Annotated in this window: 49 protein-coding genes (1 of these 49 running past the window's edge); 30 read left to right on the top strand and 19 right to left on the bottom strand. The window is 75.6% G+C overall.

The genetic code is table 11. From position 1 onward, the window contains the following. Positions 1-431 carry the 3' portion of a RidA family protein gene (locus tag ACTJIY_RS18280; protein ID WP_253053895.1) on the top strand. 58 nt of this gene lie to the left of the window's left edge, so 431 of the gene's 489 nt are visible here — the last part of the coding sequence; its start codon lies beyond the left edge, outside the window; its stop codon occupies positions 429-431. 83 nt (positions 432-514) lie between these two features. On the opposite strand, the gene ACTJIY_RS18275 is transcribed toward ACTJIY_RS18280, so the two are convergent. Continuing rightward, entirely contained in the window at positions 515-1,192 is a 678-nt protein-coding gene (locus ACTJIY_RS18275) for a Crp/Fnr family transcriptional regulator (RefSeq protein WP_021481784.1), read from the bottom strand. A 97-nt stretch (positions 1,193-1,289) separates the two neighbouring features. Here ACTJIY_RS18275 and nth point away from each other — a divergent pair, with 97 nt between their 5' ends. Further along, positions 1,290-2,015, top strand: a complete 726-nt coding sequence (nth, locus tag ACTJIY_RS18270; protein WP_439157716.1) for an endonuclease III — start codon at positions 1,290-1,292, stop codon at positions 2,013-2,015. A gap of 8 nt (positions 2,016-2,023) precedes the next feature. Here the strand turns inward: nth and ACTJIY_RS18265 are convergent, their stop codons facing one another. After that, entirely contained in the window at positions 2,024-2,956 is a 933-nt protein-coding gene (locus tag ACTJIY_RS18265; RefSeq protein WP_440675140.1) for an alpha/beta fold hydrolase, read from the bottom strand. Next, positions 2,953-3,723: a winged helix-turn-helix transcriptional regulator gene (locus tag ACTJIY_RS18260; protein ID WP_253053888.1), complete on the bottom strand. Its 771-nt coding sequence runs from the start codon at positions 3,721-3,723 to the stop codon at positions 2,953-2,955. Before ACTJIY_RS18260 ends, ACTJIY_RS18265 begins: the two co-directional genes overlap by 4 nt. Positions 3,724-4,004: 281 nt before the next feature. Here ACTJIY_RS18260 and ACTJIY_RS18255 point away from each other — a divergent pair, with 281 nt between their 5' ends. From ACTJIY_RS18255 to ACTJIY_RS18245, 3 genes are read left to right on the top strand one after another with little or no spacing between them, the layout of a single operon-like run. Continuing rightward, a complete protein-coding gene (locus ACTJIY_RS18255; protein WP_353708385.1) occupies positions 4,005-4,739 on the top strand; it encodes a hypothetical protein in 735 nt (244 codons plus the stop codon). After that, on the top strand, positions 4,736-5,218 hold the full coding sequence (locus tag ACTJIY_RS18250) for a thioredoxin family protein (RefSeq protein WP_440675139.1): 483 nt from the start codon (positions 4,736-4,738) through the stop codon (positions 5,216-5,218). Before ACTJIY_RS18255 ends, ACTJIY_RS18250 begins: the two co-directional genes overlap by 4 nt. A gap of 38 nt (positions 5,219-5,256) precedes the next feature. Then, on the top strand, positions 5,257-5,736 hold the full coding sequence (locus ACTJIY_RS18245) for a DUF4395 domain-containing protein (RefSeq protein WP_253053882.1): 480 nt from the start codon (positions 5,257-5,259) through the stop codon (positions 5,734-5,736). Between the two features lie 62 nt (positions 5,737-5,798). On the opposite strand, the gene ACTJIY_RS18240 is transcribed toward ACTJIY_RS18245, so the two are convergent. After that, positions 5,799-6,194 carry a DsrE family protein gene (locus ACTJIY_RS18240; protein WP_253053880.1) on the bottom strand — a complete coding sequence of 132 codons (396 nt, stop codon included), beginning with the start codon at positions 6,192-6,194 and terminating at the stop codon, positions 5,799-5,801. A 261-nt stretch (positions 6,195-6,455) separates the two neighbouring features. Between ACTJIY_RS18240 and ACTJIY_RS18235 the strand changes: the two genes are divergently transcribed. The 8 genes from ACTJIY_RS18235 (at position 6,456) to dtd (ending at position 12,097) form a co-directional block, all read left to right on the top strand. Next, complete coding sequence (locus ACTJIY_RS18235; RefSeq protein ID WP_353708388.1) at positions 6,456-7,052, top strand: FABP family protein; 597 nt, start codon at positions 6,456-6,458, stop codon at positions 7,050-7,052. A 62-nt stretch (positions 7,053-7,114) separates the two neighbouring features. Next, positions 7,115-8,257 carry a CAF17-like 4Fe-4S cluster assembly/insertion protein YgfZ gene (gene ygfZ, locus ACTJIY_RS18230; protein ID WP_253053876.1) on the top strand — a complete coding sequence of 381 codons (1,143 nt, stop codon included), beginning with the start codon at positions 7,115-7,117 and terminating at the stop codon, positions 8,255-8,257. Next, complete coding sequence (locus tag ACTJIY_RS18225) at positions 8,254-9,414, top strand: FUSC family protein (RefSeq protein ID WP_353708390.1); 1,161 nt, start codon at positions 8,254-8,256, stop codon at positions 9,412-9,414. Before ygfZ ends, ACTJIY_RS18225 begins: the two co-directional genes overlap by 4 nt. A gap of 80 nt (positions 9,415-9,494) precedes the next feature. Next, positions 9,495-9,815, top strand: coding sequence for a type II toxin-antitoxin system prevent-host-death family antitoxin (locus ACTJIY_RS18220; RefSeq protein ID WP_440675138.1), 321 nt, complete (start codon positions 9,495-9,497; stop codon positions 9,813-9,815). A 7-nt stretch (positions 9,816-9,822) separates the two neighbouring features. Then, entirely contained in the window at positions 9,823-10,260 is a 438-nt protein-coding gene (locus ACTJIY_RS18215) for a type II toxin-antitoxin system VapC family toxin (RefSeq protein WP_440675137.1), read from the top strand. Between the two features lie 10 nt (positions 10,261-10,270). Next, on the top strand, positions 10,271-10,609 hold the full coding sequence (locus tag ACTJIY_RS18210; RefSeq protein ID WP_308202327.1) for a DUF2516 family protein: 339 nt from the start codon (positions 10,271-10,273) through the stop codon (positions 10,607-10,609). Between the two features lie 7 nt (positions 10,610-10,616). Next, positions 10,617-11,660 (top strand): asparaginase, encoded by a 1,044-nt coding sequence (locus tag ACTJIY_RS18205; protein ID WP_440675136.1) that lies wholly within the window; start codon positions 10,617-10,619, stop codon positions 11,658-11,660. Continuing rightward, the gene (dtd, locus tag ACTJIY_RS18200) at positions 11,657-12,097 is read left to right on the top strand and encodes a D-aminoacyl-tRNA deacylase (protein WP_253053866.1); all 441 of its coding nucleotides are present in this window, start codon (positions 11,657-11,659) and stop codon (positions 12,095-12,097) included. The genes ACTJIY_RS18205 and dtd overlap by 4 nt, the downstream gene beginning before the upstream one ends. 785 nt (positions 12,098-12,882) lie before the next feature. Here dtd and ACTJIY_RS18195 read toward each other — a convergent pair. Together ACTJIY_RS18195 and ACTJIY_RS18190 are read right to left on the bottom strand one after the other, a co-directional pair. After that, positions 12,883-13,914, bottom strand: a complete 1,032-nt coding sequence (locus ACTJIY_RS18195) for a CorA family divalent cation transporter (protein ID WP_353708394.1) — start codon at positions 13,912-13,914, stop codon at positions 12,883-12,885. Then, entirely contained in the window at positions 13,914-14,105 is a 192-nt protein-coding gene (locus tag ACTJIY_RS18190) for a hypothetical protein (protein WP_253053861.1), read from the bottom strand. The genes ACTJIY_RS18195 and ACTJIY_RS18190 overlap by 1 nt, the downstream gene beginning before the upstream one ends. A 509-nt stretch (positions 14,106-14,614) precedes the next feature. Between ACTJIY_RS18190 and ACTJIY_RS18185 the strand changes: the two genes are divergently transcribed. From ACTJIY_RS18185 to ACTJIY_RS18170, 4 genes are all read left to right on the top strand, one after another. Beyond that, entirely contained in the window at positions 14,615-17,683 is a 3,069-nt protein-coding gene (locus ACTJIY_RS18185) for a LuxR C-terminal-related transcriptional regulator (protein WP_440675135.1), read from the top strand. Between the two features lie 226 nt (positions 17,684-17,909). Next, complete coding sequence (locus tag ACTJIY_RS18180; RefSeq protein ID WP_440675134.1) at positions 17,910-19,850, top strand: glycosyl hydrolase family 18 protein; 1,941 nt, start codon at positions 17,910-17,912, stop codon at positions 19,848-19,850. 293 nt (positions 19,851-20,143) lie between these two features. After that, positions 20,144-22,798: a glycosyl hydrolase family 18 protein gene (locus ACTJIY_RS18175; RefSeq protein WP_440675133.1), complete on the top strand. Its 2,655-nt coding sequence runs from the start codon at positions 20,144-20,146 to the stop codon at positions 22,796-22,798. Between the two features lie 203 nt (positions 22,799-23,001). After that, positions 23,002-23,622 (top strand): hypothetical protein, encoded by a 621-nt coding sequence (locus ACTJIY_RS18170; protein ID WP_205206530.1) that lies wholly within the window; start codon positions 23,002-23,004, stop codon positions 23,620-23,622. A 99-nt stretch (positions 23,623-23,721) separates the two neighbouring features. On the opposite strand, the gene ACTJIY_RS18165 is transcribed toward ACTJIY_RS18170, so the two are convergent. Together ACTJIY_RS18165 and ACTJIY_RS18160 are read right to left on the bottom strand one after the other, a co-directional pair. Then, on the bottom strand, positions 23,722-24,762 hold the full coding sequence (locus tag ACTJIY_RS18165) for a hypothetical protein (protein ID WP_205206529.1): 1,041 nt from the start codon (positions 24,760-24,762) through the stop codon (positions 23,722-23,724). A 291-nt stretch (positions 24,763-25,053) separates the two neighbouring features. Continuing rightward, a complete protein-coding gene (locus ACTJIY_RS18160) occupies positions 25,054-26,895 on the bottom strand; it encodes a DUF4012 domain-containing protein (RefSeq protein ID WP_440675132.1) in 1,842 nt (613 codons plus the stop codon). 140 nt (positions 26,896-27,035) lie between these two features. On the opposite strand from ACTJIY_RS18160, the gene ACTJIY_RS18155 reads away from it, so the two are divergent. From ACTJIY_RS18155 to ACTJIY_RS18115, 9 genes are all read left to right on the top strand, one after another. Further along, on the top strand, positions 27,036-27,587 hold the full coding sequence (locus ACTJIY_RS18155; RefSeq protein ID WP_205206527.1) for an RNA polymerase sigma factor: 552 nt from the start codon (positions 27,036-27,038) through the stop codon (positions 27,585-27,587). Between the two features lie 69 nt (positions 27,588-27,656). Continuing rightward, positions 27,657-29,033, top strand: coding sequence for a hypothetical protein (locus tag ACTJIY_RS18150; protein ID WP_440675131.1), 1,377 nt, complete (start codon positions 27,657-27,659; stop codon positions 29,031-29,033). 290 nt (positions 29,034-29,323) lie between these two features. After that, on the top strand, positions 29,324-30,562 hold the full coding sequence (locus ACTJIY_RS18145; RefSeq protein ID WP_253053849.1) for an inositol-3-phosphate synthase: 1,239 nt from the start codon (positions 29,324-29,326) through the stop codon (positions 30,560-30,562). Then, complete coding sequence (locus tag ACTJIY_RS18140; protein ID WP_253053847.1) at positions 30,559-31,476, top strand: SCO3242 family prenyltransferase; 918 nt, start codon at positions 30,559-30,561, stop codon at positions 31,474-31,476. The genes ACTJIY_RS18145 and ACTJIY_RS18140 overlap by 4 nt, the downstream gene beginning before the upstream one ends. Next, positions 31,473-32,423, top strand: a complete 951-nt coding sequence (locus ACTJIY_RS18135; RefSeq protein WP_440675130.1) for a sugar phosphate isomerase/epimerase family protein — start codon at positions 31,473-31,475, stop codon at positions 32,421-32,423. Before ACTJIY_RS18140 ends, ACTJIY_RS18135 begins: the two co-directional genes overlap by 4 nt. Continuing rightward, positions 32,420-33,121 carry an EboA domain-containing protein gene (locus ACTJIY_RS18130; RefSeq protein ID WP_253053843.1) on the top strand — a complete coding sequence of 234 codons (702 nt, stop codon included), beginning with the start codon at positions 32,420-32,422 and terminating at the stop codon, positions 33,119-33,121. The genes ACTJIY_RS18135 and ACTJIY_RS18130 overlap by 4 nt, the downstream gene beginning before the upstream one ends. Then, complete coding sequence (locus tag ACTJIY_RS18125; RefSeq protein ID WP_253053841.1) at positions 33,121-33,999, top strand: TatD family hydrolase; 879 nt, start codon at positions 33,121-33,123, stop codon at positions 33,997-33,999. Before ACTJIY_RS18130 ends, ACTJIY_RS18125 begins: the two co-directional genes overlap by 1 nt. Before the next feature lie 28 nt (positions 34,000-34,027). After that, complete coding sequence (gene eboE / locus ACTJIY_RS18120) at positions 34,028-35,344, top strand: metabolite traffic protein EboE (protein ID WP_440675129.1); 1,317 nt, start codon at positions 34,028-34,030, stop codon at positions 35,342-35,344. Continuing rightward, positions 35,341-36,759, top strand: coding sequence for an alkaline phosphatase family protein (locus ACTJIY_RS18115; RefSeq protein ID WP_440675128.1), 1,419 nt, complete (start codon positions 35,341-35,343; stop codon positions 36,757-36,759). Before eboE ends, ACTJIY_RS18115 begins: the two co-directional genes overlap by 4 nt. A 104-nt stretch (positions 36,760-36,863) precedes the next feature. Here the strand turns inward: ACTJIY_RS18115 and ACTJIY_RS18110 are convergent, their stop codons facing one another. Together ACTJIY_RS18110 and ACTJIY_RS18105 are read right to left on the bottom strand one after the other, a co-directional pair. Then, a complete protein-coding gene (locus tag ACTJIY_RS18110; protein WP_440675127.1) occupies positions 36,864-37,553 on the bottom strand; it encodes a DUF4241 domain-containing protein in 690 nt (229 codons plus the stop codon). Positions 37,554-37,652: 99 nt separating this feature from the next. Further along, positions 37,653-41,255 carry a S8 family serine peptidase gene (locus ACTJIY_RS18105; protein ID WP_440675126.1) on the bottom strand — a complete coding sequence of 1,201 codons (3,603 nt, stop codon included), beginning with the start codon at positions 41,253-41,255 and terminating at the stop codon, positions 37,653-37,655. 313 nt (positions 41,256-41,568) lie between these two features. Here ACTJIY_RS18105 and ACTJIY_RS18100 point away from each other — a divergent pair, with 313 nt between their 5' ends. After that, entirely contained in the window at positions 41,569-42,303 is a 735-nt protein-coding gene (locus ACTJIY_RS18100; RefSeq protein WP_440675125.1) for a hypothetical protein, read from the top strand. Between the two features lie 4 nt (positions 42,304-42,307). Here ACTJIY_RS18100 and ACTJIY_RS18095 read toward each other — a convergent pair whose 3' ends face one another. The 7 genes from ACTJIY_RS18095 to pnuC form a co-directional block, all read right to left on the bottom strand. Beyond that, positions 42,308-43,900, bottom strand: a complete 1,593-nt coding sequence (locus tag ACTJIY_RS18095) for an AMP-binding protein (RefSeq protein ID WP_440675124.1) — start codon at positions 43,898-43,900, stop codon at positions 42,308-42,310. A 9-nt stretch (positions 43,901-43,909) separates the two neighbouring features. Beyond that, positions 43,910-44,521, bottom strand: a complete 612-nt coding sequence (locus ACTJIY_RS18090; protein ID WP_440675123.1) for a hypothetical protein — start codon at positions 44,519-44,521, stop codon at positions 43,910-43,912. Further along, positions 44,511-46,499: a hypothetical protein gene (locus ACTJIY_RS18085; protein WP_440675122.1), complete on the bottom strand. Its 1,989-nt coding sequence runs from the start codon at positions 46,497-46,499 to the stop codon at positions 44,511-44,513. Before ACTJIY_RS18085 ends, ACTJIY_RS18090 begins: the two co-directional genes overlap by 11 nt. Further along, entirely contained in the window at positions 46,496-47,761 is a 1,266-nt protein-coding gene (locus ACTJIY_RS18080; protein WP_440675121.1) for a hypothetical protein, read from the bottom strand. Before ACTJIY_RS18080 ends, ACTJIY_RS18085 begins: the two co-directional genes overlap by 4 nt. Next, positions 47,758-49,365, bottom strand: coding sequence for an ATPase (locus ACTJIY_RS18075; RefSeq protein WP_440675120.1), 1,608 nt, complete (start codon positions 49,363-49,365; stop codon positions 47,758-47,760). The genes ACTJIY_RS18080 and ACTJIY_RS18075 overlap by 4 nt, the downstream gene beginning before the upstream one ends. Before the next feature lie 82 nt (positions 49,366-49,447). Further along, entirely contained in the window at positions 49,448-50,575 is a 1,128-nt protein-coding gene (locus ACTJIY_RS18070; RefSeq protein ID WP_440675119.1) for an AAA family ATPase, read from the bottom strand. Then, the gene (gene pnuC / locus ACTJIY_RS18065; RefSeq protein WP_440675118.1) at positions 50,572-51,237 is read right to left on the bottom strand and encodes a nicotinamide riboside transporter PnuC; all 666 of its coding nucleotides are present in this window, start codon (positions 51,235-51,237) and stop codon (positions 50,572-50,574) included. The genes ACTJIY_RS18070 and pnuC overlap by 4 nt, the downstream gene beginning before the upstream one ends. A 254-nt stretch (positions 51,238-51,491) precedes the next feature. Here pnuC and ACTJIY_RS18060 point away from each other — a divergent pair, with 254 nt between their 5' ends. Next, a complete protein-coding gene (locus tag ACTJIY_RS18060) occupies positions 51,492-51,935 on the top strand; it encodes an OsmC family peroxiredoxin (protein ID WP_253053816.1) in 444 nt (147 codons plus the stop codon). A 103-nt stretch (positions 51,936-52,038) separates the two neighbouring features. On the opposite strand, the gene ACTJIY_RS18055 is transcribed toward ACTJIY_RS18060, so the two are convergent. Together ACTJIY_RS18055 and ACTJIY_RS18050 are read right to left on the bottom strand one after the other, a co-directional pair. Further along, positions 52,039-53,082 carry an NAD-dependent epimerase/dehydratase family protein gene (locus ACTJIY_RS18055; protein WP_440675117.1) on the bottom strand — a complete coding sequence of 348 codons (1,044 nt, stop codon included), beginning with the start codon at positions 53,080-53,082 and terminating at the stop codon, positions 52,039-52,041. 63 nt (positions 53,083-53,145) lie between these two features. Beyond that, positions 53,146-53,847 (bottom strand): TetR/AcrR family transcriptional regulator, encoded by a 702-nt coding sequence (locus tag ACTJIY_RS18050; RefSeq protein ID WP_253053804.1) that lies wholly within the window; start codon positions 53,845-53,847, stop codon positions 53,146-53,148. Positions 53,848-53,962: 115 nt separating this feature from the next. Here ACTJIY_RS18050 and ACTJIY_RS18045 point away from each other — a divergent pair, with 115 nt between their 5' ends. Together ACTJIY_RS18045 and ACTJIY_RS18040 are read left to right on the top strand one after the other, a co-directional pair. Next, complete coding sequence (locus ACTJIY_RS18045; RefSeq protein WP_440675116.1) at positions 53,963-54,802, top strand: hypothetical protein; 840 nt, start codon at positions 53,963-53,965, stop codon at positions 54,800-54,802. Beyond that, complete coding sequence (locus ACTJIY_RS18040) at positions 54,799-56,901, top strand: YhgE/Pip family protein (RefSeq protein ID WP_440697250.1); 2,103 nt, start codon at positions 54,799-54,801, stop codon at positions 56,899-56,901. The genes ACTJIY_RS18045 and ACTJIY_RS18040 overlap by 4 nt, the downstream gene beginning before the upstream one ends. Positions 56,902-57,083 lie beyond the last annotated feature (182 nt).

Here is a 57,083-nt window from a genome sequence, read left to right as displayed (position 1 = left end):
TCCCGCCGGTGGCGGCGCCCGTCGCGGCCTACGTGCCCGCCGTGCGTTCGGGCCGGTACGTCCACACGTCGGGCCAGCTCCCGTTCGTGGACGGCGCCCTGCCCGCGACGGGCAAGGTCGGCGACGGCGAGGGGCTCGTCCCGTCCACCGAGGCCGCAGCCCTCGCGCGGCAGTGCGCGCTCAACGCGCTCGCCGCCGTGCACGACGTCGTCGGGAACCTCGACCAGGTCGCCCGCGTCGTGAAGGTCGTCGGGTTCGTCGCGAGCGACCCGTCGTTCACGGGGCAGCCCGGGGTGGTCAACGGCGCGAGCACCCTCCTCGGAGAGGTATTCGGCGAGGCGGGCGTCCATGCCCGCAGCGCCGTCGGCGTCGCGGTCCTGCCGCTCGACGCCCCGGTCGAGGTCGAGATCGTCGTGGAGCTCGCGGAGTAGCACCCTCTGCCGGCACGCGAACGGGGTCGGCGGCCAGGTCCTCGCGGACCCGGTCGCCGACCCCGTCCTCGTCGGTGCGGCGGTCAGCGCGCGCGGCGCTCCAGGCGGTCCATGTCGAGCAGGACGACGGCCCGGCCCTCGCGGCGCACCCAGCCGCGCGTCGCGAAGTCGGCGAGCGCCTTGTTCACGGTCTCGCGCGACGCGCCGACGAGCTGCGCGAGCTCCTCCTGCGTGAGGTCGTGCGCGACGCGGATGCCCTCGTCCGTCTCCTCGCCGAAGCGCGTCGACAGGTCCAGGAGCGCCTTGGCGACGCGGCCCGGCACGTCGGAGAACACGAGGTCGGCCAGCGTCTCGTTCGTGCGGCGCAGCCGGCGCGCGAGGGCGTTGAGCAGGTGCTTGGCGACGCTCGGGTGCTTCTCGATCCACTCGACGAGCTGGTCGTGCCCGAGCTCGTAGATGACGGAGTCGGCGACGGAGCTCGCGGTGGCGGTGCGGGGGCCCGGGTCGAACAGGGAGAGCTCGCCGAACATCTCGCCGGGGCCGAGGATCGACAGGAGGTTCTCGCGGCCGTCGTTGGAGCGGCGCCCCAGCTTGATCTTGCCGCTCGCGATCACGTAGAGGCGGTCGCCCGGCTCGCCCTCGCGGAACAGCACGTCGCCGCGGGAGAGCTCGATCTGCTGCATCGACTCGAAGAGGGTGCGCGTCTCGTCCGCGTCCATCGTCGCGAACAGGGGGGCGGAGAGCACAACGTCGTCGTCCACGCGGGGTGTCCTATCGTCTCGTCCTCGGAAATGTTCCAGGACAAGTCTGCCCTACGGCTGCAACTCGGGTGTCGGGGGCGGCGGCTACGGTGGGTCCGTGACCACCACCGAGCCGGCCCGCACGGGGGCGCCGAAGCCCGAGTCGCACCTCGCCCTCGTCCGGCGGGCGCGCCGCACCAACCGCGAGCTCGCGGTCACCTATCCGGACGCGCACTGCGAGCTGGACTTCACGACGCCGCTCGAGCTGCTCGTCGCGACCGTCCTGTCCGCGCAGACCACGGACAAGCGCGTCAACCTCACGACCCCGGCGCTGTTCGCGCGGTACCCGGACGCCGCGGCGTACGCGGGCGCGGACCGGGAGGAGCTCGAGGAGCTGCTGCGCCCCACCGGGTTCTTCCGGGCCAAGGCGCAGTCGGTCATCGGCATCGGCCAGGCGCTCGTCGAGCGCTACGACGGCGAGGTGCCGGGACGCCTGGAGGACCTCGTGACCCTGCCGGGCGTGGGTCGCAAGACGGCGAACGTCGTGCTGGGCAACGCGTTCGGCGTGCCGGGGCTGACGGTCGACACCCACTTCGGCCGGCTCGTGCGCCGTCTCGGCTGGACCACCGAGGAGGACCCGGTCAAGGTCGAGCAGGTCGTCGGCGGTCTCATCGAGAAGTCGGAGTGGACGATGCTCTCGCACCGGCTGATCTTCCACGGCCGGCGGGTGTGCTTCGCGCGCAAGCCCGCGTGCGGCGCGTGCACGATCGCCCGCTGGTGCCCGTCCTTCGGTGTCGGCGAGGTCGACCCGGTCAAGGCGGCGAAGCTCGTCAAGACGAGCTGAGGTCCCGGCTAGACGGCGCGCGGGAGCCAGTCGAGCAGCAGGTCCGTGACGGCGTCGGGCGCCTCCTCGGGGAGGTAGTGGCCGGCACCGTCCACGACCTCGAAGCGGAAGTCGCGGGCGAGCGCGGCGCCGTCGGCGTCGGCGAGGTCGCGTCGCACGAGGCCGTCCTCCTCGGCGTGGACCTGCAGCGCGGGGACGTCGATCGGGCGGCGGAGCGCGGCGAGGAAGCGACGGCCGTCCGGGCGAGGGGTCGAGCGCACCGCCCAGCGCAGCGACTCCATGGCGGTGTGCGCCGCGAACGGGATGCGCATGACCGTGCGGTACGTCTCGACGACGTCGGGCGCGAAGGGCGTGGCCGCCCCGGTCGCGAGCACCTCGGCCACGAGGTCGCCGCGGACGAGCGCGCGCTCGGGCAGCGTGGGCACCTGGTAGAACGCGAGCTGACGCAGCGCGGCGGGCGTGAGCAGGCGGCGGGCGGAGGTGTGCAGCCGCGCGGGGTGCGGCGCGGAGAACGCGGCGACGCCGGCCGTGACGGCGGGCTGGAGCGCGGCCATCGCCCAGGCGAGGCTTCCGCCCGTGCCGTGGCCCACGACGACGGCGCGTCCGGACCCGAGCGAGCGCACGACCCCCGCGATGTCGCGCGTGCGGGTCGGGGCGTCGTAGCCGATCGGCGGCTTGTCGGAGGCGCCGACACCCCGCACGTCCATCGCGGCGACGCGGTAGCCCGCCGCGGCGAGCGGCTCGATCTGGTGGCGCCACGCCCACCAGAACTGCGGGAAGGAGTGGAGCAGGACGACGAGCGGCGGCCCGGGGTCCCGCACCCCGCGGTCCTCGGGACCGGCGAGCGCGACGTGGAAGCGCGCGCCGTTGGCCGGGACGAGCTCATGGCGCCAGGGGCCGTCGGGCAGCGCGGACGTGAAGTCGGAGGGGTCGGGCGTCACCCGGACGAACCTACCGGGGTCCCGGGCCCGCTGTCGGCCGACGACCCGGCGGTGCCCGCCCCGGCGTCCTCCGCCCCCTCGGCGGGGCGGCGGTCCTTCGGCGGGTCGAACCGGTACCCGACGTTGCGCACCGTCCCGATGAGCTGCTCGTGCTCGGGGCCGAGCTTGGCGCGCAGGCGCCGGACGTGGACGTCGACGGTCCGCGTGCCGCCGTAGTAGTCGTACCCCCACACCTCCTGGAGCAGCTGGGCGCGGGTGAACACGCGGCCGGGGTGCTGCACGAGGTACTTGAGGAGCTCGAACTCCTTGTAGGTGAGGTCGATGGGCCGGCCACGCAGCCGTGCGGTGTAGCCGCTCGCGTCGATCGCGAGCTCGCCCGCCGCGATCTCCTGCGGACCGTCCTCGGCCGGGCCGCGCGCGGACCGCTCGACGACGAGGCGCAGCCGGGCCTCGACCTCCGCCGGGCCGGCGCCCTCCAAGAGGAGGTCGTCAGCCCCCCACTCCGCCGTGACGACGGTCAGGCCGCCCTCGGTGAGGACGAGCACGAGCGGGACCGTGAGCCCGGTGGCGTGCAGGAGGCGGCACGTGGTGCGGGCCGCGACGAGGTCGCGCCGCGCGTCGAGCAGCACGACGTCGGAGTCCGGGGCGTCGACGAGCGCCGACGGCTCCATGGGAAGGACTCGGATGCGGTGCGAGAGCAGGCCGAGGGCAGGCAGGACCTCGACAGAACCGCCTGTCGCGGGGGTGAGGATGAGCAGGTCTGCCATCCGGCACCTCCTTCCGGGTCGCGGGGCGCGGGCGGCGCCCCCGGGCGTCGACGCGTGGCGACCGGGCCGGGACGTACCTCTGCGGGGCTCGCCACGTCATCGGCCACGTTCTCGGTCCGTGGATGGTTACCGTATCGCGTGCCGGGCGCGGACACGGCGAACGTTCCACGGCCGTGCGCGTGCCGGGCCGGTAGGCGGTCCGGCGGGAGACTCTGCGACACTCTGAGGCGTGCTGCACGACCCGACGCCCTCCCGCGACCCCCGAACGGGGCGCTGACCGCGTGGACCTCTCGACCCGGGCCGTCGTCACGGCGTGCCTCGCCGCGGGCATCGCCGTCGCCGCGTTCTTCGGCCCGCTCCCGCTCGCCGCGGCGTCGGGGGCCCTGGCCCTGATCGTCGCGATCGGGTGGCCGCGCCTGCTCGACATCCCCGTGCACGGCGGGACGCGCGTCGTCATCGCGATCGCCGGGCTCGGCGCCGTGGGTGCCACGGCCGCGACGCACGGCGAGCCCGCGCTGCGGCACCTGCCCGTGGTGCTCGCGCTCGCCGTGGTGCTCGCGTTCGTCGCCGAGCTCCTGCGCCGCGACGGGCGCCCGCGGCTGGTCGAGTCGCTCGTCGGGACCGTGAGCGGGATCGTCGTCGCGACGTCGTGCGCGGGCTGGATCGCGACGGGACGCACCGACGCGGGCGAGTCCCTGGTCGTGACGTGCGCGGTCGCGCTGGCCGTCGCCTCCGCGGTCTCGGCGCTGCCGCTGGGCGGCTGGACCAACGCCGCGCTCACCCTGGGGCTCGCGGTCGCCGCGGGCGGTGCCGTCGGGTACGTCATGCCCGACCTCGACCTGCTGAGCGGCGTCTGGTCCGGCGTCGTCGCGGGCCTGCTCGTCGCGTCGCTCCACGCGCTCTTCGACCAGCTCCCGGAGCTGCGGGGGCGCCTCGGCGCGTTCTCCGCGACGGCGCTGCCGGTCGCGGTCGGCGGGACGCTGATCTTCGTGGTGGGCCGGGTGATCGTGGGATGACGCCGTCGGTGCTCCCCGTCGTGCTCCTCGGCGCGACCCTGCTCGCGACGCTCGCCCTCGGCGTGTGGTGGCAGCGGCGCCAGGGGGTCGTGCGCGCGCCGCGCACGACGACGTCCGGGTCCGCGACCGGCGACGGCGCGGCGTCCTTCGACTGGCCCGCCCACGGCGTCGTGCTGGGTGCGCGCGGCACGTTCGTGCAGTTCTCGGCGGAGCTGTGCGCGCCGTGCCGGGCGACGGCGCGCGTCCTCGGCGAGGTGAGCGCAGCGCACGACGACGTGACGCATCGTGAGATGGACGTCGACGACCACCTCGACCTGGTGCGAGCATTCGGCATACTGCGCACGCCGACCGTCCTCGTGCTCGACGCGGAGGGTCGGGAGGTCGCCCGCGCGAGCGGGGGGATGAACCGCGCCCAGGCGCTCGCGGCGCTCGCCGTCGCGGACGCGGGAGCGGCCTCCGCGACCGCGCACGACGCCTGACCCACGCCGTCCCCGACGGCCGCACCGGAGGAGACCGCATGAGCGACCAGGCTGGGCGAGGCGACGCCACGACGGAGCGCGGGACTGCGCCCGCCGGCATCGACCCGCGGGGGCCGCGTGCGGGGGCGGGCATCACGGCGCTGCTGCTCGCGGTCGTCATCCTCCTGTGGACGTCGCCCGCCGCGCTCGTGCTGCTCGCGCTCGTCGCGGCGAGCTTCCTGCTCGGCGCGATCCGGGGCGCGCAGGGCACGTGGCAGGCGTGGGTCTACCGCGTGGTCGTGCTCCCGCGCATCGGCCCGACGGCGGAGCGCGAGGACCCGAGGCCGCCGCGGTTCGCGCAGGCGGTCGGCCTCGTCATCACCGGCGCAGGGGTCGTGCTGGGGCTGCTCGGCGTCGAGGCGGCCGTGCCCGCCGCGGCGGCGCTCGCGCTCGTGGCCGCCGTCCTCAACGCCGCGTTCGGCCTGTGCCTGGGGTGCGAGCTGTACCTGCTGCTGCGCCGGGTCGCTCCCGCGCGCTGACGCCCCCGCGCTGACGAGCTCGCGGGCTGACGCGCCGGTGAACCGGTGCGGTCGGCCGCGGGTCAGTAGACGAGGGCCTGTGCGCCGTCGCGCAGCGCCTCCTCGACGAACACCGCCGCGCCGGCGATCCGCACGCCGGGCAGCACGTCGTCGGCCGTGATCCCGCGGCGCGCCGCGCACTGCGTGCACACGGTGAGGGTGCCGGCGGCGAGCACGGCGTCGAGCAGGTCGGGCAGCGGGGCGGCGTGCTCCAGCTCGAGCTCCGCCGCACGCCCGGGCAGCCCGAACCACGCGGCCTCGCCCGTGAGCCACACGCTCACCTCGACGCCTGCCGCGACCGCCGCGGCGGCGACGGTGAACGCCTGGTTGGCGGCCTCGGGGCGGTCGAGCCCCGAGGTGGCCTTGACGACGAGCGAGCGCTGACGGGGAGCCGCGGGCGGCGGCACGATGTCGGTCACGCGGCCGAGCGTAGCCCTCCCCGCCGGCGCCTTCCCCGCCCGCGGCGTGGTCGTCCCGCCCGGCCGGTAGGATCGGGCGCATGAGTCCGCACACTCTCGAGCTGATCTTCCTCGGCCTGCTCCTCGCGGCGACGGTCACCATCACGTGGTTCGCGGGGTACGTCGTCTACAAGCTCTACAAGGGCCAGCGCTGACGCTGCCGCGCGGGGCGAGCCCCGCCCCCCGCACGTCGCCCCGCCCGACTCCGAGAGGTGGTCGCTGATGCCGTTCGAGTTCCCCGAGGGGCTCGCGCCCGAGGTCTACCCGCTCGCCTGGCTCGTCGGGAGCTGGCGCGGCGAGGGGGTCGTCAAGTACCCGGGCATCGAGGAGACGCCGTTCGTCCACGACGTCGTGTTCGACCACGACGGCGGCCCGTACCTGCGCTACGAGTCGACCCTGCGACTCCTCGAGACCGAGGTGCCGGAGACCGTCCCCGACGAGGGCGCGTGGCCCGAGCGCGACGCCGCGACGCTGGACGCCGCGGCGTCGGACGCCCCCGTGTGGTCCACCGAGACGGGCTACTGGCGCGTGTCCACCGACCGGCCCGACGGGCTCGAGGACGACCGGCACCCGCTCGAGGTGCTGATCGCCGACCCCGCGGGCCGCGTGTCCGTGTACCTCGGAGCGGTCGGCAACGGCCGCGTGGACCTGGCGAGCGACCTGATCGCCCGCACGTCCACCGCGTCGGAGGTCACGGCCTCGAAGCGGCTGTACGGGTTCGTCGAGGGCCAGCTCCTGTGGGTGTGGGAATTGGCGGCCTTCGGTGAGCCGTTGCAGTCGTACGCGTCCGCGAAGCTGACCCGGCGCCCGACGACCTGACCCGCGGGCCGACGGACGAGCGCGCCCGCACGCCCGGACGCGCCGACGAAGGAGGACCACCCGTGACCACCGGCTACACCAGCCCGCTCCTGTCCCGCCACGGCGCGGTGCCCGCGACCGGCCCCGACGAGGGCGTCGCCTGGCACTACGGCGACCCGACGGGGGAGCAGCGCGCGCTGCGCACGGGCGGTGCCGTCGTCGACCAGTCGCACCTCGGCGTCGTCACGGTCACGGGTCCCGACCGGCTGAGCTGGCTGCACTCCATCACGTCGCAGGACCTGACGAACCTCTCCCCGCGCACGTCGACGGAGCTGCTCGTCCTCTCCCCGCAGGGGCACGTCGAGCACGCGGCGTCCGTCGTCGACGACGGCGAGACGACCTGGCTCGTCACCGAGCGCTCGCACGCCGCCGACCTCGCCGCCTGGCTCGACCGGATGAAGTTCATGCTCCGGGTCGAGATCTCCGACGCCACCGACGCGTGGGCGGCGCTCGGCGAGCCCGTCGACGCCGAGGGCGCGGAGGGCGAGCCGGTCACGTGGCGCGACCCGTGGCCGCGCGTCACCGGCGGCGGCACGCGGTACGGCCCGCCCGAGGACGAGCACCCGGGCCGGGAGCGGCCGTGGCGGCTCGTGCTGGTGCCGCGGGCCGAGCTGGCCGACGCCGTCGCCGCGCGCGAGGCGGCCGGGTGGCGGCTCGTCGGCACGTGGGCGAGCGAGGCCGCCCGCGTCGAGGCGTGGCGGCCGCGGCTCGCGACCGAGATCGACCACCGGTCGATCCCGCACGAGACCGACTGGCTGCGCACCTCCGTCCACCTCCACAAGGGCTGCTACCGAGGCCAGGAGACGATCGCGCGCGTGCACAACCTCGGGCGCCCGCCGCGCCGGGTCGTGATGCTGCACCTCGACGGCTCGGGGCACCTGCTGCCCGCGCCCGGCGCCGAGGTCACGCTCGACGGGCGGCCCGTCGGCGCCGTGACGTCGGTCGCGCGCCACCACGAGCTCGGCCCGATCGCGCTCGCCGTCCTCAAGCGCAGCGTCCCCGAGGACGCCGAGCTCCTGGTCGACTGCGACGGTGGCGCGATCTCCGCGGCGCAGGAGGTCGTGGTGCCCGGCGAGGGCGTCTCGGTCGACCGTCCCGCCCCGCGCGGCCCCGTCGGCCGGGGGATCACGCCCCGCGGCGAGGGCGCGCCGACGAGCATGCTGTGACCGCGGGGCCGGCGTCCGGGCGCCCGCCGGGCCCGGCCTCCGGACCCGGCGCGGTCGACGTCGCCCGCACCGCGTGGCGCCGGCTCCTCCTGCGCGCCCGGATCCGGCAGGGCGTCTCACGCGTCCGCGTGGCGCTGTGGCCCATCCTCCAGGCGTCGGCCGCCGCGGGCCTCGCGTTCGGCATCGCCCGGTACGGTCTCGGCCACACCGCTCCCTTCTTCGCCCCCGTCTCCGCGTGGGTGTGCCTCGGGTTCAGCCAGGACCGGCAGCTCCGCCGCGTCCTCGAGCTCGCGGTCGGGGTCGCGATCGGCGTCGGGCTCGGGGACCTCGTCGTCCACGCGATCGGCTCCGGGTGGTGGCAGGTCGCCGTCGTGCTCGCCGTCTCCGCGCTCGCGGCCCGCTTCATCGACCGCGGCGCGATGCTCACGACGCAGGCCGGCGTGCAGGCGATCGTCATCGTCGGGCTCCCGGCGGCGCAGGCCGGCGGCCCGCTCGGGCGGTGGACGGACGCGCTGGTGGGCGGGGCCGTCGCGCTCGCGGTCGCGGCGCTCACGCCCGGCGACCCCCGCCGTCGTCCCCGGCTGCTGGGTGCCGAGGCGACGACGGAGCTCGCCGCCGTCCTCGACGTCCTCGCGCGAGGGCTGCGCAGACGCGACCGCGCCGACCTCGAGGCGGCGCTCGTCAAGGGCCGCGCCTCCGAGGGAGCGCTCGAGGACTGGCAGTCGGCGGCGTCGTCGGCACGGGAGCTCGCACGCGTCACCGCGGCCGGGCTGCGGCACCGCGACGAGCTCGGCGGGCTCGAGCGACAGGCCGTCCTCGTGGACCGCGCCATGCGCAGCGTGCGCGTCCTGGCGCGGCGTGCGATGCCGGTCGCGGGCGGGCCGGACGAGCGGGAGCTCGACGCGGTCGCGGACCTCGTCGCCCGGTTCGGCGCCGGGGTGCACGTGCTCGCGGAAGCGGTCGGCGCCGGCCGCGACCCGGCCGTCGCGCGCGAGGTCCTCCTCGAGGTCGCGCACAGCGCGGACCCGCACGCGCTCGGCGACGGCGACTGGCAGGTGCAGTCGCTCGTAATGCTCGTGCGGTCGCCCATCGTCGACCTCCTGGAGGCGGCCGGGGCGTCGCCGCAGCAGGCGCGCGACGCCCTTCCCGAGCTCTGAGCGGACCATCCCGGCCCGTCGGGGCGAACCGGACGTTCTTCACCCTGCACAGCGGCGCCCCGGGCCGGTACCGTCGGGGCATGGAGGTCCCCGTCAGCGCCCTGCGCGCCGAGCTCAAGTCGTGGATCGAGCGGGCCAGGGATGGCGAGGAGGTCGTCATCACCGAGCGCGGCGTCCCCGTCGCCCGGCTGACGGGCGTCGCGACGGCAGACCTGGTCACCGAGCTCGTGCGCGACGGCGTGCTGGTCCCGCCGGCGGGCGAGCGCCCGGTCCACGTGGTCCCCGCGGGCGGCGACGCCGGCGCGCGACCCGCGACGACGGACGGGGCGCGGTCGTCCGACGGCGTCCGTGGTGGTCGTGGGGGCGGCGTCGCCGCGCTCGTCCGTCGGATCCGGCGCTGAGGCCCCGATGGCCCTGGTCTACTTCGACGCGAGCGCCCTCGTGAAGCTCTGCGTCCCCGAGGCCGGCTCCGCGCTGGCCAGCCGCCTGTGGAACCGGGCGGACGTCGTCGTGACGAGCCGCCTCGCCGACGTCGAGGTGCGGGCGGCGCTCGCCGCGGGCGCCCGCGCCGGCGTGCTCGACGGCCCGGGCCACGCGAGCGCCCTCGGCGCGTGGGACGAGCTGTACCCCGCGCTCCACGTCGTCGAGGTCTCGGGCGAGGTCGCCGACCGCGCGTCGGCGCTCGTCGCGGCCGGTGCGCTGCGCAGCAACGACGCGGTGCACGTGGCGAGCGCCCTCGCCGTCGCGCACGACGACACGATCGTCGCCGCCTGGGACCCGCACGTGGTGACCGCCGCGCGGTCGGTCGGGCTGCGGGTGGTGCCGTGGCCCCTCGCCAGACCGTAGGCTCGTGCCCGTGGGAATCATCGGGTCGCTGCAGTGGATCGTCTACCTCGCGCTCTCGCTCGTCGTGTTCGGGACGCAGCTCTTCGCGCTCGTCGACGCGATCCGGCGTCCGGCCGGAGCGTTCACGGCCGAGGGGAAGCTGACCAAGCCGATCTGGCTCGCGATCCTCGCGGTCGCCGCGGCCCTCGGGTTCCTCTCGCTGCCCCTCGGCGGCGGTGTGAACCTCGGCTTCATCGGGCTCATCGCGGTCGTCGCGGCGATCGTCTACCTCGTCGACGTGCGCCCGCGGCTCCAGCCGTACGGCAACGGCCGCGGCAACGGGTCGTCGGGCCGCCCGGGCGGCTGGTGACGCGCCGGTGACCGCGCACGTCCACGGCGGGGTCGAGCGCGCCGCCGTCCCGCTCGCGGAGGTCGTCCGGGGCGACCTCGTCGAGTCGGTCCACGCCGGACACCTCGTCCTGCTGAGCGGCGACGGCGAGCCGGTCCTGGAGCGTGGCGACGCCGACGCCGTGATCTGGCCGCGGTCGAGCGTCAAGCCGTTCCAGGCCGTCGCGATGCTGCGGCACGGGCTCGTCCTGCCACCCCGCCTCCTGGCGCTCGCCGCGGCGAGCCACAACGGGGAGCCGGAGCACCTCGCCGGCGTCCGGGAGATCCTCGACGGCGCCGGGCTCGACGAGTCGGCGCTGCGGAACACGCCCGACATGCCGCTCCACCCGCCCGCCGCGTTCACGTGGCAGCTCGAGGGCCACGGGCCGTCGTCGATCACGCAGAACTGCTCCGGCAAGCACGCGGCGATGCTCGCGACGTGCGTCGCCGCCGGCTGGGACACCGCCACCTACCTGGACGTCGACCACCCGCTGCAGGTCGCGGTCCGCGAGACCGTCGCCGAGGCGACCGGCGTGCCGGTCGAGCACGTGACCGTCGACGGCTGCGGCGCGCCACTCTTCTCGACGACCGTGCGCGGTCTGGCGCGGGCGTTCGGGCGGCTCGCCGCAGCCCCGGAGCGCGACCCGCGCTCGCCGGAGGCGCACGTCGCGCGCGCGATGGCGGCGTTCCCGGAGATGGTCGGCGGGACGGGCCGGGACGCGACGCTCGCGATGCGCGCGGTGCCCGGCCTGGTCGCCAAGGACGGTGCGGACGGCGTCTACGGCGCCGGTCTGCCCGACGGCAGCGCCCTCGCCTTCAAGGTGCTCGACGGCGGCTCCCGCCCGCGGCCCGCGGTGCTCGCCGCCGCGCTCCGACGCCTCGGCGCGCTCGGCGTGGCGGGGGTCGACGACGCGGCGCTGACCGCGCTCGGCGACGTGCCCGTGCTCGGCGCGGGCCGGCCCGTGGGCGTCGTGCGGCCGGTCCTCGACGGCGCGTCCGTCGCGCCGACGGATGACGCGGAGCGTCGCTCGTGAGGGCCGTCGTGCAGCGCGTCTCGCGCGCGAGCGTGAGCGTCGTGGCCGACGACGGCACGACGGAGGTCGTCGGGGCGATCGACCGTCCCGGGCTGCTCGCGCTCGTCGGCGTGACGCACGACGACGGCGACGCGCAGGTCGAGACCATCGCGCGCAAGATCGCGGAGCTCCGGATCCTCGCGGGGGAGCGGTCGGTGCAGGACGAGGGCGCACCCGTGCTGGTCGTCAGCCAGTTCACGCTCTACGCCGACACGAAGAAGGGCCGCCGGCCGTCGTGGAACGGAGCAGCCCCCGGGCCCGTCGCCGAGCCGTTGGTCGAGGCGGTCGTGGCACGGCTGCGCGAGCGCGGGATCGAGGTCGCGACCGGACGGTTCGGCGCGCACATGGCCGTCGAGCTCGTCAACGACGGCCCGGTCACCCTGATCCTCGAGGCCTGACGCACCTCCCGGAGCGCATCGCGTGAGGTAGAGCCGTGGTTGGCCGAGGTAGAGCCGTGGTTCTTGGTGTTCGACGGCGTGTGGCTGGGTTGGGTGGGCGGGGTGGGTGGTGGTGCCGCGTCTACCATCCGCCGCTCGTTCCTCGCGGCTCCCGCCAGGCCCGACCACGACGCGGCACCACCACCCACCCCGCCCGGCGTCGTCTCGCCCCGGTCTCCGCCCACCTCGGGCGACTGCCCGCGGTGTCGGTTCACCGAGCATGTTCCCGCCGTCGCCTTCGGTCACCGCGTGGCACGGTCGCCCCGGCCCCGGCCCCGGCCCCGGCCCCGGCCCCGGCCCCGGCCCCGGCCCCGGCCCCCGGATCCCGGTGCCGCAGCGCCGTGGCCGTGGGTCGCGTCACCGTCGGACGGGCTGGTCGTCGCGATGTCGCGTCGAGTCGTGGCGACGTCACGTCGAGCAGGTGGTTGTGGATCGTCGGGGGGTGCCTGACGAGCCGTGGTCGCCTGTTCGGCTTGCGAGGACGGCCTGGTCGGCCGGGCGGCGGGCCGTGGGTGGGCTGATGGAAGAGCGGTGGGGGTGGGCTCGGATGCGAAGGGGCATCAGAGCGGCGCTCCGAGAACCCACGCCCGACAGGCCAGGGTGACGGCGCCGCAGCCCCGAGCACCGAGGCCACCCGCGCCGCGGACCCGACCCCGCGGGCTTGAGGCCCGAGCCCGCGGGCTGGAGACCCGAGCGCGCGCCGCGGGCCGGGCTCGCCGGCGAGACGCGAGCGCGCGCTGTCGGGGTCAGCGGAGCCAGCCGCGGCGCTTGATGTAGGCGAGCGGGATGACGGCTGCCACGAGGGTGAGCAGGACGGTGAGCGTGAAGCCGTAGGGGCGGTCGAGCTCGGGCATGTGCGTGAAGTTCATGCCGTAGAACGACGCGATGAGCGTCGGCGGCAGGAACACGGCCGTGATGATCGTGAAGACCTTGACGATCTGGGCCTGCTTGACGTCGAGCGAGGTCATGATCGCCTGCTGGAGGTACCGCACCTTGTCGTGCTCGAAGCTCGCGTGCTGCTTCACCCCGTCGATGTCGGCCACCAGGGTCTCCACGAGCCCGGCGAGAACGGGGTCGGAGTCGGCGATCTCGCTGCGCAGGTGCCGTGCGGCGCGCGCGAGCGAGAGCTGGGACTCCTGGGCGCGCGAGACGATCTCCTCCGCGCGGTTCATCCGGGTGATGGTGTCCTGCATGTCGCTCACCCCGATCTCCCGACCGCGGGAGTCGACGCCGCGCGTCGCCTCGTCGATCTCGTCGGACATGTCCTCGAGCAGGTCGCTCGCGTACGACACGACGCGGTCCGCCGCCTCGTTGAGCGCGTAGAGCAGCGCGTACGCCACCCCGTAGGAGGATCCGGTGAGCCACGGGGTGCGCCGCATGCGCGCGATCGCCTTGTCGAAGACGCCGTAGTGGCGCTGCGGCTGGGCGGTCACGACGACGTCGGGGGAGAGGGCGAGCACGATCCGCTCGTAGACGACCCGGTCGCCGTCGCGTCGCGTGGCGGTCACCGGGAGGTAGACGTGCGCGTCGGTCTCCCAGACCCGGTCGCCGGCGGCGGCGAAGTCGACGCCGTGCTCGGCGGCGCGGGCCGTCGCGTCGGGGTCGCCCACGCCGACCTGGACCCAGCGGGAGCGCAGGACGCGGGGGTCGAACCGGGGTGCGCCGGCGCCCTGCGCGCGGGCGTGCAGGTCCAGCCCGCCGCGTGCGGGGGCGGGGAGGGCACGGTCGGCACCGGCCGTGAGGGCGAGGCCCGTGGGCTCGGGCAGCGTCGTCGTCATCAGACACCTCCGGCGGTGACGTGCGCGAGCAGCAGGGCGACGCAGATGAACACGTACAGGCCGACGGTGAAGGAGATGGACTGGCGTTCCAGGTTCGGTCGGCGGGCGCGACGTCGGTCCTCGCGCGCGTCGCGCAGGGGAAGGCGTGCGGGGCGCGTCCGGGTCTCGGTGGCAGGCGAGCGCTGGGTCATGGTGGTCGTCCTTCTCGGCGGGCCGACGACCACGGGCGAGCGCCACGGGGTGGGCGGCGGGCGCGGGTGGGTCGGCGAGGTGCGTCGGCGGGTGTTCCTGCGGCGCGCACGACGGCGCGCGCGGTGCGCACTGGCGACCTCCCCGCGCGGGGCGACGGCCGGCCGCGCGAGTCCTCGGGCTTCGCCGACTCAGGCGACGGGCTGCGGGCCACGGAGGGTGAGCGCGCAGTGCACGGTTCTATGACTGCTGCCGTCCGGCATGGGGCTCACCTCGCTCTCGTGGCGGCGGCGCCGTGGGCGCCGCACCCGGGTCGGGGCGCACGAGAACCGTGGCCGCGACGGGGATCGAGGCCAGGCTAGCCCTCCGTCCCAGACGGGGCAAGCGCCGTCGGCCCAGGTGGCGGTCGTGTGACGACCGGGAAACGATGTGGTGATCCCTTGTTTACGGAGGGTTGTTAACATTTCATCCGGTCGACGGGCGACGAAGCCCCCGGACGGAGGGTCCCGACATGTCAGAACAGCACGACTACCTGGTTCCCGAGCCGCACCGTCGCGCGGACACGCGGTCCGCGCGACGGCTCGAGCGACTCTCCTCCCGCGCGCAGGAGGTCGACCGCGCGCTCGCTGCCGTGAGCGAGGGCAAGGGCGGCCTCGTGTGGACGGCCGAGCGCGGCATGGGGGCGAGCGCGACGCTCGAGCTCGTGTGCGAGGCCGTCGCGACGTCCACCTTCGCGCGCCCGACGCTCACCCTGCGGTGTCGCCCGCCCGCGGGTGCTCCCGCGCCGGGCTCCGCGGTCGTGTCGCTCGTGTCGCAGGTGTCGCAGCTCGCGGGCGGCGTCGTGCCGGAGCGCCTCACGCGCGTCCTCGAGCCCGTCGACCCCGGCTTCGGCCACCTCCCGGAGGTCGCGGCGGTCGCGCTCGCCGAGCTCCTCGTGGAGTCGTTCGACGGCGCGACGGTCGTGCTCGTGGCCGACGACCTGCACCTCCAGGACGAGCTCAGCAGGGCCGTCCTCGCGAGCCTCGTCGCGCAGCGCCACGCGCCGGTCGTGCTCCTCGGTACGGCGACGGCGGGCGCGCTCGACCCGTCCTCCGGGCCGTTCGAGCTCCGCGCCGTCCCGCCGCTCGCGCCCGCCGACGCCCTGCACCTGCTGCTCGTCGAGCGCCGGCTCGCCGTCGCGCCGCACGTCGCGGCGCGCCTCGCGTCGCTCCTCGGCGGCAACGCCGCCGCGCTCACCCAGACGGCGGCGCTGCTCACGCCGGAGCAGCTCTCCGGGGGGTCGATCCTCCCGGACCCGCTGCCGGCGGTGCCCGCCGTGCGCTCGCTCTTCGCCGACCGTCTCGCCGCCCTCAGCGAGGGGGAGCGGCACGCGCTCCTGGTCGCGGCCGTGGCCGTCGTGGACCGGACGGAGCTGCTGCTGTCGGCGACCGGCCTCGCGATGGACGAGGTCCTCGACGGCCCGCTCGCCGAGCACCTCGCGCTCGTGGGTGGCCGCTTCGCGTTCGTCGACCCGCGCATGCGGTCCCTGGTCCACGCGGACGCGCGGCTCGCGGAGCGCACCTCGGCGCACGTCGCGCTCGCCGAGGCGCACCGCCGGGCGGGCGAGGAGGACGTCGCGGTGTGGCACTCGGCGCTCGCGACGCTCGTCGGCGACCCGGCGCTCGTCCCGGGACTGCTGCGGATCGCGCGTCGGCACCTGGACCGCGGGGACGTCGTCTGGGCGCACGAGGTGGCCCGCGAGGCCGCGAGCCAGGCCGCGACCGAGCACCGCGCCGAGGCGTTCGCGATCGCGGGCGTCGCCGCGCTGCGGTCGGGCCACGTGCAGGACGCGGCGGACTGGTTGCGCAAGGCGTCTCGCAGCGGCGACGACGCGCTGCGCGCGCGGACGCTCGGGCCGCTCGTCGCCGCGCTGACGCTCGCGGAGGGTCAGGTCCCGGACGACGTCCTCTCGCCCTACCTGCGCGGCGGACAGCCCGACGACCTCGCGCCGGACGCCGTGGCGGGGGTCGTGTCGGGCGTGCTCAACGCGGCACGGCTGCACGCCGAGCGGGGCGACGGCGTGAGCACGTCCCAGCTCCTCGACACGGCGACCTTCCTCGCGTCGTGGTGCGACGACGACGAGACGGCCGCGGGGCTCGCTCTCGCACGGTCCTGGGCGGCCGTGTTCGGGGTGGGCGAGCGCGGGGTGGTCCCCGACGTCGACCTCGGTCCCGACCACGAGGCGTCGCTGCAGGTGAGCCGTGCGCTCGCCCTCGCGGCCGACGACCGGCTGGACGACGCGGCACAGACGCTCGCGAGCGTCGTCGCGTCCCTCGCGCCGGTCCGCGACGGCGGCCGGTGGTTCGACGGGCCGGACGCCGCCCTCACGCCGCTCGCGGAGGCGCACGTCCGGCTGGCCCAGTCGCTCGTGCACCTGTGGCGCGGCACGCTGACCCGGGCCGCGGACGAGCTCGCCGAGGCGGCGTTCCGGCTCCCGCTCGGGCTGCCGTTCGCCGGGCTCGGCGTGGCGGCGGCGCGCCGTCTCGACATGATGACCCGCGGCGTCGTGGGACCGGTGGCGACGGCGCTCGAGGAGACGTGCGCGAGCCCGACGTCCCGCCCGGTCCGGCTCGGGCTCCTCGTGGACCGGGCGATGGGCGCGGCGTTCGCGCACCACGTGACCCAGGCGGCCACGCTCCTGGAGCTCGCGGCCGAGCGCGAGCGCCCCGACAGCGCACGCATGCTCCCGCTGCCCGGGCTGGACGACGTCGAGGCATGGGTCGTCGCCGGGCGCCACGACGCGGCGCAGCGCGCGCTGGCCCGGCGGAAGGTGGACGCGAAGGAGCTGCCGCCGTCGCTGCGGTCGGCGACGCTCGTCCGGGCCGACGTGTCCCTCGCCGCGCCCGAGGACCTCACCGCGCCGCTCGAGCGGGCGACGCGCGTGAACCGGACCACGGCCTCGCCCTACGAGCACGCGCGGACGGACCTCTGCGCCGCGCGGGCTCTCGTGCGGGCCGGAGAGCTGCAGCGTGCGCACGGCCTCTTCCTGTCCGCGATCGAGCTGTTCGACGACGCGGGGGCGGACGCCTGGACGACGATCGCGCGGGAGGAGCACGCGGACGTCGTCCGGCTCCTCGGCGGACCGGTGACGGACGACGCGCCCGGGACGCCGGTGCCCGCGGGGCCGGTCGTAGCGGCGACCGGGGCCGTGGTGGGCGGCGCGCCCGCCGGCTCGTGGGCGGCCGCGGCGCGCGCCGCGGGCCTGCATGCGCCGCTGCCCGGGGTGCTCGGCGGGCAGCGGCCGGGAGCCGAGCCCGTGGCCCGTCCCGTGCCGCCGGACGCATGCCGGCTCGCGGTGCGCGAGAGCGACGTGTCGGACGAGGCGCTCGCCGAGCTCCGGGGCCGGTGGTCCGACGAGCTCACCGAGCGCGAGCTCGACGTCGCGCTGCTCGTCGTCCAGGGCGCGTCCAACCGGGAGGCCGCGGACCAGCTGTACCTCTCGGTGCGCACGGTGGAGGTGCACCTCGGTCGCGTGTTCCGCAAGCTCGGGGTGCGCTCGCGCGTCGAGCTCACCGTGCTCGCGCACCGGGTGGGGCGTTGAGGGGAACCCACCACCCCCGTCGGGACGCTACGTAGCGAGGGGCGCGAGCCGCGTTCGATTCGGTGTGATTCGTCCGCTTCTGAGGGCCTCTGTCCTACGGGTGAACCCTTACGTGGCGGGTAAGTTCGCACCATGAACAATGTGGGAAGCGCGGATAACGCCGCGGTGCCCGCGTCATTACGTTCGAGAGGACCCGAGGGCGACGACGACTCCGGAGGACGGCAGCGTGGCCCACCGCACCAGCAGCGAGGCAGGACCCATGGACGTGTCCCTCTTCACCCGACCACCCCGACCCGGGCGCCGTCGCGGCGCACGCGTCGCGGCGCTCGCGACCGCTGCGGCGCTCGTCGGCGGACTCCTCGCGGGAGTCGCACCGGCCCAGGCCGCCGAGGTCGCACCCGCCGCCGTCTCCCACCCGGGCGACAGCGACGTGAACGGCTACCGGAACGTCGGCTACTTCACGCAGTGGGGCGTGTACGGCCGCAACTTCCAGCTCAAGAAGGTCCAGGACTCCGGCGCTGCCCAGGACCTCACGCACATCAACTACTCGTTCGGCAACATCCACTACCAGAACCTCACGTGCTTCATCGCGAACAAGGCGCAGGGCACGGGGCCCAACGGCTCCGACGGCGCCGGTGACGCGTGGGCGGACTTCGGCATGGGCTACACCGCCGCGAACTCCGTGGCCGGCGTCGCCGACACGTGGGACCAGCCGCTCGCCGGCTCGTTCAACCAGCTCAAGCAGCTCAAGGCGAAGAACCCGCAGCTCCGCGCCCTCATCTCCATCGGTGGCTGGACCTGGTCCAAGAACTTCTCGCGGGCTGCCGCGACGCAGGCGTCGCGCGAGAAGTTCGTGTCGTCGTGCATCGACATCTACATCAAGGGCAACCTCCCGGTGATCGACGGCCGCGGCGGGGCCGGCGCCGCCGCCGGTGTGTTCGACGGCATCGACATCGACTGGGAGTGGCCCGGCTCGAACAACGGCGAGGTCGGCAACTACGTCGACACCGTCAACGACCGCGCGAACTTCAAGCTGCTGCTCGCCGAGTTCCGCAAGCAGCTCGACGCGTACGGCGCGCAGACCGGCAAGCACTACCTGCTCTCGGCGTTCCTCCCGGCCAACCCGGACGACATCGCGGCGGGCGGCTGGAACGACCCGGCGATCTTCGAGTACCTCGACTACGGCAACGTCCAGGGCTACGACCTGCACGGCGCGTGGGACCCCGCGCTCGCCGGCCCCCAGGCCAACCTGTACGACGACCCCGCCGACCCGCGGGCGGCCAACCGCCAGTTCAGCGCCGACAAGGCGGTGCAGGAGTACCTGCGCGGCGGCGTCGACCCGAGCCAGCTCGGCCTCGGCATGGCCATGTACGGCCGCGGCTGGAAGGGCGTCACGTCCTCGGCCCCGTGGTCGGCGGCGAACGGGGCCGCACCGGGCACCTGGGAGGCGGGCAACGAGGACTACGACAAGCTCCGCACGCGGGGCCAGGACTACTACGACCCGGCGACGGTCTCGGCCTGGCGCTACGACGGCGACCAGTGGTGGGGCTACGACAACGCGCGGTCCGTCGCCGCCAAGGCGGAGTACATCGACCGCCTGAACCTCGGCGGCGGCATGTGGTGGGACCTCTCCGGCAACCATGACGGCACGCTGCTCGGGACCTTCACGGACAAGGTCCGTGCGCTCCCGGCGGGTCCGGTCGACGGCACGGACGGCTCGACCGACCCGACGGACCCGACCGATCCCACGGACCCCACGGACCCGACCGACCCGACGGACCCGACCGACCCGACGGACTGCCTGGCCGCCTGGTCGTCGACCGCGGTGTACACGGGCGGCGCGACGGTGTCGTTCGAGGGGAAGAACTACCGCGCCAAGTGGTGGACCCAGGGTGACCGCCCGAGCGCGGGCGGCCCGTGGGAGGCGACCGGCACGTGCGGCGCGACGGACCCGACGGACCCGACCGACCCGACCGATCCGACCGATCCCACGGACCCGACCGACCCGGGCACGTGCACGGCGCCCGCCTGGTCGTCGAGCGCGGTCTACACCGGTGGCGCGACGGTCTCCTACCAGGGCCAGAGCTACCGCGCGAAGTGGTGGACGCAGAACAACGTCCCGGGCGCGGAGCAGTACGGCCCCTGGGAGTCGCTGGGCGCCTGCTGACGCCCACCCCTGACGGCGCCGGTCGCCACGAGCGACCGGCGCCGCCGAGCGGGGCCCCGTCCACGACGTGGTCGACGGCGGGTGCGGTGACGAGTCCCGTGCACCCGCCCGTGCACCCTCCCCTCGCCGCGTCACCGAACGCCTCCGTCGTCGACCGCCGTCGTGACGGGTCCCGCTCGGCACCCCTCAGCAACCCTTCACCCGTCGGTCGCCCTCCCCCCGGCGACCGTGCCCGACGCGACGCCGTCCGGCGTCGTGCGCACCGACCCAGCAGATCGAGGTACCCCATGCGGTTGTCCCTGACCCCTCGGGCGCGCGCCCCCCGCGCTCCCGGACGCCGGCCACAGGTCGTCGCGGCCGTCACGACGCTCGCCGTGCTGGCCACCGGCCTCGCCGGTGCCGCGGCCGCGCAGGCCGCGACCCCCCTCGCCGCCGCCACGGCCACGGCGTGCGCGGACCCCTGGTCCGCGACCCCCGCCTACGTGGGCGGCGCGACCGTCTCGTACGGCGGCCAGAACTACCGGGCGAAGTGGTGGACGCAGAACAACGTCCCGGGCGCGGAGGCGTACGGCCCCTGGGAGTCGCTCGGCGCGTGCGGCGACACCCCGACCGAGGAGCCGACATCGGACCCGACCACGGACCCGACGACCGACCCGACGACGGACCCGACGACGGACCCGACCACCGACCCCACGACGGACCCGACCACCGACCCCACGACGGAGCCGACGACCGACCCCGCCGCGAACCCGGACGAGAAGTGCCGTCCTGACGGCATGGCGCAGACGCCGGGCGTCAGGACGCCCTACTGCGACGTGTACGACGAGAGCGGTCGGGAGAAGCTGCCGAACGGGCTCGACCGCCGCGTCATCGGCTACTTCTCGAGCTGGCGGACCGGCACGAACGGCCAGCCGCGCTACCTCGCGAGCGACATCCCCTGGGACAAGCTCTCCCACATCAACTACGCGTTCGCGCACATCGACGGCAACGACAAGGTCTCCGTGAACGCGGGCGCGGCCGGCAACGCGGCGACGGACATGACGTGGCCGGGCGTCGCGGGCGCGGAGATGGACCCGGCGCTCGACTACACGGGCCACTTCAACCTGCTGGCGAAGTACAAGAAGGCCCACCCGGGCGTCAAGGTCATCCCGGCCGTGGGCGGCTGGGCCGAGACGGGCGGCTACTTCGACGCGAGCGGGAAGCGCGTCGCGTCCGGCGGCTTCTACACGATGACGGAGTCGCAGGCGCGCATCGACACCTTCGCGGACTCGGTCGTCGACTTCGTCCGCCAGTACGGGTTCGACGGCATCGACATCGACTACGAGTACCCGACGTCCAACAACCAGGCCGGCAACCCGGACGACTTCCAGATCTCCGACAAGCGCCGCGGGCAGCTCTTCCAGGGCTACGTGAACCTCATGAAGACCCTGCGCGAGAAGCTCGACGCGGCGGGCGCGCAGGACGGCGAGTACTACATGCTGACGACCGCGACGCCGTCGTCGGGCTGGCTGCTGCGCGGCATGGAGGTCTACCAGGTCACGCAGTACACGGACTACGTGAACATGATGACGTACGACCTGCACGGCGCCTGGAACGAGTACGTGGGCGGCAACGGAGCCCTGTTCGACGACGGCAAGGACCCCGAGCTCGCGGCCGGCGGCGTGTACAGCGCGTACAAGGGCATCGGCTACCTCAACGGCGACTGGGCCTCGCACTACTTCCGCGGCGCCATGCAGGCCGGCCGCATCAACCTGGGCGTGCCGTTCTACACGCGCGGCTTCCAGGGCGTCCAGGGCGGCACGTACGGCATGGGCGGCACCGCGAAGGCGCCGGCCGGGTTCCTCTGCCCGGCGGGCACGAACAACAAGTGCGGCTACGGCGCGGAGGGCATCGACAACCTCTGGTACGACAGCGACCCGCAGGGCAACGCGGTCCCGGCCGGCGTCAACCCGATGTGGCACGTGCTCAACCTCGAGAAGGGCGTGACGGGCGACTACGTCTCCGCGTACGGCGTCACGGACACGATCCAGGGCACCTACGAGCGCCACTTCGACCCGGTCACGAAGAACGAGTGGTGGTGGAACGCGCAGACGAAGACGTTCCTCTCCGGTGACTCGACCGAGGCGATCGCGGCCAAGGCGGACTACGTCGCGAACACCGGCCTCGGCGGCCTGATGATCTGGGAGCTCGCGGGCGACTTCGGCTACGACCAGGCGAAGGGCCAGTACGAGATCGGCAGCACGCTCGTCGACCTCATGCACAGCAAGCTCTCGGCCACGACGCCGTACGGCGCGTCGAAGGCGAACGCCGACCGGACGATGCCGACGCAGGCGCTCGACGTCGACATCCGGTACACGGAGTTCGCGCTCGGCGACAACAACTACCCGATCTCGCCCAAGGTCGTCTTCGCCAACAACGGCGCGAAGGACATCCCGGCGGGCGCGACGATCTCGTTCCAGTACGGCACGACCGACCCGGGCGAGATGAGCGACTGGAGCGGCTTCAAGACCACGGTCACCGCGAAGGGCCACACGGGGGACAACGTCGGCGGCCTCGACGGCGACTTCCACACCGTGCAGTTCACGGTCCCGACGGGGGGCATCCCGGCGGGCGGCTCGATCACGAACCAGCTCAAGTGGTCGATGCCGGCCGCCCAGTTCTCCAACGTGATCGTCACGGTCGACGGCGTGGACTACGCCACGACGTACGACCACCCGCGCGGCGTCACCGTCGTCGACCTCCCGGGCTCCGGGAGCGGCGGGGGTCCGGGTGGCCCCGGCACCGGCACGGGCGAGTGCGCCGCCGCGGCCTGGGTCGCGGGCACGGTCTACACCGGCGGCGCGGTCGTGAGCCACGGCGGTCACGTGTGGACGGCGCGCTACTGGACCCAGAACGACACCCCCGGCGCCTCGGCGTGGGGTCCGTGGGCCGACGGCGGCGCGTGCTGACGCACCGCCGGCGTCCCTGACGAGGTCCCGCCGCGACGGCTCGCGGGTACGGGGAATCCCGTACCCGCGAGCCGCCATCGTGTGGGTCTCACGCATCTCGACCCGTGGTCGCGCTCGCTAGCGTGACAAGACCGACGAGGTCTCCGCAGCTCCCCCCAGTGGGCTGCGGGGACCTCCGACCGTGAAAGGCGACCAACGTGCACGTGCAGCATCGAACGACCCGTCTCTCCCTCTCCCTCGCGGCCGTCGCGCTCGGCGGCCTGCTCCTCGCCGGCTGCTCGGGGGGCTCCGAGCCCGACGCGACCGCCGACGGAGGCTCGGGCCCGGCGACGGCCGAGGACCACGGCGCGCACGGCGCCCACGCCGACGAGAGCAAGGTCCCGGTCGGCCCCCTCCAGCTCCCGGCCGCCGAGTACTGGTCCGTGCTCCAGCCCGCCGACGGCGTCACGCAGGTCCGCTCGGGCGGGTGCCCCGAGGACGCGGTCTGCCCCGCCTTCGAGATCCTCACCGGGGCGGGCCTCGACGGCGTCGACCCCGCCGCCGCCCACGTGCCCGACGGCGCGACCTGCCCGGGCACCGACCAGCTCGCGGCCCGCGCGGTGGGGGAGGCGGTCGAGTCGGACGTCGAGGTCGCGGGGACGGCCGCCACGCTCGCGCGCTGGACGCTCTCGTGCGTCGACCCCTCCGGGGCCGAGGTGCGCACCGTCGAGCAGCTCCAGTGGTACGTCCCCGACGCTCCGGGCGGCGCGGTGCTCGTCGTCGACCGGTGGGCCTTCGAGGGCCTGGAGTCGCGCCTGGCGGCCGGCGCCTGGGCGGCCGCCTGACGGACCCGCCCCCGACGGGTCGTCTCGTCGCGACCGGCGACGCACGAAGGCCTCGCACCCTGGCGGGTGCGAGGCCTTCGTCGTGCGTGCGGTGCCCGGTCAGCCCTTGCGGGTCCGGCGCGTCAGCAGGACGATCGCCGCGCCGACCACGGCGAGCCCGGCCGCGATCGCCGCGTACAGGCCGACCGTCGCGCCGGTCTCCGCGAGCGTCGGGTTCTGGCTCCCGGCGACGGGGTTGTCGACCGGCGTCACGCCCGGGAAGCAGTTGCTCGTGTCCTGCGGGTAGGTCACCGGGACGGTCACCTCGGGGTTCACGGCGAACGTCACGTCCACGGTGCCCGTGGCCCAGCCGTGGGTCGCGGTGTTGATCCACATGTTGTTCACGAGCTCCCAGCCCTCGTCGGCCGGCAGGTCGACGAAGCGCTCGGGATACGCGCCGGGCCACAGCACCCGTCCGCTGAGGGGGAGGTCGGCCATGACCTCGTCCTCGCCGTCGGGGTTGTGCCACGTGAGGGTCGCCGTCGTGTTCGGCGTGCCGGTGACCGAGACCCCGTAGTCGAGGTAGGACACGCCCTCGACGCACACGGGCGTGAGCACGTCGACCTTGATCGTCGGCTCCGGGGTGCCGGGCGGGTTCGTCGCGCACTCCGGCGTCGACGGCGGGTAGGCCACGACGGTCTCGGCCGTCGGGTTGACCTCGAAGACCACCGTCACGCCCGCGCGGACCCAGTCGAACTCGTCGCCGACGACCCACTCGCCGTCCACGAGGCTCCAGCCGGGCCAGTCGACGGGGTTGCCCGCGCCGTCGACCTCGGCGCCCGGCCACAGGACGCGGCCCGAGAGCGGCAGGCCGGACTGGACGACGTCCTCGCCGTCCGGGTTGACCCAGGTGATCGTGAGCGGGTTCGTCTCGTCGTTCTCGTAGTTCTCGGGGAGCTCGAAGACGTAGTCGAGGTAGGGCACGTCGCCGTCGCACACCGGCGAGGCCACGGTGATCTCCGGGACGTACGTCTCGGGGTCGGTGGTAGCAGCGCTCGCGGTCGTCGCGACGACGGGGACGGTCAGGAGCGCGGCGACCGCGGAGAGCGCTCCGACGAGCACCGCCCGTCCCGTGCTGCGCAGACCCTTCGAGGTACGCATGGCTTCTTCACCCGTCTCGGTTCAGGGATTGTGGTGTTCCGGTACACAGAGAGCCCCGGAGTGCGGTCCGTGATGCATCGTGCGCCACGGACCGATGGCACGGGTCGAGCGACAGGCGCCCAGGATAGCGAGGATCGGACCCTGAACTGGACGGTCGTCCGGGTGAAATGTGCCCGTCAGGACCATCGTTATCGTGCCGTGATCCTCGGCGTCATCCTCGGCGGGAGACCGCGCATCCGTCCGCCGGTCCCGGGGGCGGGGCCGGCAGGTTCGGCAGGGCGTCGCGAGGGTTCACCCGCACGCGGCGACCGGCACCACCTCGAGGCCGGGCGCCGACACCGTCGGGGTCGTCCACACGTCGATCGTGCCGTCGGCGCCGGGGTGGTCAGGGGCGTCGCCCGGCGTCGTCACGGTGAAGGAGACCGCCGTGCTCTGACCCGGCGCGAGCTCGACGGGGAGCGAGGCCGCGCGCCGTCCCCCCACCTCCGCGACGAGCGCCCCCGTCGGTGCCCCGCCCACCCGGACGGTGCCGACCTCTCCGCCCCGCGGCGGGTAGAGGACGACCACCGTGCGGACGTTCCCCGGGGTGACGCCCGAGATGCCGCCGCCGGTCACGTACCACGGCAGGCTCGTCCCGGCGTCGGCCGGCGCGGTGGACGTGAGCGCGGCGCTGAACGTGTCGACCCGTCCGCCGTCGGTGCACACGCTGCCGGTGAGCCGGACGTCCGTGCCGAGGTAGTAGCTCATCTTGCCGCCCGTGGCGTCGTTGAGGAACACGCCGACGGAGCCCTCCGCGCGGTCCGCGGTGTCGATGTCGCCCGCGACGACCGTGCCCGCCAGGCGGTCCTGCTCGTCGGGGTGCGCGGACCAGAGGAGCACGCGGTGCTCGTCCGCGCCGCGTGCGAGCGCGTCGCGGGCGAGCGCGGGGTCCGCGCCCCCGGCGAGGAACGTCCCGAGGACGGTCGACGCGACGGAGGCGAAGAACGCGTCCGTCTGCTCCCCGGGCTCCAGCTCGACGTAGGCGTCCGAGAGGAGGACCTGGACGACGTTGCCCGCGTCGAGCGCGACGGTCTCGTCCCCGAACGGCACCTGGACCGCCCCGGTGGCCTCCAGCAGGTACGACAGCGCGACGGGGTCGATCGCGGCCACGCCGTCCACCGTCTCGCCCTGGGCCTGCTCCCACATGGCTGCCGTGAGCTCCGCGGTCGTGGGGAAGTCGGGCGTGAGCGGGGTGTCCTGCACGTACCGGCCCACGCGGTCCGTGAAGAGCTGCTCGACCCCGGCGTCCAGCGGGAGGACGGGCTCGGCGAACGGCGGGACGTCGGCCGTCGAGGCCTGGCGCTCCAGGGAGACCGCGCCGCCGTCGACCGTGAGGACCGCGAGCGCCCCGGGGATGCCGCCGCCCGCGCGCAGCTCCGCGTTGTTGAGCGCGACCACGAGGTACCGGCGCGGGCCGTCGGCGCCGAGCATGGCCGGGCCGAGCGCGGTGACGCGGTCGGCGGTGCGCACGACGGGGCGCAGGTCGTCGGTCCGGGCGACGAGCGTCGCGTACGGCTCCGCGATCTCCTGGTGCAGGGCGTCGGGCTCGACGGCCGCGAGGCGCGCGTCGATGTCGTCGAACGCGTCCGCGGCGCGGGCGACGGCGGGAGCGGCAGCGGCGAGCGGGGCCAGGTCGACGCGCCCGTCCGCGACGGTCAGGCTGTCGCCCTCGACGGCCCCGAGAGCCTGCGTGAGCGCCGGCAGCACGGTCGCGGCCAGGTCGTCCACGGTCGCCGCCGCGGCGGAGAACGCGCGGACGTCCTGCCCGTACACGGGGAGGTGCGCGGCCAGGGACCACAGCGGGCCGTCGGTGCTCGCGCGCGCGGTCGCGGTGAAGGGCTGGACCCGGTCCAGGGCCGCCTCCGCGGTCTCGACGTCGCCCGCGCGCAGCGCCTCCTCGGCCGCGGGGACCTCGTCGAGCGCGCGGGTCAGCGCGTCGCGCGCGGCGAGGGCGTCGCGGGCGAGCAGCGCGACGCAGACCACCAGGAGCACGGCGAGGAGGATCAGCGCCCAGCCCAGCCACGACGCCCAGTGCCGCCGTCGTCGGCCGCCCGTGTGGCGGGGCGGCAGGTCGACCGGCTCCGTCCTCGTCATGCCCCACAGCGTAGGTGCTGCGCGGTGGCAGGATCGGTGCCGTCGCGGGTGAGGTTCGGGTGAAGGACGCGCCGTGCAAGGAACCGGCTCCCCGGGACACAGAGCGGTTGACAGCCCCGACCCGCCGACGAGGAGCCGCTGTGACGACCGACGAGGCAGCCGACGCCGCCGTCCACGACGAGGCCTGGTTCGCCGCGCTCTTCGCCGCGCACGCGACGCCGCTCTACCGCTACTTCCGCCGCCGGCTGCCGAGCGCGGCCGGCTCCGTCGGGCCGGACGCCGACGACCTCACGGCCGAGGTCCTCGCGACGGCCTGGCGGCGCCGCGAGGACGTGCCCGACGGCGCCGAGCTCCCGTGGCTCTACCGCACCGCGGGCTTCGTCCTGGCCAACCACCGGCGCAAGGCGCGGGCGGTGCCGGTGGCCGAGGTGCCCGACCGGGGCGACGAGGGCGCGGACGTCGAGCACGTCGTCGTGCAGGACGACGAGGTGCGGCGCGCCCTGGGCGCGCTGTCGGTCCGCGACCGGCGCATCCTCCTCCTGCACGCCTGGGAGGGCCTGGGCGGCGACGGCCTGGCGGCGGTCCTCGGCACGTCGCGCGGGGGAGCCGACGCGGCGCTCTCGCGGGCGCGGGCGCGGCTGCGCACCGCGTGGGCGGAGCAGTCGGCCCTCGCGCAAGAGTCGGGCGCCTGAGCACACATCACGGGTAGACCCGACCGGCCGCGCCCCCGCGGCGCGGCCCCGCAGTACCTGGAGGGCGACATGACCAGCCACACCCCCGACCAGCCCGACGACGTCGACCTGGAGCGCCTGCGCGCCGCCGACCCGGCGGCGAGCGCCGCACCGGACACCGGCGCCCTGGAGGCCGCGGTCCGCGACCGCGTCCCCGAGGCGTTCGGCGACCGCTCGGCGGTGACCGGCGAGCCGCTGTCCGGGCCGGGCGGCCCGACGGCGACGCTCGTCGACGAGCTCGCCGAGCGCCGTGCGCGACGCCTGCGTCGGCGGGCCCCGCTCCAGGTCGCCGCGGTGGTGGCGGGGGCGCTCGTCATCGGGGCGGGCGGCTACGCGCTCGGTGCCGGAGCGGTGGGAGCGTCGCCCGCGGGGGACTCGGCCGTGGAGTCGACGGCGCTCGCGCCGTTCCGGCTGGGGGGCGCGGGCGCGGCCCAGGAGGAGTCGGGCCTCGTTCCCGACGCCGCCGCGTCGGGGCAGGCGTTCTCGTCCGACGCACGGGCCTCGGCGGACATGGCCTACCCCGGCGCCTGGGGCGGGCGCACGGTGTTCCACCAGGACGGCCTCTCGACGCAGGGGACCAGCGCGGACGCCTGGGCGTACGACGCCGCGGGCGTGTTCTCGCAGGAGACCGCACGGCGCGTCGCGGACGTCCTCGGAGTCTCGGGCGAGGTGCGCGAGGAGTACGGGACCCTCGTCGTCGGGGCCGACGGCGAGGCGCAGGTGCGTCTCTCCCCTGACGGAACGGTCGGGATGTCCTTCTACGACTCGGCGAAGGAGCCGTGGGGTGGTGCGGACCTCGGAGCGCCTGTCTCGGCGGAAGCCGCCACGAGCGAGCTCTTAGGTGTTCTCGAGGCACTGGGCGTCGACCCCACGGAGGTCGAGGTGGTCGTGGAGGACCTCGCGGACGCGTCCGACGCGCAGCAGGGGAGGTTCCTCAACGCCTATGAGGTCGTCGACGGTCGTCGAACAGGGCTCTCCTGGAACGCGACGTTCTCCGGAGCCGGGCTCGGGAGCCTGTACGGGCCGCTCGCGCCGCGCGTCGCGATCGGCTCCTACGACGTCGTGAGCCCCGCCGAGGCCGTGGACCGCCTGGGCGACCCGCGGTTCGGCGGGGGAGGCATGATCGCCTTCGCGCGGGAGGACGGCACCGCGCAGGCCGTGCCCGAGATCGCGCCCGCCGAGCCGGAGGCGCCGACCGTGCCGCCCACGGTCGGCGAGGGCGCCCGGTTCGCGTGGCCCGTCACGGACGTGACGATCACGGACGCGCGCCTGGGGCACGCGGTGCAGTACCAGCCCGACGGCGCGGCGGTGCTCCTGCCCGCCTACGAGCTCTCCGACGCCGACGGCAACGTGTGGTCCGTCGTGGCCGTCGTGGACGACCGGCTCGACTTCTCTCCCGCGGGCTGAGCCCACCTCTCCGGGGACGACCCGGCGGCCGGTGTCCGCGCGATGCCGACCGTCGGGTCGTCCCCGGCGTGCGCTTTTGCATCGTGCAAGCGTCGTGCTCCGCGAAAGTAGGCACGCTTTTGATTGACCCTCGACAAAAGTGTGGCTAGGGTCGCAGCAGACCGGGCGCCCACCGGGTCGGAGAGCGGTCACACGCCCTCGTCCGGGCGTGCGGTCCGACGATGGCAGGGAGGCCATCGTCGTCGTGCTCGGCGGCGCTCCGGCGTCCGCCGACGGGAACGGGAGCAACGATGCACCACTTCGCTTCTGACGGCTCGTCAGACCGCCCTGCTCCGGACGCGCGCACGGGGCTCTGGCTCGTCGGCGCCCGCGGCTCCGTCGCGACCACCGCGGCCCTCGGCCTCGCCGCCATCGCGGACGGGCGTGCCGCGCCCACGGGGTGCGTCACGGTCTCCGAGCCCTTCGCGTCGGCGCCGCTCCCGTCGTTCGGCGACCTCGTCGTCGGCGGCCACGACATCTCCGACGTCTCGATGGTCAAGCGCGCCGAGCTGCTCGTCGAGGCCGGGATGATCGCGCCGCGCCTGCTCACCGCGGCCCACGCCGCGCTGGAGCGGGCCGACGCCGAGGTCCGGCCCGGCTACTCCGCCCACCCCGCCGAGGGGGCACCGCGCGAGTCTCAGCAGGCCGCCGCGGAGCGCCTGGCCGCGGACATCGTCGACTTCCGCGAGCGCCACGGCCTCGCCCGCGTCGTCGTGGTCGACCTCGTGTCGACCGAGCCGCTGCCCGAGCCGGCCCCCGAGCTCTCCGACCGGGAGCTCCTGCGCGTCGCGCTCGCGGACCCGGAGCGCGCCGTGCTCCCGCCGAGCTCCGTGACCGCGTACGCGGCCCTGCTCGCGGGCGCCCCGTTCGCGGAGTTCACGCCGTCGGCGAGCATGCACCTGCCGGTGCTCCTCGAGCTCGCCGCCGAGCGCGGCGTCCCGGTCGCGGGCCAGGACGGCAAGACCGGCCAGACGTGGCTGCGCACGATCCTGGCGCCCGCCTTCGCGGCGCGCGGCCTGCGCGTCCTGTCCTGGGCCGGCGCCAACCTGCTCGGCGGCGGCGACGGCGCCACCCTGGCCGACCCCGAGGCCGTGCAGAGCAAGCTCGTCTCCAAGTCGCGCGGACTGCAGGACCTCACGGGCAGCCAGGTCACGCCGCTGCACATCGACAACGTGCCGGACCTCGGCGACATCAAGGTCGCGTGGGACCACGTGCACGTCGAGGGCTTCCTCGGCTCGCGCCTCACGCTGCAGACCACGTGGTCCGCCTACGACTCGATGCTCGCCGCGCCGCTCGTGCTCGACCTCGCGCGCCTGCTCGCGCTCGCCGACGCCGCCGGGTACGCGGGACCGGTCGCGGAGCTCGGGTTCTTCTTCAAGGACCCGTGGGCGAGCGACGTGCACGACTTCGCGGCGCAGACCGTCGCGCTCGCGGACTGGGTCCGCGAGGCGGCTGCCCGCGTCGGCGCCGCACCGGCCGACCGGCCGTGACCGGCTCGCTCCACGACCACCTGGACCTCGTCCGCGCCCCCGCGGTCCTCTCGGTGGTCGGTGACACCCTCGCGGGCGCCGCCGCCGCCGGTCACCCGCTCACGCCGCGCCGTGCGCTGCTCCCGCTCGCGTCCGCGTGCCTCTACGCCGGAGGCATGGCGCTCAACGACTACGCGGACCGCGAGCTGGACGCGGTGGAGCGGCCCGAGCGGCCGATCCCGTCCGGGCGCATCTCCGAGGGCCGCGCGCTCCGGGTCGCGGTGGGTCTCACGGCCGCGGGCGTGGGGCTCGCCGCCGCGGGCGGGGGACCGCGGGCGCTCGCGGTCGCCGTCCCGCTCGCCGCGAGCGTCTGGACGTACGACACGGTCGCCAAGGAGCACGCGGTGGGTCCCGTCGTCATGGCCGCGTGCCGTGGTCTCGACGTCCTGCTGGGTGCGGGCGTCGGGCACCTGCGTGCCGCGCTGCCCGCCGCGGCGGGGATGGCGGTGCACACCGCGGGCGTGACGTTCGTGTCCCGCGGCGAGGTGCACGGCACGACGTCGTCCCTCGCCACCGGGGTGGCGGCGGCCACCGCGGTGGGCGGCGCGGTCGTCGGCGTGGGGGCGCTGCGCCGCGGTCGCGGGACCGGCCCCGGCCGTGCGACGCGTGTGGCGACGGCCGTCGCGGGCGCCGTGGCGGCGGGCGCGTACCTCGCGACCGCGCTGCCGCGTCAGGTCGACGCCGCGATCACGCCGTCGGCGAGCAACGCGTTCGCGGCGACGAAGGCCGGGATCCGGGCGATGCTCCCGCTCCAGGCGGCCTGGGCGGCGCGCGGCGGCAGCCTCGCGTCGGTGGGCGTGCTTGCGGGCGTCGAGGTCGCGGGTCGCCTGCTGCGCCGGGCCGGGCGCGGACGCGCCGAGATGAGCGAGACGTGAGCGGGCGCGAGGACTCCGGGCGGGGCGCGCCGTTCACGCTCGGCTACGGCACCAACGGCTTCACGGACCACCCGCTCGACGTCACGCTCGACGTGCTGGAGCACGAGGGCTACGGCGCGGTCGCGCTCACCCTCGGGTTCCCGCACCTGGACCCGTTCGCGGACGGGTGGCGCGCGGAGGTCGAGGCGCTGCGCGACCGCCTCGCCGCGATGCACGGCGGCGCGGGGATGCGGGTCGTCGTCGAGACGGGCACGCGGTTCCTTCTTGACCCGTACCGCAAGCACCGGCCCACGCTCGTCGACGCCGAGGCCGACGCCCGGCTGCGCTTCCTGCGTCGCGCGGTCGAGATCGCGGCCGTGCTCGACGCCGAGTGCGTGTCCTTCTTCTCCGGCGTCCTGCCCGACGGCGCGTCCCCGGCCGCGGGCTGGTCGCTCCTGCGCGACCGCCTGCCCGGCCTGGTCGAGCACGCCCGCGAGCACGGCGTGCGGCTCTCGCTCGAGCCCGAGCCCGGGATGCTCGTCGAGACCGTGGGCGACGCGCTGCGGCTGCGCGACGACCTCGGGGGCGACACCGGGGACCTCGCGGACCTCGGCGTGACGGTGGACGTCGGGCACTGCCTCGTCGTCGAGCCCGACGGCGTGGTGGGTGCGCTGCGCGCCGCCGCGCCCTACCTCGCGAACGTGCAGCTCGACGACATGCCGCGCACGCACCACGAGCACCGCCCCTTCGGCGAGGGCGAGATCGACCTGCCGCTCGTGCTCGCGACCCTCGCCGAGGTCGGCTACACCGGCGTCGCCGCGGTCGAGCTGCCTCGCCACTCGTACGACGCTCCCGGCCTCGCGCGCCGCAGCATGACAGCGCTGAAAGAGGCGTGGGACCGACGCCCCGCGGTGCACGCGCCCGACCAGGAACCACCCCTCTCCGACCACCCCCAGGAGGTGCCATGACCGAGCCAGCCCCCGCGGCCCCCGCGGCCCAGGACGGCGCGACCACCGAGGGCGAGCGCTGGCTCGCCGAGGCGCGCGCCGACGTCGCGCAGGACCCCGCGACCGTGTCGCGCGCGTTCGCGCTCGCCGGCCGCAAGGTCGGCCGGGCGCCGGTGCGCCCGGACGCCGACCCCGCCGGCGTCGTCCACGGGACGGTCGACGACGAGGCGCGCGCCGCGATCGTCGTCGCGCTCGCCGAGGCGCTCGGGCGCGGCGCCGACGGCGACGCGTCCCTCGCGGCCCGCCTCGCCGACCTCTACCAGCACGGCGACACCGCCGAGCGGCGCGGGGTGCTGCGCGGGCTCGACGCGCTCACCGCGCGAGGGGCGCTCGCGGGCGACGCGGCGCCGTCGGTCGTCGCCGTCGGGCGCGACCTCGCCGCCGACGCGCTGCGCACCAACGACCAGAGCCTCGTCGCCGCGGCGGTCGGGCCGTTCGCGGCCGCGCACCTCGACCAGCACGCGTGGCGCCACGCCGTCCTCAAGCTCGTGTTCATGGGTGTGAGCCTCGACGCCGTCGCCGGTCTCGACGACCGCGCGGACGACGAGCTCGCCCGCATGGCGCGCGACTTCGCCGCCGAGCGCCGCGCCGCGGGACGCGTCGTGCCCGACGACGTCGCCCGCCTCGCCCCTGACGTCACCACCGGGAGGACCGCCTGATGCGCATCTTCGACCCCCACATCCACATGACCAGCCGCACGACGGACGACTACGAGGCCCTGTACGCCGCGGGCGTGCGCGCGCTCGTGGAGCCGGCGTTCTGGCTCGGGCAGCCGCGCACGAACGTGGGGTCGTTCCTCGACTACTTCGACGCCCTGCTGGGCTGGGAACGGTTCCGGGCGGCGCAGTTCGGCATCCGCCACCACGCGACGATCGCGCTCAACCCCAAGGAGGCGAACGACCCGCGGTGCCGCGAGGTGCTCGACGAGATCCCGCGCTACCTGCTCAAGGACGGCGTCGTGGCGGTCGGCGAGGTCGGGTACGACTCGATGACGCCCGAGGAGGACGAGGTGTTCTCCCGCCAGCTCCAGATGGCGCGCGACGTGGACCTGCCCGTCCTCGTGCACACGCCGCACCGCGACAAGCTCTCGGGCACGCGTCGCACGCTCGACGTCGTACGCGAGTCCGGTGTGCCGTCGGAGCACGTGCTCGTCGACCACCTCAACGAGACGAACGTGGCGCTCGTGCTCGACGCGGGGGCGTGGGCCGGGTTCTCCATCTACCCGGACACCAAGATGGACGAGGACCGCATGGTCGCGATCCTCCAGGAGCACGGCACGGACCGGATGATCGTCAACTCCGCGGCGGACTGGGGCCGGTCCGACCCGCTCAAGACGCTCAAGACCGGGCGGGCGATGCTCGCGGCGGGGTTCACCGAGGACGACGTCGACAAGGTGCTGTGGCGCAACCCCGTCGAGTTCTACGGCCAGTCCGGCAACCTCGTGCTCGACCCGGTGCCGGGCTTCGTCGAGGGCGACCTGCCGACGCCGGGCGTCGAGTTCGAGGGCTCGTCCGTGCTGCGCGGCGCGCGGGCGTAGCGGGCCGTCTCGGAAGGGCACCACCACCATGCTGTTGTCGTACTGCACCAACGTCCACCCGGCCGAGGACCTCGACGGGGTCGTCGAGCAGTTCGTGACCTACGCGGGCCCCGTCCGCGCGGCCGCGGGCCTCGACGTCCTCGGGGTCGGCCTCTGGATGCCCGCGACGCTCGCGCACCGGCTCGCCGGCTCGCCGGCCGACCGCGCCTGGCTGCGCGCCGTCCTCGACGAGCAGGGCCTCCAGGTCCACACGCTCAACGCGTTCCCGTACGGCGGGTTCCACGCGGACGTCGTCAAGCTCGACGTGTACACGCCGACGTGGGCGCAGCCCGAGCGGCTCGCGTACACGCTCGAGTGCGCCGAGGTGCTGGCCGACCTGCTGCCCGACGGTGCCGCGGGCTCGATCTCGACGCTCCCGCTCGCGTGGCGCGAACCGTGGTCCGCGGCCGACGACGACGCCGCGACGCGCGCGTTCGTCGCCCTCGGTGCCGGCCTGCGCGACCTGCGGGAACGGACGGGCAAGACCGTGCGCGTCGCGGTCGAGCCGGAGCCGGGGTGCGTGCTCGACACGGTGGACGACGTCGTGGCCTGGCTCGCGGCGCGCACGGGGCCGCTGGGTGCCGGAGGCGTGCCGGACGAGAGCCGGATCGACTCCGAGCACGTCGGGGTGTGCCTTGACACGTGCCACCTCGCGGTGTCGTTCGCCGACCGGCGCGCGGGGACGGCGGCCACGGTGCGACGCATCACGGACGCCGGGCTGCGCGTCGTCAAGGTGCAGGCGTCGGCGGCGCTGCACGTGGACGACCCGTCCGACCCGGCCGCGCGCGCCGCCGTCGGCGCGTTCGCCGAGAAGCGCTACATCCACCAGGTGCGCGAGCTCACGGCGGCGGGCGACGTGCTCGCGGCCGACGACCTGCCCGACGCCCTCGGTGACGGGCCCGGGACCGGGGCGGGGGACGCCGTCGGGCACCCGCTGCCGGGGGAGGGGCCGTGGCGCGTGCACTTCCACGTGCCGCTGCACCACGAGCCCGCGGCGCCGCTCGCCGCGACGACCGACGTCCTGCGCGACGCGGTCGACGCGGTGCGGGCGGCCCCGCACGGCGACGAGGCCCACCTCGACGTCGAGACGTACACGTGGTCGGTGCTCCCGGAGGGCGCAGCCACGGACTCGCTCGTGGCGGGCATCGCGGCCGAGCTCCGCTGGGCCACGACCCACCTGACCCCCACCCCCGCCGAACACGACATGAAGGACGCGAAGGAGCCGTCGACGACCTCGATGTCGGGTTCGACAGCGGGCCAGGTCGTGCTCGGCGGGCAGGACACCACCACCAGGAGGACCGCATGAAGCCCGTGCTGCTGCTCGACGTCGTCGGGCTCACCTCGACCGCGCTCGCGCACATGCCGCGCCTGCGCCAGCTCGCCGCGAGCGGCTGGCAGTCCGAGCTCGCGACCGTGCTGCCCGCCGTGACGTGCAGCGTCCAGGCCACGATGACGACCGGGCTCAGCCCGGCGGAGCACGGGATCGTCGGGAACGGGTGGTACTTCCGCGAGCTCGGCGACGTGTACCTGTGGCGCCAGCACGCCCGGCTCGTCGAGGGGGAGAAGCTGTGGGAGGCCGCGCGCCGCGCCAGCCGCGAGTACTCGTCGGCGAACGTCTGCTGGTGGTACGCGATGGGCATGACGACGGACGTCACGGTCACGCCGCGCCCGATCTACCACGCCGACGGCCGCAAGTCCCCGGACGCGTACGTGCGCCCCCCGGCGCTGCACGACGACCTCGTCGGCCGGTTCGGCGAGTTCCCGCTCTTCACCTACTGGGGTCCGACGGCGGACATCTCCTCGTCCCGGTGGATCGTCGACGCGACGCGGCACGTGCTGCGCACGCACGCGCCGGACCTCACGATGGCGTACGTCCCGCACCTCGACTACGACCTGCAGCGGTTCGGGCCGACGTCGCCGCAGGCCGACGCCGCCGCGGCGGAGCTCGACGCGACGCTCGCGCCCCTGCTCGACGACGCCGCGAACCAGGGCGTGACCGTCCTCGTGGTCTCGGAGTACGGCATCGCCGACGCCGACCGGCCCGTGCACCTCAACCGCATCCTGCGCCGCGAGGGCCTGCTCGAGGTCTACGTGCAGGACGGCAAGGAGCAGCTCGACCCGTGGACGTCGCGCGCGTTCGCGGTCGCGGACCACCAGGTCGCGCACGTCTACCTCGGCGACCAGCACGACCCCGCGCTCCAGCGACGCGTCACCGACCTGCTGCGGGGGATCCCCGGGGTCGACGAGGTCCTCGACCGCGACGCGCAGGCCCGGTACGGGCTCGACCACGAGCGCTCCGGCGACCTCGTCGTCGTCGCGGAACCCGGGGCCTGGTTCACGTACTACTTCTGGCTCGACGACGCGCGCGCGCCCGAGTACGCGCGCGGCGTCGACATCCACCGCAAGCCCGGCTACGACCCCGCCGAGCTGTTCTTCGACCCCGCGGACAAGCTCGCGAAGGCGAAGGCCGGACTCAACCTCGTGAAGAAGAAGGTCGGGCTGCGGTACGCGATGAGCACCGTCCCGCTCGACGCGTCGTACGTGAAGGGCTCGCACGGCCGCCTGCCCGACTCGTCGGCCGACACCCCGCTCGTGCTGTGCTCCGACGCCGAGGTGCCGGCGTCCGTCGCGGGCGTCGTGGAGAGCGGGAGCGGACAGATCCCGGCGGCGGCGATCAAGGGCCTGGTCCTGGAGCTCCAGGGCCTCGGAGCCCGGGTCTGACCCGCAGCCCCCGGGCCGGCCGTCCCCGCGCCACGACGCCGAACCCGGGATCCCTCCTCAGCGACGGTCGCCGCTGAGGAGCGGTCCCGGGTTCGGCGCAACCGTCAGTCCTCGTCGTCGTCCGGGAGGGCGACGAGGAGGTCCAGGTGCAGGCCGAGGACCGTGCCGTCGGCGGCGACGGTACGCACGAGCGGGTAGAAGCCGTCGCCCCAGCCCGAGTGGGAGAGCACGACGTTCTCGCCGTCCTGCGCGCCGGGGAGCAGGATGTTCGCCGACCCCTCGCGCAGGTGGTCGGGCGAGTCCGTGAGCGCGAACCAGCTCGTGTCCGTGCCGTCGTCGAACACCTCGTCGTACCAGTCGCCGTCGGGCATGAGCCGGGCGACGGCGTCGGCGTCGGAGAACGCGACCGTCCCGGCGTCCACCGGCACGCCGAAGGCGGCGCCCGCCTCCGGGGGCCCGTCCGCGCCCTCGGGGACGACCGGCTCGACCGCGGCGACCTCGCCCTCGGCGAGCACGACGCTCAGGTACGCCTCGCGCAGGTGGGACCCGTCCTGCTCGTCGGAGACGTCGGCCACCGTGACGCGCACGGGGTAGCGGCCCGGCTCCACCTGCACGACGAGACCCTCGCCGAGCAGCGTGAACGGGTCGGACGCCTCGAGCCGGCCGCTGGGCAGGACGAGCTCGCCCAGGTCGTGCACGGTGAGGCGCAGACCGGGGCTCCCGGCGGGCCCCGTCCCCGTGGCGGGGCCGGGGCGCAGGGCGAAGAACGTGTCAGGGGTGGGGAAGTCGCTCACGCCGCGAGCGTAGCCGCCGCCGGCTCGGGCCCGCTCGGCCCCTGACGCGGCGAGGGCCGCCACCCGGACGGGTGACGGCCCTCGCGGTGCGGCGCGCGGCTACGAGCAGCTCAGCGCCTCGTAGTCGGCGTCGTAGGTCGTCGTGACCTCCTCGCCGTCGACCTCGGCGGTGAGGGTCGCGGTCACCGAGCCGGCGTCGAACGACGCGGAGCGCGACGAGAACGACTGGTAGGCGTTCTTGCCGTCCTTGACGTTCGGGAACGTCTTCTCGCCGTACGGGGTCGTCACCACGACGTCGGCCGTCGCACCCGACTCGTTGAGCACGCGGACCGCGACGTGCGCCTTGCCGCCGAGGCAGCGCGCCTCGGCCGTGACCGTCGCGTCGACGACGGCGGACGTCGTGACGTCCACGGTCTGCCAGCGCTTGGTCGCCGTCGCGTTGTGCAGGTGCAGCAGCAGGAGCTTGCCGCTGCCCGCCTCGACCGCGGCCTGGGAGCGGTGCACCGGGATCGACGTGTCGTCGGCCCCGACGTACAGGAGCTGGTCGCCGCCGTCGAACCAGTAGGCCGGGTCGTACGGGTCGCCCGTGAACGTCTCGGTCGCGTCGACGAGCTGGTCGGCGGCCTGCGAGTACGGCGAGTACGTGAGGACCTGGAAGGTCGGCACGTCGCCCTCCTCGATCCCGAGCGACCCGATGCCGACCGGGATGACGACGACGTTGTTGTCGAACACCGAGGTGTCGACGTTCCCCCACACCGAGTTGATCGGCTGGAGGTCGACGTTGTCCCCGGCCTCGTACTCCGTGCCGTCCGGCGCGGTCCAGTCCTTGAGCGTGAACGTCGCCGCGAGGGTGAGGTCCGTCTCGCTGTTGTACTTGATCGCCGCGACCTCGAAGTCGGCCGTGCCGTCGGAGTCGACGTCGACCTCGACCGCCGGGATCGAGACCGAGCCGAGGCTCGCCCACTCCCCGTCGACCGCGACGCCGATGCCGATGACGCCGTCCGCGGGGTCGCCGCCGTCCGCGGCGACCTGGGGTGCGGTCGACGTGAAGCCGACCGCGCGCACGTCGGCCGCCGCGATGGCCGACGCCGAGGCGCCGACCGCCGCGTCCGCCTCGAGTCGCGGGCTCGTCGTCTTGAGCTCGAACGGCGCGACGAGCGAGAACCAGCCGCCCGAGGCCACGCCGCGGCCGTCGAGGTCGAGGTCGGCGGTGGTGGCCGAGCCCGGGAAGGCGACGGCCGTGCCGGAGAGGTCGCTCACGAGCTTCGGCGACGCCTGGACGGGGACGCGCAGCGCGGCGCCGCCGTCGGTCGGGGTGAGGACGACGCGGCCGCTGACGGACGACACGAAGTCGCGCGGCACGCCGACGCCGGAGTCGTCCGACGACGTCGGGTCGAGCTCCTTGGCGAGCGTCGCCGGGTCCGCGGTGAGCGTCACGGTGACGACCGTGCGCTGCCCCGCGGGGACGGTGACGGACGCCGGGGCGACCGACACGGTCGCCCCGCCCGCCGTGCTGGACTGGGCGAAGCTCGTCGCGTACGTCTTCGGGGCGTCGCCCGTGTTCTGCACGGTCACGGTCTTGCGCAGGGTCACGGTGTCCTGGCCGACCGGCACGACGCCGAACGCCACGGACACCTGGTCGGAGTCCTGCGACGCGTAGGCGAGGGTCGTGTTCGCGACCGCGTCGACGGCGTCGACGCGGCCGGAGCCCACGCGCTCGGGTCCGTAGGCGGTGCCCGTGCCCGACGGCCCGGTGAAGACGTCGTGCGTCGCCGTGTTCATGACCGACGCCTTGACCTCGGCCGGCGCCCAGCCCGGGTGGGCCTCCTTGACGAGCGCCGCGATGCCGGCGACGTGCGGCGTGGCCATGGACGTGCCGGACTTGATGCTCGCGCCGTCCAGGTGACCGGACGCGACGGAGGCGATCCCCGTGCCGGGGGCCGCGACGTCGGGCTTGGCGACGCCGAGCGAGCCGTGCACCCCGCGCGACGACCCGCTGTTGAGCGTGTCGCCGATCTCCGGGATCGAGACGAACGACGACAGCGCGAGCGACGGGCCGATGGTCATCGTGACCTGGCCGGCCTCGATCGCGGGGCGCAGCGCGTCGTGGCTCGGGCCGGTGAGCTGGGCGCCGGGGATGCCGGCGTTGCCCGCGATGCCCGCGACGAACGACGAGAGCTCGGAGGAGAGCAGCACGCCGACGGCGCCCGCGGCCTGCGCGTTGTTGAACCGTGCGGCGCTGCCGCACGCGCGCGTCGCGTCGTTGTCGTCCCAGGAGAGGAACGCGATCTTGCCCGCGACGGCCGCGGCCTGCTCGGGCGTGAACGCCTGGCAGCCGTCGACGTCGCCCCCGAGGAACGCGACCGGCGCGGTGACGTCCGCCCCGCCCGCGTAGTCCACCGAGTTCTGGGCGGGGTACTCGCCCGCGAGCGCCTCGGGGGCGTCGACGCGCACGGCGTCGAACGTCTGGGTGTCGCCGACCGAGTTGGCGACCGTGAGGGCGGTGCGCGCGTTGCCGGGGGAGCCACCGACGTCCGTCACGTCGCCGGCGTTGCCCGACGCGATGACGGACAGCGTCCCGAGGCGGGAGAGCTGGTCGATGAAGAGGTTCTCCGGGTCGTCCGCGGGGGAGCCGTCGGAGCCGAGGGAGAGGTTGACGATGTCGAGGCGGTCCGAGAGGTCGCCGTCGCCGTTCGGGTCGGCAGCCCACTCGAGCGCGTCGACGACGACGCCGGTCGAGCCGCCGAGGTCGCCGAACACCTTGAGCGCGTACAGGCCCGCCTCGGGCGCGGAGCCCGGGCCGACCTGCCAGTCGGAGATGTCCGTGAGCGTCGAGTAGTCGCCGTCGAACGTCTCGCCGTCGGCGGTGACGCCGTAGGCCGCGGTCGTGCCGGCCACGTGCGAGCCGTGGCCCGAGCCGACCGAGTCGAGCGAGTCGATGGGGTTCTCGTCGGGCGTCGGCACGAGCGTCGTGCCGGGGACGGTGCCGCTCGCGTCGTAGTCGTACCCCGCGAAGTCGTGGCCGCCGAGGAACTTCAGCTCGTCGTAGGTCCCCTCGGGGACCGGGCCGGTGCCGCGGTCGCCGTAGGCCTCGTCGAACGCCTCCTGCGTGCCGGGGCCGCCGAACGCCTTGTGCGTGTAGTCGATGCCGGTGTCGATGATGCCGATGCGCACGCCCTCGCCGGTGAGGCCCGTGCTCTGCCACGTCTCGAGCGCCCGCGTGAACACGTCCGTGCCCTTGTTCGCGGGCTTCTTGGGGATGATCCGGTAGACCGTGACGACCGAGGCGTCGCGCGCGAGGTCGCGCACCCGGGCCGCGTCGCCCGTCACGACGACGCCCGCGACGAGCGTGCTCGTCACCGACACCTGCTGCGGGTTCCGCGCGCCGGCGCTGCGGGCGGTCGCCTGCTGCGGGACGACGTCGTCCGCGAGCTGTGCGACCTCCTGCGCGTTGGCCTCGACCTCCTGGGGGCTCGCGCCCTGCGCGGCGAGGTCGACCGCCGACGGCGCGTCGAGCTCGACGAACGCCGTGACGGTGCCGGTCGCCTTCGCGAGGGACGGGGCGACCTTGTCGGTCGGGGCGAGGGACGCGCCCGACTGCACGCCGAGGGAGTCCCCGGGGTCGGGCGGCGGGTCCGCGACAGCAGGCGCGGCGGCCGCGGCGACGACGGCGAGGCTCGCGGCGGCAGCGGTCAGTGACACGGGTAGAGAACGGTGCTTCATCGACACTCATCTCCCCGGCAGAGCCGGTTCGGCGAAGGGTTCGTGGATGGGTCCTTCCCTGCGGTCTCGCCCGGGTGGGACACAGACCACCCGAGCACGGTAACCAACGACTGCCCGAACTGCCCAGCGACGGGCGCCCGCACTCGGGCACGGCGCCCGGAGACAACGTGGCCGGCACGCTCTACGATGCGGGCGGGGTCACAGGACGTGGCCGTCCTGTGGGAGTCCCCTTCCCGCGTCAGGTCCACGGGGGTGCGAAACCCGGGGGCGTGGCCCACGCAGAAGGAGAACCATGACCAGATCCTCGCTCCGGGTCCTGTCCGCCGCGCTCGTCGCCGGCGTCGTCGCGACCGCCGCGGTCGCCTCTCCTGCCCTGGCGTCCGAGCCCGACCTGCGCGTCGTGACGTGGGACCGGACGGCCACGACCGACCCGACCGCCGACGCCGCCTCCGACGCGCAGGTCTCCAGCGGGGAGAGCTGCGCGGTGCAGGCCCAGCCCCTCCTGCCCGGCCAGGACCCCGCCACGCTCCCGCCGGCGCCCGAGGTGTGCTTCGACTCGCTCGAGGAGGCGCTGGAGTTCGCCTCGGGCGGCGACGTCGCCGCGGCGCGCCTCGCCGACGCGACCCCCGCCGAGGTCGAGGGGCTCGTCGCCGAGCTCAACGCGTCGGCGGCGGCCGGGTCGGGTCTCGGCACGACGGCGCGCGCGACCACCGCGGCGGCGAGCTCGCTCGTCCTGGGCGTGCTGTGGCGGGACGCCAACTACAAGGGCGCGTCGAAGGTGCTCTACGGCTCCGGCACCAACGGCTGCTACGGCGGGTCCACCTACGGGTTCCCGAACCTCGCGAACCTGCTCATGAACAACGTCGTCAGCTCCGCCACGACCTACGCGGGCTGCTGGGTGACCCTGTACGACTCGTACAGCTACGCGGGCGCGAAGAAGAACTGCACGCCGCACTGCGCGACGCTGGGCACGTTCGACAACAAGGCGTCCTCGGTCGTCTACCGCCCGGTCGGCCAGCTCGGCTGAGGCGTCACGCGGCCCCGCCGGGCACGTCGCTCGACCAGCGACGCGCCCGGCCCGCCCCGAGCCGGGCGGGGCTCACCTCGCGCACGGCGACGCGGCGTCCCAGCAGGTGCCCGACGGCGTCCCCCGCGGCGCGCACGGCCCTGGCCCCGGCGTCACCGGGCGCGTCGGGGACGACGTCGAGCACCACGCTCCCGTCAGCCGCCTGGTGGAGCTGCCACGCGGCCATGCCGTGGGCCTGGAGGTGCTGGGCGGCGTCGACCGACGGCACCCAGGCGCCGTCGGGCCGCAGGTAGCGCACGGGCGACCGGCCCTCCAGGTCGTGCAGCTCGACCTGGTCACCGCGCCGCACGATCCGCGCGCGATCGCCGGTGCGGTAGCGCAGCAGCGGCAGGTACGGGTTCTCGTCGACCGTGACGACGACCTCGCCGAGGCCGCCGTCGGGGACGGGCACGCCGTCGTCGTCGAGGATCTCGACCCAGACGCGTCGGCCCCCGACGACGACGAACGGCCCCCCGTCCGTGCGGGCCGCGACCGCGCCCGTCTCGCGCAGCCCGTAGAGGTCGACGACGGGCACGTCCCACGTGGCGTGCAGGCGTGCGCGGGCGACGCCCGACAGGTGCGCGGCCCCGCTGACGAGCGCGACCGGGTGCAGGGCGAGACCCTCGTGCGCGAGCCGGGCGAGCGCGAGCAGCGGCAGCGGCGAGCTCGACACCACCAACGGGTCCTGCGCCGCGAGGAACGCCGCACGGTCGCCCGGGCGCGTCCACGCGCCGGGGTCGAGGTTGACGCGCGCCATGGTCGGTGCGGCGACGCCGGGGCCGCGCCGGAACCCGGTCATCGCCGACGCGTACGTGAACGCCTCGCGCTGGTCCACGAGGTTCATCAGGCCCAGGCGGCCGGGCGCGGGCTCCCAGTACGCGCCCGTGCTCGCGACGAGGTGCTGCAGGAGCACGAGGTCCGCCGCGACGGCCACGGGGTGCAGCGGGACGCGGACCGCCGCACCCGTGCTGCCGGAGCTCGTGCCCTCGAGCACGCGGCCGAGCGGCACGTCCACGGGGACGAACGACGCCACGTCGTGCCGCAGGTCGTCGCGCGTGACGGGTCGGACCGCGGTGAGCGGCGACCCGGCCCGGCTCTCCCCGCGGTCGCGCGCCCGGCGGTACCGCGGCACGACGGCGTGCGCCCGGTCGACGAGAGCGCCCACCCATGCGGGCGGGGCGGAGGGCGCGGCCGCGACGCCGGAGGGTGCGGCCGGGCCCTCGGCGCGGGTGCCGGGACGGGTGTCGTCGGCGGCCTCGACGCGGGTGCAGGGACGGGCGTCGACCGCGGCTTCGACGTGGATGCCGGGACGGGTGTCGGCACGGCCCGCGGCGAGGCGGGCCGCGACCTCGTCGAGCACGGGCAGGTCGTCGGGGCGCAGCCGGTCGCCCGTGACGTGGACCCAGGCGGGCGCGGCGGGGTGGTCCCGCACCGCGTCGAGCGCGGCCCGGCCCGCGTCGTCGAGCGTGGGCCAGCGCTCGGCGTCGGTGAGCGCGACCGCGGAGCCCGGGGCGTACTCGTCGAGCGTGAGGTCGGGGGCGTCGTCGGGTGTCGTCATGAGTCCTCGTCAGTAGTTCGCGTACTGCGCGGCGGCCTCCTTGGCGCGCTTCTCCGCGAGCTCGCGTGCGAGCTGCTCGGCGCGGCGCGCCTCCTGCGCCATCTCGCGGGCGATCCGGCGCTGCTCGGCCGTGCTCACGGCCGCCCACCGGTCCGCAGCCACCTCGGGGCTCTCGCCCGCGGGCCGCAGCCCGAGCTCGCGCAGCACGGCGCGGGCCAGCTCCTCGCGCGCCGTCGGCGCGTGCAGCCACTCGTCCGGCGTCCGGAGCAGGGCGAGGGCGGGCACGGTCTGCTCGACGACCCGGACGAGCGCGCCCGGCGTCGCGGCGGCCCGGGACGCGGGCGCGGCGAGCAGGCGCTCGTCGCGCAGCAGCCAGCAGACCGTCCCGGCGAGCGCCGCGTACGGGGTGTGCGTGCACAGCGCCTCGACGGCGGCGCGCTGCGGGCCGCGCAGCACGCCGACCGCGCCGGACCCGGCGAGGAGGTCGGCGGTGTCGCCGACGAGCGCGGCGGCCGCGACCACCGGGTGGTCCAGCACGTCCGGGGGCGTGTCGGCCAGACGGTGCACGACGTCGGCGAGCGCGGGGCCCTCGACCGTCGGGCGGGCGAGGTCATCGGTCACGGCGGGCTCCTTCCGGTCGGCTGCTCGCTGTCGTGCTCCTCGACGGTGTGCTCGCCGGGGCGCCGGTCGAGGCGCCCCACAGCTCGCGCGCGAAGGCGCGGGCGAACGCGACGAGGTCGTCCTGGGTCTGCACGGCGTGGACCCGGTAGCCCACCGCGTAGTCCCGCACCGTCTCGGCACCCTTCGCCGAGACGTCCAGCACGAGCGTGCCCCCGCCCCCGGCGGCCGCGACGGCGCGCGCCGCGGTGCCCTCGTGGGGCGCCACGAGCTCCGTGTCGGGGCGCGCACCCCAGCGGAGCCGGACGACGTCGTCGAACATCGACACGACGCCGTCGTCGGAGATGACGGCGACGTGGCACGGGCGGGTGCGCGTCGGCGGGGCGCCGGTGACCGGGTCGCCGAGGTGCGTGCGCTCCAGGAGCGGGACCGGGAACGACGTCGAGCCGCCGAAGTGCGCGACGACCGCGTCGAGCACGCGGTCCTCGTCGCGCACGAACCCGTCCGTCCCGGCGACCTGCTGCGGCCCGCTCCACGTCGTGGCCTGCACGCGGGCACCCGCACGCAGGGCCGAGAGCGCGAGGACGGCCCCGGCGAGCGCGATCGGCGCGACGCGTCGCGTCGGGTCGGGCATCGAGCCGGACGAGTCGAGGTAGAGGTCGAGGTCGACGGGGACGCGGTCGGGCTCGTCGCCCGTGTCCTCGTCGACCGACCGGCGCACGGTCGTGAACCCCGGCACGACGACGGGCGAGCGCAGCAGCGTCCCGGTCCAGTCCACGTCGCCCAGCTCGTCGCCCACGTCCCACTGCTCGTGCGCGCCGAGCAGCGGCTCCGTGGCGCGCACGTGCTCGCGCACGGGGAACGGGACGAGCAGGGGCGCGGCGTGCTCGCGGTACCAGCGCCGGGCGGACGCCGCGGCGTCCGTCGTGAGCCCGAGCAGCCGGAGCGTCGCGTCGTAGTCCGCCGGCGCGAGGGCCTGGCCGGTCGCGTCGTGCGCGCCCTCGCCGTCGGTCCCGGGCGCGTGGTGCGCGGCGTCCGTCACGGGGTCGTCGGCCGCGCCCAGCCCGAGCTCCCCGACGACGCGCGGGTCGAGCGCGGGGTGCCGCACCGGCTCGACGGCGCGCGGGTCCGTCGCGAGCCCGCCGGGGACCGCCCCGGCCACCTCGTCCTGCCCGCAGACGACCTGGGGCAGCGTGGACCGCCGCCGCTGGAGGTGCCGCCGTCGGGCGTCGCGGTCCCCGCGCTCGGGCCGGGCCTGGCGGCGCGGGTCCTGCGCGGTGGCCGGCGACCCCGCCTCCGCCGCGAGCAGCGTGCGCAGGAGCGCGGCGAACCCCGCGGCGCCGCCGACGGGGTCGTCCGCGTAGGCGCGCACGAGGCGCGCGACGAGCGTCGCCTCGCGCTCGGCCACCGGGACGTCGGACGCGGTGAGGTCGCCGCGCGGCAGGCCCCAGAGGATCTCGTCCGCGCGCAGCACGGTCTGCATGACCGTGCTCGTCCCCGGCCCCAGCGCGCGCCACAGCCCGGCGAGGTCGATCCCGGCGCGGCGCTGCAGCCGGTCGTTGATGAGCAGGTCGCTCCACAGGTTGGCGGTGAGCGGCGCGAGCTGGTCCTGGTCCACGAGCCCGGCGCGCGTGCGCGCGACGAGGAGCGCGCTCGTCGTGAGGTCGCCGGGGGAGAGCACGTGGTGACCCACCTCGTGCGCGAGGACCGCGACCGCGTGGTCCTCGATCCCCAGCGCCACGACCTCGGCGAGGTCCACGTGCACGCTCACGCGGGTCGTCGAGAACCACGCGAACGACCCGACCCCCTCCGGGACGGTGCCGGGTCCGTGCAGCGTCGGGGCGCCGAGGCGCGTGAACCGGCCCCAGGCCGCGAGCGCCTCGGGCCACGCGGCCTGCCACCGCTGACGCAGCACCCCGAGGTCGGCGCGAGGTCGCTCGTCGGGCAGCGCCCCGACCGGTCCCGGCGCGGGCGCGCTCACCGGGGCCACCGCACGAGGAGGACGTCGTACGAGCCGGCCCGGCTCAGCAGCGCGAGCCGGCCCGACGGCGTCTCGACCACCGCGGCGCCGCTGACGTCCGTCAGGGCCGTGTCGGGCGCCGGGCCGGGCGCGCGTTGTCCGGCGGGACCGTGGTCCGACCCGTGGAGGCCCTGGTCGTCGACGTCGGCGCGGGGCGGCGTGACCGCGCCCGTGGCGTGGTCGCCGGCGCCCGGTGCGCGCGCGACGAACGCGCCGTGGACGTCGGCGACGAGCGCCCACTCCACCGTCTCGGCGCCGACGGTCGCGGCGTCCGCCGCGGCGCCCACGGCGGCCGGCACGCCGTCGCCGGTCGAGAGCAGCACCCAGCGCAGGCCGGGGTGGCGCGCGTCGGTGCCGACCACCAGCGCGGGCGACAGCCACGGCCCGCCGAACCCGCGGAAGCCGCCGAAGCGACCCAGGACCTGGGCGGGCCCGGGAGCGCCCGGCAGCAGGACCCACCGTGCCCCGGCGGGCTCGTCGCCCGGCCCGACGGCGGGCCACCACCACGGGTCCGCGGCGTGGCGGTCGAGCACGGCCCGCAGGTCCGCGGCGTCGACCGTCCCGACCGGCCCGGAAGCCCCGCCCGCCCCGGACGCAGGGAGCGAGAGCGCGGCCCGCGCGACCGGCTCCGGGAGCGACCGCGCGGCGTCGAGCGCCGCGTCCCGGTAGCGCACGAGCCCGCTGCGCCACGCCGCGACGAGCACCGCGCCCCGGACCGTGCCCGCCGTCGGTACGTCCTGCCCCGCGGCGGGTGACGCCGCGGCGGCGGCGACCACGCGTTCCGCCCACGCCGTCACGTCGCCGCGCGAGCCGGGCCCGCCGCCGACGGCGCGCGCGGCGTCCACGACGGCCGCGACCGTGGCCGCGGGGGCGAGGGCGAGCCACGGCGCGAGCCGCGGGACGACGTCGAGGAGCGCGCGTCGCTCCGGTGCGCCAGGACGCCAGCGACGCGCGGCGGCGAGCCGCGCGAGCGCGTCGACGAGCGCGTCGCACGTCGCCGCGAACGCGTCCGCACCGAGCTGCCGGGCGAGCGGGTCCGCGGCCGCGGCCACCTCCCGCACCGCGTCGGCCAGGCCGTCGCGGTCCGCGCCGTGCGCGAGGGCCCGCGCGAGGACGGCGTCGTACCGGGCGCGCTCCGCGAGGGCGCGGGCGGCGAACGTCGGGCGGACCCCGGGACCCGCGTCCCCGGCCGACGGCGACCGCACGCCGTCGGGCAGCGTCACGCGCCGCTCCAGCGCAGCCAGGTGAGGTAGTTCGTGTACCGCTGGTGGGCGTACTTGAGCGCGAGCGCGTCCTCGTACACGTGGCCGTGCAGCTTGGCGTGCTTCTCCCACGACGCGAGCACGTGCTCGATCCGGGCGAGCCGGCGCAGCACCTCCGCCTCGGGCAGCCCCTCGAACCCGGCCGCGACGTCCGCGAGGACCGCCCCGACGTCGTCCTGGTCGTCGAGGCCGGCGGCGTCGTACTGGCGGCACGCCGTGTCGAAGAGGTCGCGGATCCACGACACGCGGTCCGAGCGCAGCGGCTCGCGCTCGCGGTCGTCGAACGGGGCCGACTGCAGGTCGGGGAGCAGCTTGTCGTGCAGCACGAACGGGAGCACCGCGCGCAGGTCGGCGAGCTCCACCTCGGCGTCCCCGCGGAAGTACGCCATCGCCTTCGCGTACGCGACGAGCGACTGCAGCGCGCGCACCGACAGGCCGTTGAGGGTCTGCGCCCCCACGTCGCCCAGGCGGTCGCGGCCCGTGTCCGCCGTCGCCACGAGGTGCGGGTCCACGCCCGCGACGCGCGCCGTGTCCTTCGTCCGGTACTCGAACTGCCACCCCGCGCGCTCCAGCACCTCGAGCTGGCTCGCGAAGAACTCGAGGCGACGGCGCACCGGCTCCGGGAACGGGACGGCGAGGATCGCGGCGTGCAGCGCGTCGTGCTCGGCGGCGTCGAACACGATCTCCGGCGGCACGTTCTCCTCCGGGCGCACGCGCCGCTCGGCCCGGGCCACGAGGTCGCCGAGGAAGCGGTTGTTGAACGGCAGCGCGTGCACGACGACGTCGATGCGGTCCCGCAGCGCGTCGACCACCTGGTACGTGCCGCCGCCCGCGTCGTCGTTCGCCGTGAGGTACCAGGCGGCGTCGCCCGTCTCGTAGACCTGGTCGTACACCTCGACGTACCCGTCCGCGAGCACCGTGAGCAGCGCCGACTGCGTGCGCGTCGGGATGCGGTTGTACTCGTCGACGATCTTCACGCGCATGCCCAGCCACGACCGCCACGCGACGTCCACGTCCGCGAGGCTGTCCGCCTGCACCAGATCCTTGGGGAGCGGCGTGCCGAACAGGTCCGACACCGTGAGCTGCGGGTGCCCGTGCTGCATCGCGCGGCGCACGTCGCGCACCGGGTAGCCCGCCAGGACGCCCATGAGCACGGCGCTCGCGGTCTTCCCGCGGCCCGGCCCGCCGATCATGAGGCACCGCCCGCGCACGGCGAACGTCAGGAGCGGCAGCAGCACGAAGCTCGAGTACGACTGGTCGCTCGGCAGCGTGAGGAGCGCCTTGGAGTCGCCGAGCCGGAAGCTCGTCTCCCGCGCGCCGGGCGCCGCGAACTCGACGTCGTAGTGCGGGCTGATGATCGCGTGGTTGACGACCCAGAAGTACGCCTGGCGCAGCTTCTCGTCGAGCGGCAGCCCGCCCCGGGCCGCGCCGTCGTCGGGGCCGGCCCCGGCGACGGGCGTGCCGAACAGGTCGTCGACGCCCAGGGCGAACGGGTCGCGTCCGTCGGCCTGTCCCGCGGGCTGCGGCCGGGTCGGCGCGGAGGACACGTGCTCGAGATCGGTCACGGCCCGATCCTGCCACCGTCGTCCGCGGGGCGTGGGGACGTCCGTGCCGGGTCCGTGGGGCTCGCCGGGGCGGGGCCGGGGATCAGAAGGCGTCGGTGCCGGCCTGGGGGAGCGGGTCGGCGACGTGGCGCGGGGTGGCGAGCAGCGGCCCGACGGCGGCCAGCGCCTGGGCGAGCCGGCTCGCCCGGTCGCCGCGCACCTCGAACCACGGGACGCCGGGGCGGGCACCGTCCGGCGTCGGCAGCTCGGCGGGGCCGAGGTGGCGCACGACGTCGGCCGGGTCCGCCAGGCGCGGGCCGGTCGCGGCGAGGACCTCGCGGAACCGGTCCTGCATCGCGTGCCGTACGTGCTCGCCGTCGCGCAGGCCGTCCTGGACGAACGGGATCTCGTCGCCCGTGAGGACGTAGAGGTCGGGGCGGCGGGCTGCGGCGAGCGCCTCGACGCTCGGGGAGCGGTGGCCCACGTAGCGCTCGTGCCACAGCGTGGTGGCGAGCACGTCGGTGTCGCACACGAGGAGCGGGACGGGCGACACGGCGGCGGCGTCGTCCTCGCGCCGGGCCTGCTCGCGCGCGACGAGGTCGAACTCGGCGGTGTGCCACGGCGCGGCGAGGCCGCCGGGCCGGACCTCGGACCACTCGCGCCCGAACTCCAGCACGGGGTCGAGCCCGAGGTGGGCGGCGAGGTCGGCGGCGAGCGTCGTCGAGCCGGTGGACTCGGCGCCGAGCACGACGACGCGCCGCACGTACCAGGACCGGACCGGCGCGGGCAGCGCCCACCAGTGCGCCGCGGGGTCGGCGCGGACCGCGGACCCGGACACGGGCAGGTGCCGGCGGTCGGGGTCCACCTGGACCCACGTGGCGTCGAAGCGTCGCGCGAGCTCGACGCCGTACCGGTCGGAGGTGAGCACCGCGTCGACGGGCGGGTCGTCGGGGTCGAGCAGCGACCGCATGACCTTCACGTGCTCGTCCCACGCGTGGGGGTCGGCGTAGTCGACGGGGGCGTCGTCGAGCCCGTGGACGACGCGGGCGCCCGGGACCTCGGCGCGCAGCCACGCCGCCCGGGTCTCGGCGGGGATCGACTCGCTCGTCGAGGCGAGCACCTGCACGGTGACGCGCTCGCAGCGCGCGAGCGCGGTGCGGACGAGGTGCACGTGCCCGGCGTGCGGCGGGTAGAACTTGCCGATGACGAGGCCGTGGGCGAGCCGCGTCACCGGGCCGGCTCCGCGTCGTCGGGCACGGGGGCCGGACCGACGGCTCCGGGCTCGACGACGCCCGCGCCGTCGCCCGCGCCGTCGTCCGTGGGCGCCCCGGCGCGCGGCGTGCGCAGGGCGGCGGACCACTCCCGCAGGCCCTGCACGCACAGCGCCACGAACCCGACGTAGAGCGCGGCGGTGAGCCACAGGCCCTGGCTCGCGTAGAGCCCGACGAGCACGACGTCCGTCGCGATCCAGACCCACCAGTTCCCGATCCACTTGCGCCCGAGCATCGTCTGCGCGAGCAGGCTCGACGACGTCGTCAGCGCGTCCCAGAACGGCACCGCGGAGTCGGTCCAGGTCGTGAGGACGGCGACGAGCGCGGCCGTGGCCGCCGCGGCGGCGACCAGCCCGACCACCCACGCCGCGCGCGGCGTCCGGTGCACCACGAGGCGTCCCCGGTCGGTGCCGCCACGCAGCCACCAGTACCAGCCGAGCGCGCCGAGCACGAGGTACACGACCTGCAGCCCCGCGTTCGCATACAGGCCCGCGCCGGTGAACAGCACGAGGAACACCACGTTGTTGGCCAGCCCGACGGGAAACGTCCACACGTTCTGCCGCACCGCGAGCCACACGCACGCGGCGCCCGTGACGAACCCCAGGATCTCCTCGACGCTCACGGGCGCACACTCTACGGGCGCGTCGCCGAGAGCCCGGGCGGTGCTCGTGCGGCGGCACCGCGACCTCGGCACCTGCGGTCGAGATCGGCGACTGCGACCGCCGATCTCGACTGCGATCGCCGACCTCGACCGGGACCGCCGATCTCGGGGACTGTGACGTGTGCCGCGCTCGGGGGCAGGTGGGCCCGCGGGGCGTTACGGTCGGGACGAGCCCGGGTCCCTCCCGGGTACCCCGACGTCGAAGGAGATCTCGTATGCCCACGCGTATCGCTCGTACCGCCTGGAACGGTGGCCTGCAGGACGGTCAGGGCCAGGTCGAGCTGTCGAGCTCGAAGGTCGGCACGTACGACGTCTCGTTCCCGCGCCGCGCCGCGGACGACGCGGGCGGCGTCACGAGCCCCGAGGAGCTCATCGCCGCCGCGCACTCGTCCTGCTACGCCATGCAGTTCTCGGCGCTGCTCGGCGAGGCCGGCGCGACGCCCGTCTCGCTCGAGGTGACCGCCGAGGTCACGCTCGCGCCGGACCCCGCGGGCGGCTTCCAGATCCCGACGATCGCGCTCACGGTCCGCGGCGAGGTCGAGGGCATCGACGAGGCCGGGTTCCAGCAGGCGGCCGAGGCGGCCAAGGCGACCTGCCCCGTGTCGAAGGCGCTCGCGGGCGTCCCCACGATCACGCTGGACGCCGCGCTCGAGAGCTGACGCCCGCGCGCCCGCGCGCCGAGCACGACATGAGGGTCGTTATCCGTGGGATAGCGACCCTCATGGCGTGCTCGGCGACGCCCGGGGCGCAGCCCGGGTGACTTCAGCGGGGGAGGAGCGGCGGGGTCGAGGTCCCGGCGCCGGCGCGGATCCCGTCGACGAGCTCGGCGAGCGTGTCCTGCGCGCCGTGGGCCGGGTGCCACCGCAGGAGCTCCCCGGCGAGGCTCGTGTCCAGCACGGGGACGCGCATCGCCATGTCGAGCCAGCCCTCGCCCACCGGGGCCAGGCGCGCCCGCCACGCGGCCGCGACGGCGGTCCGGGCCGTCCCGTAGGGGACGGTGCGCAGCGAGCCGTCGGCGACGACGTCCGCCACGTCCTGCGGCGTCAGCACCGTGGGGTGGGCGACGTTGAACGGCCCGGGGTGCCGGCCGACCACGATGCGCGCGTACGCCTCGGCCGCGTCCTCGGCGTGCACCACCTGGAGGCGCAGCCCCTCGGGTAGGGGGACGGCGGGCAGGGGGGAGCGGCGGAGCGCGCGCGTGCCGAGCGGGCCGAGGAAGTACCGCGCGATCTCGGAGGCGGCGTCGCGCTGGAACACCAGCGCCGAGCGCACGCGCGAGACGACGATCCCGCTCCGGCGGTCGAGGTCGTCGAGCAGCGTCTCGACGGCCGCCTTGTCCTCGGAGTACGACGAGCCGGGGATCCCCTCGACGGGCCAGCCCTCGTTGACCGGCGTGTCGCGCGCGTCGCCCGCGTAGGGGGCGGGCGAGTAGGCGCCGACGGACGACGCGACGACGAGGTGCGCGACGCCGGCCCGCTGCGCCGCCTCGACGACGCGGCGCGTGCCCTCGACGTTGACGCGGCGCAGGCGCTTGCGGTCGTGGCTCGGCTGGACCGCCCACGCGAGGTGCACGACGACGTCCGCTCCCGCCAGCGCGGCGTCGAGCCGCTCGTCCGCGTCGGCGGCGGCGACGTCCGCGTACCGCCACGTCGCCGCGTCGTGCGGGGCGCGCACGGTGCTCGACCCGTCGGCGCGCGGCACGCGCCGCGCGACCGCGACGAGGGACGTCACGACGGGTTCGGCCGCGAGCCGACGCAGCACCGCCGTGCCGACGTTCCCGCTCGCCCCGACGACCACCACGCGCATGCGCTGCCTCCCGACCTCGTCCGCCCCGCGCTGTGTCCGTGTGTGGCGGGCGTTCTCCCGACGCTAGCCCGCCGCGCCCGAGTTCGCCCGGGCGATGGCGAGGACGGCTCCGCGCGCGGGCTCGGGGAGCTCGGGCACGAGGACGACCGCGCTCGCCAGGACGAGCCGCTCGATCTCCGCGCGGGACAGGTCGCTCCCGCCGAGCCACGCCGCGGTGACGTTCTCGACGAGCGCGACCCAGCCCGCGGCGATCAGCCGGAGGCGTGGCGACGTGAGCGGCGCGCCCGACGTCGCGGAGACCGTGGTGGTCAGCCGGGCGACGAGGCCCTCGCGGACGCGCGCGAGCGCCTCCTGCGTCGCGTCGTCCTCGGCGAGCGCGCCGCGCCACAGGTCCTGCCAGACGAGGCGCCGGGCCTCGACCGCGTCGAGGAACGACCCGACGGCGAGCGCCGGACGCTCGGCGAGGGGACGATCGTCCGGTGCGACGGTCGCCGCCTCGAGCCCCGCCACGGCCTCGAGCGCGACGGCCCGGCGCAGTCCGGCGGTGGACCCGAAGTAGTGGAAGACGAGCGCCTTGGACGCTCCCGACCGCGCGGCCACGACCGCGGGGGTGAGGGACTCCAGGCCGTGCTCGTCGGCCTGCCGCGCGGCGGCGTCGAGCAGCTCGCGGCGACGGTCGGCGGGCTCGCGGCGGCGGCGCGCGCCGGGTGGCGGGCTCGCCGCGTCGGCCGGGGCAGCGGGAGAGGGGGCGGGCGTGCGGGGCATGACATCCGTTGTACGCCGTTGTTGACCACGAGTCAACAAGAGGCGTAGCGTTGTTGACCGTGAGTCAACGGCGTCCTCGGTGAGGACCGGGGACCCACGAGAAGGAAGAGCCGGGATGCAGATCACGCTGACGGACGTCCGCGTCGACGGGCGGCGCGAGCCGATGCTCGAGCCCATGGACCTCGCCTGGTCCACGGGCGAGAGCGTGCTCGTCGCGGGCGAGCCGGGGCACGGGCACACCGCCCTCGCCCTCGTCGCCACGGGACGGTTCGACCCGTCCGCGGGCGAGGTCCGGCTCCAGCCCGCGAGCACGCCGTCGCGTCGCAACGGGCGCTCGTCCCGCGGCGCCGCCGCCACCCTGCGCGACGTGACCGCCGTCGTCGACGTCCCCGGCATCAGCGAGCCCGACGACGCGCTCACCGTGGCCGACGTCGTCGCCGAGGGCCTCGCGCTCGCCGGCCGCCGCTCGCTGCCCTCCGACGTGACGCGCTGGCTCGCCGACCACTCGCTCACCGCCGACCGCACCCGGCGCCTCGACCAGGTCCCCGGCGTCGTGCGCACCGCGCTCCTCGCGGCGCTCGCGGCCGAGGACCCCGACGTCCGCTTCCTCGTGCTCACCCTCCCGGACCGTCACGGCGGCGAGCCGTCGGGCTGGTGGGAGGTCGCGCAGTCCCTCGCCGCCGCGGGCTACGGCGTGCTCGTGCAGTGCACGCGCGCCTCGGCCCGCGACCTCGGCGTCGACCTGCCCCCGGCCCGCGGCGCGTCGATCCACGAGCCGCCCGTCGTCGTCCTGCGCACGCGCCCGACCCCGCCCCCCGCCCCCGACCCGGCCCCGGTCGACCCCCCGGACGCCGCCGAACCCGGGATCGCTCCCCAGGCTGGCGACGACCTGAGGAACGACCCCGGGCTCGACGAGCGGGCCGCCGCCGAGAACGACCCCGAGGAGGGCCGATGACCGCGATCCGGCTCGGGCTGTCCGAGCTCCGGCGCCTCGCCGCCGGTACGCTGCCGCGCCTCGCGATCCTCGCGATGGCGCTCATCCCCACGCTCTACGCCGGGCTGTACCTGTTCGCGAACCACGACCCGTACGACAAGCTCGACCAGATCCCCGCCGCCCTCGTCGTGCTCGACGAGGGCACGACGACCACCGACGCCCAGACCGGGGCGACGACGGAGCGCCACTTCGGCCGCGACGTCGCCGACCAGCTGCTCGACGACGGCGGCTTCGGCTGGGTCGAGACCAGCCAGGTCGACGCCGAGTACGGCGTGCGGTCCGGGCGGTACGACGCCGCGCTCGTCATCGGCCCCACGTTCTCCGCCGACCTCGCGTCCGCGGGAGAGTTCGAGCCCCAGCAGGCGAGCCTCACGCTCATCACCAACGACGCGAACAACTACCTCGCCCGCACGATCGCGGACCAGATCGTCGGCAAGGTGCGCGACTCGATCGCGGAACAGGTGGGCACGGAGGCGGCCGACACGTTCCTGCGCGGCTTCGCGTCCATCCACACCAACCTCGCCGACGCCGTGGACGGTGCGGACCAGCTCCTCGACGGGTCGACGCAGCTCCGCGACGGCCTCGTCACCGCGGACGACGGCGCGCACACCCTCGCCGACGGCGCAGGCCAGGCCGCCGACGGCGCCGAGCGTCTCGACGCGAGCACCGGGACGCTCGCGGACGCCGTCGGGCAGCTCGACGACGGCGCGGAGGCGCTCGCGTCCGGGCTCGGCACGCTCCGGGGCGCGACGTCGTCCCTGCCCGCCCAGACCCAGCAGCTCGCCGACGGCGCCGCGCAGGTCGCGGACGGGAACGCGCAGGTCGCGCAGTACGGGCAGCAGGCGGCCGCGGCCGCGGGCGAGGTGCTCCCGACGCTCGACACGATCCGCGGCGACGTCGACGCGCAGCTCGACCAGCTCGTCGCCGACGGCGTCCTCGACCAGGCGACGGCCGACCAGGTGCGGTCGCAGGTCGCGCCCGTGCTCGACCAGCAGCGCGAGCAGGTCCAGGGTGCCGTCGACCAGGTGACCGCCGCGTCCGGCAAGCTCGACCAGCTCGCCGACGGCTCGCGCCAGGTGTCCGAGGGCGCGGCCCGGCTCGCGGCCGCGACGCCTCAGCTCACGGCGGGCATCGCGAGCGCGGCGGACGGCGCGGACCGCCTCGCCGACGGCACGGGACAGCTCGCCGCAGCGACCCCGCAGCTCGTGGACGGCGTCTCGCAGCTCGCCGACGGCACGCGCCAGGTGTCCGACGGCGCGACCTCGCTCGCGGACGGGACGTCGCAGCTCCGCGACGGCTCGGGCGAGCTCGTCGACGGCGTCACGCAGCTCCGCGACGGGCTCGCCGAGGGCCTCGGCCAGGTGCCGGACCTCGACGAGCAGACCCGCCAGGACACCGCCGAGACCATCGGCAACCCGGTCTCCGTGAAGAACGAGGCGCTCTCCTCCGCCGGCACGTACGGCGGCGGCCTCACGCCGTTCTTCCTGTCGCTCGCGACCTGGATCGGCGCCTACGTGCTCTTCCTCCTCGTGCGGCCGCTGTCGTCGCGGGCCCTCGCCGCCGGGCGGTCCGGCCTCGCCACCGCCCTGGGCGGCTGGCTCACCCCGGCCGCGATCGGCGTCGTGCAGGTCGCGGCGATGTTCACCGTGACCAAGTTCGCGCTCGACATCGACCCCGTCCACGGCGTCGGGACCGCGCTGTTCCTCGTGCTCGTCTCCGCGACGTTCGTCGCGATCCTCCAGGCGCTCAACGTCTGGCTCGGCGCCGCGGGCCAGTTCCTCGGGCTCGTCCTCATGCTCGTCCAGCTCGTCACCGCGGGCGGCACGTTCCCGTGGCAGACCATCCCGCAGCCGCTGCGCTCGATGCACCAGTTCCTACCCATGACGTACGCCGTCGAGGGCCTGCGCCAGCTCCTCTACGGCGGCAACATGGCGACGGTGACGCGCGACGTCACGGTCCTCGTCGTCGTGCTGGTCGCCGCCCTCGCCCTGACCACGATCGCCGCCCGCAAGCAGCGCGTCTGGACGATCAAGAAGCTCCAACCAGAGCTCGTCCTCTAACCCGCGAGACCGCGCCCCGGTCCGCCGAGGTAGAACCGTGGTCTGCCGAGGTAGAGCCCTGGTTGGGCGAGGTAGAGCCCTGGTCGTGCCCGACGGCGTGTGGTCGCCCTGGGTGGTCGGGGTGGGTGGTGGTGCCGCGTCTACCATCCGCGCCGCTCGTTCCTCGCGTCGCTCCCGCCAGG

The sequence above is a fragment of the Cellulosimicrobium sp. 22598 genome (genome assembly GCF_052044445.1).
Taxonomy (GTDB): Bacteria; Actinomycetota; Actinomycetes; order Actinomycetales; family Cellulomonadaceae; genus Cellulosimicrobium; species Cellulosimicrobium cellulans_G.
This window is presented reverse-complemented; position numbering and strand designations above follow the sequence as displayed.

Bases quoted from the DNA above. Each gene is read 5' to 3' on its own strand.
- ACTJIY_RS18115 (WP_440675128.1), top strand. From the start codon at position 35,341: ATGAAGCCCGTGCTGCTGCTCGACGTCGTCGGGCTCACCTCGACCGCG.
- ACTJIY_RS18190 (WP_253053861.1), bottom strand. From the start codon at position 14,105: ATGACCCAGCGCTCGCCTGCCACCGAGACCCGGACGCGCCCCGCACGC.
- eboE (WP_440675129.1), top strand. From the start codon at position 34,028: ATGCTGTTGTCGTACTGCACCAACGTCCACCCGGCCGAGGACCTCGAC.
- ACTJIY_RS18100 (WP_440675125.1), top strand. From the start codon at position 41,569: ATGACCAGATCCTCGCTCCGGGTCCTGTCCGCCGCGCTCGTCGCCGGC.
- ACTJIY_RS18220 (WP_440675138.1), top strand. From the start codon at position 9,495: ATGGAGGTCCCCGTCAGCGCCCTGCGCGCCGAGCTCAAGTCGTGGATC.
- ACTJIY_RS18235 (WP_353708388.1), top strand. From the start codon at position 6,456: ATGCCGTTCGAGTTCCCCGAGGGGCTCGCGCCCGAGGTCTACCCGCTC.
- ACTJIY_RS18160 (WP_440675132.1), bottom strand. From the start codon at position 26,895: ATGACGAGGACGGAGCCGGTCGACCTGCCGCCCCGCCACACGGGCGGC.
- ACTJIY_RS18245 (WP_253053882.1), top strand. From the start codon at position 5,257: ATGAGCGACCAGGCTGGGCGAGGCGACGCCACGACGGAGCGCGGGACT.
- ACTJIY_RS18130 (WP_253053843.1), top strand. From the start codon at position 32,420: ATGACCGAGCCAGCCCCCGCGGCCCCCGCGGCCCAGGACGGCGCGACC.
- ACTJIY_RS18215 (WP_440675137.1), top strand. From the start codon at position 9,823: ATGGCCCTGGTCTACTTCGACGCGAGCGCCCTCGTGAAGCTCTGCGTC.
- ACTJIY_RS18195 (WP_353708394.1), bottom strand. From the start codon at position 13,914: ATGACGACGACGCTGCCCGAGCCCACGGGCCTCGCCCTCACGGCCGGT.
- ACTJIY_RS18165 (WP_205206529.1), bottom strand. From the start codon at position 24,762: ATGCGTACCTCGAAGGGTCTGCGCAGCACGGGACGGGCGGTGCTCGTC.
- ACTJIY_RS18150 (WP_440675131.1), top strand. From the start codon at position 27,657: ATGACCAGCCACACCCCCGACCAGCCCGACGACGTCGACCTGGAGCGC.
- ACTJIY_RS18185 (WP_440675135.1), top strand. From the start codon at position 14,615: ATGTCAGAACAGCACGACTACCTGGTTCCCGAGCCGCACCGTCGCGCG.
- ACTJIY_RS18050 (WP_253053804.1), bottom strand. From the start codon at position 53,847: ATGCCCCGCACGCCCGCCCCCTCTCCCGCTGCCCCGGCCGACGCGGCG.
- ACTJIY_RS18095 (WP_440675124.1), bottom strand. From the start codon at position 43,900: ATGACGACACCCGACGACGCCCCCGACCTCACGCTCGACGAGTACGCC.
- ACTJIY_RS18250 (WP_440675139.1), top strand. From the start codon at position 4,736: ATGACGCCGTCGGTGCTCCCCGTCGTGCTCCTCGGCGCGACCCTGCTC.
- ACTJIY_RS18040 (WP_440697250.1), top strand. From the start codon at position 54,799: ATGACCGCGATCCGGCTCGGGCTGTCCGAGCTCCGGCGCCTCGCCGCC.
- ACTJIY_RS18060 (WP_253053816.1), top strand. From the start codon at position 51,492: ATGCCCACGCGTATCGCTCGTACCGCCTGGAACGGTGGCCTGCAGGAC.
- ACTJIY_RS18125 (WP_253053841.1), top strand. From the start codon at position 33,121: ATGCGCATCTTCGACCCCCACATCCACATGACCAGCCGCACGACGGAC.
- ACTJIY_RS18145 (WP_253053849.1), top strand. From the start codon at position 29,324: ATGCACCACTTCGCTTCTGACGGCTCGTCAGACCGCCCTGCTCCGGAC.
- ACTJIY_RS18055 (WP_440675117.1), bottom strand. From the start codon at position 53,082: ATGCGCGTGGTGGTCGTCGGGGCGAGCGGGAACGTCGGCACGGCGGTG.
- ACTJIY_RS18260 (WP_253053888.1), bottom strand. From the start codon at position 3,723: ATGGCAGACCTGCTCATCCTCACCCCCGCGACAGGCGGTTCTGTCGAG.
- ACTJIY_RS18045 (WP_440675116.1), top strand. From the start codon at position 53,963: ATGCAGATCACGCTGACGGACGTCCGCGTCGACGGGCGGCGCGAGCCG.